Raw genomic sequence first — 57,671 nt, forward strand, 5'->3', positions numbered from 1 at the left:
TTTGGATACCAACTTGCCACGGTAGATTCACCCTGCATGATGAGCGGTAGGCCGGAATCAATCGCGATTCCATCGTATTTCTCTGAGCTAAGGCTTAATAAACGGTTAAGCCACCCCTTGGTATTAAAAGGGTCGGAAGTGCCGTTTTCTAATATCTTTTGTCCATCAAAATGAGAACGCTCACGATAAGCCGTTGAGCAAGCATGAACAAAGCTAAGTTCTTTATTTTCATACCATTGATGACAACTTTTAAGCGAAGGGTGTAACCCAAAGAAACTGTCTAGCTTCAATAGCTGATCGGGCTTCAAACCGATATTCGGTCTTAGATTTGCGTATTCAGGATCAGCATGAGGTACCACAACGTTTAACCCATCCATCGCGCCACGCAGTGATATCCAAACAAAGATATTGTCTGAACGTGTTTTGGCAAAGCTTGGTAATGGCAACATAGCACTCACACCAACAGCTGCGGCCATGCCCATAAATTGGCGGCGATTAATACTTTTCAGGCTGAGATCGTGTGGCTCATGACTATACGACTTAATATTCTGCGAAGCGTTTGTCTTTTTCATACCCACTCCTAACGATATTGAAACTGTGGGCTTAACCACAACAGGGAAAGTTGCATTGCAGCACTGTCAGCTTTGCTCAATACAATTTGGGTGTGTTCATCAATCGCATCGCCGTATAAAGCTGCGATAACGTTATCCACGACTGCCTTTGGTTTTATACCAGACGCCTTAGCCGACTTAATCGTGATTGAGGCTAGCCTATTAGCGACTTGCATACGTTGGGTTAATGCCGAAGGGCTGTTGTAGTCTCTGTCTTGATCCGACCATCCTGCCGGTGAACCCGGCTTAAAAGGTGGTTGGCCGAGTGTGTTGAGAGTATTCAGTACTTGCTTATCATTAAGTGGAATGTCGGCGCTGCGAAGTACCGCAAATAGCCACTCTTTCGGAGGTCTAAATCGATTAGGATTAGGCTCACTCGCCTGCTCGCTGCTCAGCAACAAGCGGTAAACAGGCAGCAAGTCACCATTACCTTTTAAGTATGCAGCAACCATCTGTTTTGAGAGAGCTTTAGGTGTGTCACCAATAAAATGCAGGCAAAGCTTATCAACCAAATGTTTGGCAGTGTCTTTGTGGGTAGCTAAGGTTTGTAAACACGACTCCCCTTGTGAGACACCTGACTGGGAGTAGGATTTTCCAAGTAAAGTAATACTGCCTGGTTCATGGAGGTTATTAGCAAATCGAAAACCAGCGTTTGGGGATTGGAATTTAATTCCCCAACCCGAAATCGCCTTAGCCAAAGCAATCACATCCTGTTGGTTATAGGCGCTATCAACGCCTAGAGTATGAAGTTCTAGAATTTCACGGGCTAGGTTTTCATTGAGCCCCTTATCACGGCGCTTACCAACTTTTGAGTTAGGTCCAATGGAGAGTTGATTATCAAGATACAAAAGCATGGCTGGATGTTTTGAAGAAGCCATCAACATGTCGCTGAAATTACCATTCCAATGCTTGCGAACCACATCGTTTTCAATGCTGGCGGCTAAGGGCATCAATTTTCGATTATCTACCGAGATTGCAAAGTGGTTACTCCAAAACTGAACAATGCGCTCTTGAAAACCATAAGGCGTTTCAACGCTTTGTAGATGACGAGCTTGAGATTGTTGTCGATAATGAGTTCGAAGAAACGACTGTGCCTCTTTCTTCATTGCTTGCATCTTTTCCTCATCACCCTTGGCTTTCTTTCGCTGTTCACGATTTTCACCAATAGTTATGAGAATAGATTCGGTTGTGGGTAAAGCTTGAATGGACTGATGAACAAATGGTTTTTTATCCAACTGCTCTAAAGGGGAATAATAGGTTTCCTGTCCCAATCTAGGTCCAAAACCAAACCTTTGTTCACCCAAGATTTTTGAAGTTGGGTAATAATTCATTGCACACTCCCTTACGCTCAATCTGTTCTAAGTGTAATCGCTTAGTCATCAAGCATAGGGAGCTTTACAAGATTTTACGTTAGATGGGTGTCAGGTGCCTATCAAGTTACAGACACAGTGTGATCATTTTGAATGGATGTCTATTTACGCCACATATATACAAACTGATCGTTTTGCGAGGTGATTTCAAAACCAAATCGGAGATACAACTCCCCAACTCGATTACCTCGCAGATAACATAGCTCTACTGGCTTATTAAGCTTTGAAGCGTGAGTTAAACAATCAGTCAAAACTTGGCTTCCAATCCCCTTGCCATGATATTCAGGCAGCAAGAAAAACCGACAAAAGTAGAAGTGGTCACCTTTATCTTGCAGTAACACACTGCCGATGGCTTTGCCTTGAAGTACAATAATCTCAGGCCTTTCTTCTTCCCACTCTTCGGCGTGTATATCTCGCTGGACTTGTTCATCCCAACCAAATACGGCTTTGATCGGTTCGAACTCCGCGGCCTTTTTAAGCTCGAACAGAAATTCATAATCTGATGACTGAGCAGGCCTTGTTGAATACTTCAAAATATCTCCATAAGTAACTAGGGCTTCTTACTTCAATAAGGTTCATTTAGGGTCTAGTTGATATCGCAATACTTCGTGTCTGTCTTGCTCTGAATAAAATGTACTCAAGAACCGACCGCCGCACTTCTCAATCACTTTCTTCGAAGCGATATTGCCACTTTCACAAGTAATGATAGCGCTTTCTGTTAACGCGTGATGTTGTATCCAAGACAACATATAGCCAGCAACACCTCGCCCTCTAGCTTGAGGTAAAGTTTCATAGCCGATGTGTCCGATGACATCATGGATGTACTCAGTCGTTCCATGACGAACTCGAATCACACCAAGGATCTCGCCACAATCGATACAAAAATAGGTAGAAGCTGGAGTCCAACCTTCTGGCAAGCCTTCACCTTTAGAATAAGCGATTCGCCTTTTTAAATAGGCATCACTGCCATCGGAAATGCCCGTGTAAATATCGAGCCCGTCTTCAGCACAAGCATTCACATAATGATGAAAGGCTGTTGAATGCGATAAATCAGCTTTGACTATATCCATGTCGTTTTGAGATCCCGATTACTGCTTTTTAACGTATTTCGCAGTCACCAACATTTCACCGCCACCATCAAGCTTACAATCTAGCTGGTGATCTTTTCCTTCATTGATGCGTCGAATCACAGCTTTGGTACCAATTTTTAGTACGCTAGAGCTGCCTTTTACTTTTAAATCTTTGATGAAGGTGACTTTGTCGCCAGTCTCTAGCACAACGCCATTAACGTCTTTCACTCGCGCAGCTTCTCTTTCCAGACGTTCTTCTTCTGGATTCCACTCATAAGCGCACTCAGGGCAGATTAAGTTGTTTTGGTCTGGGTAAACATATTCAGACTGACATTGCGGGCAAGGAGGTAAAGACATACGTTACTACTTCATTTAAATGGAATTTGTGTCATCTTAATGACTCTTGCCATGGTTAGCGAGCATAAATCGAATCAATTGCATCAAGATGAGTTGGTGATAAGAAAGAGCGGCTTCAAAACGAACAAACACAGCAGTGAGCTGTGTTTGTTTAGAAGGTTCCGATAAGTAAAACGGCTTAACGTTCAACTTTAGGCGAGTAAATGGAATACGCCGTAATTTGACCAGCGACGATCGCCGAGAACATAAACAGTGCCGATAAACCAATACTCGGAATCGGCAAAATAGACTGCTCAAATACCGATTGACTGGCACTCACTAGAACACGGCTACCCGGAACTAAGATAATGATTCCTTGAACAATATAGATAGAACCCGTTAGATCCATCTTCTTCGCAATCCAAGTTCCATAGAGCGTGATCAATACTGTCGTTACCCAAGTGCCAACTACCCAGCCACTATCAAAACCTAGATAGAATGGTCCCCACATACCGAGAACCGCAACTGGCAAGCCTAATAGAATATCGGTTGGGCGCGCATTAAACATCACACCGATAGAGACAGAAATCAGCACCAATCCGGAAATATGCATCCAAGTCGGCACGGCATTGGTGTAATCAATGGATACCGCTTGCCCCCATACTGCTTCACCAATGTTCAGCCCCATGATGATGCCAACGAACAGCTTTATCAGTGTTAAGGCACTCTGCCCTAGCAAGCTGGTACCAGAGACTAAATCGTTAAAGGCCAAACACTCTAGTGCGTTGGCTATGGATAACCCGGGGACAAACAAAACGATCGAGGCAATACACAGCGCCCAGACCGGGATCGGTAGCCCTGTGCTTGCCAAAAATGCCACAGCAATACCGGTTAATAGTGCAGAGATGAATTCAACCGCAATCGCGCGGCGTGAATGGAGAACTTGCTGACATACCCAAACCATCAAGCCAAGTAACGCAGAAAAGCCTACCGCTTCCAAAGTACTACCGACCAACATCAGATAGGCAGGTGGAATCCCCATATTCGCCAGTGCAGTAATCCATTTAGAATAACCAACCGGCTCTGGGACCGGTTCACTGCTTGGTTGATTGATACGAATAATGGTATTTGCCAACAAACTCAGGTTGATTGAAGCTGGCTTTAGACGTTTGAGAATAACGGCATTGTTATCGTCTGGAAATTGATAATTAATCGCGGTCGGTGTTGCCTGAATCATTACGTCTACACCATGCTTTTTCGCATAATATTGTGTGTATTTTTCAAGCTTATAAGGAGCACAACCACTGCGGTGAAGTGTATCGCCAATTTCAACAATTTTGTTAATTCGGTACTGAGACGGCATGGGTATTTTAGGGGAAACAAAATGTGCGGCAAATGTACCAGACGATAGACGGAATGACGAGGTTTTTGCGTAATTTATCAACTAGATTCGTCACTTTTTTCTCCGAACACTCAAAAGTACGAATGACTCTACTCATTTAGGATTAAACCTATGAATAATAAGAATTGTTCACAAGTTAAATATATGCATCCATATTGTTATAAACAGACCGTTAGGTCTGCTCAAAAAAACCGCGTGTGTTAACGAGATTATTCATAAAATTCAGGGCAAATACAGAACAAAGACCAAACAATGCGGCGGTTTATAAAGCAAGGTTAAAGTTCATCCAAAGCTAGCGGTAGTCATAACATTTAAGCACAGAGCGCTAACGAGAGTTTAGTCACACTTTATGCAACCACAAAACACCAGACGTGATTGAAAAACTAGCGGAGTGGTGGTTATGCGAGCACTTAGAATAAAAATGGAAGAAAAAGGTTTCGTTTTCAGTTAGATGTGGCATTATCAAACTCGTTAAGACGATGTGCGTGCATCGTATAATGGCTATTACCTCAGCCTTCCAAGCTGATGATGCGGGTTCGATTCCCGCTGCACGCTCCAAATCTTCTTAATGCCTCAGTCTTACTCTTAAGACAGTGTGCGTGCATCGTATAATGGCTATTACCTCAGCCTTCCAAGCTGATGATGCGGGTTCGATTCCCGCTGCACGCTCCAACTCAAGTTCATCGTTTGCCCCCTCAGATCGAACTTAATCTTCATACTTTGAAGTAGTACGCTAACTACTTAAATTATCTTTAGTTTCCCCTTTACTACTCTTACTGTCTCTCAGAATTGTTCTAGTTTTATAATCTCGGTCAATGTTCGAATCCTTCGTTGTGTTAATGTGCGCTCAACTGGAAACAACCATAAAACAATAAAAATGTTTAAAAGCAATGAGTTAACTATCAATATTGAGACAATCAATATCGCACTGTCCAAAGTCGAAAACGCGAACAAAATTCAACTTAATACGTTGAAAGGTTATGTGAGCAGTGAGCCTGAGCAAGCTATTCTTGCGTTTCGTTCTTTGAGTGAAGTGGAGTCTATCGACGACAAGCTGAAAAGAATCATGTCAGAGCTCCCTCATCTAAGTGGCGAGGCGCAACACCTACTGGAAACATCGATTCTTTTACAGTGATGAGAAAAGAAGATAAGTCTCAACTGACGCATTGGTATGAGTTAAGACTTATCTTTAATTTTCTAGCCCTCATTGAGTTGCTAATTCAACAAAACACTATTGATTAACGTCTAAAGCGTTAACGACTTCACCATACCCGCTTCTGCATGTCCTGGGATATTACAAGCAAACTCTACGTTGTTATCACCATGGAAATGCCAAAGCATCTGTTTCGCTTTACCTGGTTTAACCGTAACGGTGCTCCCCGAATCATGAGCATGATTGCCCATATTTTTCATCATTTCACGATGCTCTAGTTGCTCTGCGGCAGAACCAATTGAGAATTCGTGATCAATCTTGCCTGTGTTCATCACGACGAACTGCACCACGTCATTCGGCTCAATCTCAACCTTGTTCTTAAACGTAATTTTCATGTCATCACTCAGTAGAACATGAACCACTTTATCGGGTTTAGCGCCTTGAGCTGGCATACCCACTTCCGACATACCTTCCATGTCCATCATCATTGAATGATCCATTTCTCCGCTCTTCATCATCGAGTGATTCATACCTGAATGGTCCATATTTGAATGGTCACCAACTGAATGATCCATTGCAGCAAACGCTGTTGAAGCGGTGATTGTTAGGGCGATAGTAATTAGTGTTTTTTTCATGGTCTTTCCTTAAATTGATTCTATTTTTGTTGGTTTCACATGTTTATGTGGTGCGCCCTTACCTACTCCCATTTCGCAAGCAAGGGCTTTTATAATCAGTACGTTATTTACTTGTCTCGGCTTTGGATCTGAGTGATCTCACGCTGCTTCCACAGCTTGAAGATCGCAGGAAGCACCAATAGAGTGAGCAGTAGCGCAGACGCCATTCCCCCAATCATTGGCGCGGCGATTCGTTGCATCACTTCTGAGCCTGTACCTTCTCCGTACATGATTGGGATTAATCCAATGATTACGGTAAGCACTGTCATCATGACTGGACGCACACGAAGCCCTGCCCCTTCACGAATGGCATCAGTGAGATCGGTTTGTTGGAGTATTTTCTGGTTCTGTTCGGCATCAAGCTTTTTGAAGTGCCACGCTTGGTTGAGGTACACCAACATGATTACCCCAATCTCTACCGCAACGCCCGCTAGCGCGATGAAGCCAACACCAACCGCAATGGAGAAGTTGTAGTTGAGGTAATGCATTAGCCACAAACCACCAACCATGGCTAACGGCAATGTCAGCATGATCATCATCACTTCACCAACACGGCGGAAGCTCAAGTACAACAGCAACATAATGATGGCGATGGTGATTGGCACTACCACACTTAGGCGATCTTTGGCGCGTTCCATGTATTCGTATTGACCAGACCACGCAAGTGAGTAACCCGCAGGCAGTACGATTTGCTCAGCAACCACTTGTTGTGCTTCTGCCACATAAGAACCAAGGTCACGACCATCAATATCCACGAATACCCAACCGTTAGGACGTGCATTCTCTGTTTTGATCATCGGTGGACCATCTTCGTAACGAATATTCGCAACATCAGACAAAGCGATACGAGCACCGTTTGGTGTTACTAACGGTAGGTTCTGCAGCTTGACGACAGAATCACGGTAATCTTGCGGGTAGCGGACGTTGATTGGATAGCGCTCCAGCCCTTCAACGGTTTCACCGACATTCATCCCACCCACTGCAGTTGAGATAACCTGCTGCACTTCTTTGACACTCAACCCATAACGAGCAGCAGAGCGACGTTTGATATCTATCGTGACATAACGACCACCAGCCACACGTTCGGCATACACAGAAGCGGTACCGCTAACACCATTTAAGATTGGCTCAAGCTGAGAACCAATATCCTCAATAACACTCAGCTCTGGGCCAGCGATTTTGATTCCGATTGGCGTTTTAATACCGGTCGCTAGCATGTCGATCCGGGTCTTGATTGGCATGACCCACGCGTTAGTCAAACCCGGAAACTGAATCAGATCATCGAACTCTTTGCGTAATGACTCTGTAGTGACACCGTCACGCCATTCACTTCGAGGGTTAAGCTGAATAACCGTTTCAATCATGGTCAGTGGTGCAGGATCGGTTGCCGTTTCCGCACGTCCAATCTTGCCCCATGTGGTTTCAACCTCTGGAATGGTTTTGATCAGCTTGTTGGTTTGCTGCAGCAATTCACGCGCCTTACCTATCGAGATCCCCGGATAAGTAGTCGGCATGTACATCAAGTCACCTTCATCCAAAGGAGGAATGAACTCACTACCAAGCTTAATGGTTGGGTAATACGCAGAAGCCATCAAACCCAATGCAATCACAATCATCACTTTTGGATACTTGAGGCTTAGGTTGAGCAATGGCTTATACATCGCGACTAAACTGCGGTTCACTGGGTTTTTGTGTTCAGGTAACACGTTACCGCGAATGAAGTAACCCATTAGCACAGGAACAAGCGTGATAGCCAAGCCTGCAGCCGCCGCCATTGCATATGTTTTGGTAAACGCGAGTGGCGAGAACATCTTGCCCTCTTGGCCTTCTAATGCGAATACAGGAACAAAGCTTAAGGTAATGATAATCAGCGAGAAGAACAGCGGAGCACCCACCTCTTCTGCCGCTTTACCAATGACTTGCCAACGGTTCTTATCGGTTAGAGGCGTTCGCTCAATGTGTTTGTGAACGTTCTCTATCATTACGATAGCCCCATCGACCATGGCACCAATCGCAATCGCGATACCGCCGAGTGACATGATATTGGCGTTAATACCCTGCCAATGCATCACGATAAACGCACCTAAGATACCAACAGGCAAACTCAGCGCGATAACCAATGATGAACGAATATGGAATAGGAACAGCGCACACACAATCGCAACCACGAAGAACTCTTCTGCCAACTTCTTCCATAGGTTTTCTACCGCAGAATCAATCAAGGTTGAACGGTCATAAGTCGCGACAATTTCGACACCGTCTGGTAATCCCGCTTGCAGATCTGCGAGTTTACTCTTAACAGAATCAATTACTTCACTGGCATTTTCACCAAAGCGCATCACGATAACGCCACCAACCGCTTCACCTTCACCATTGAGCTCAGAGATACCACGGCGCATCTGCGGGCCAAGGTTAATATCAGCAATATCACCCAATAACAGCGGTGTGCCTTTGTCGGTTACTTTTAGTGGCAGTGATTGAATGTCTTCAATGCTTGTCAGGTAACCCGTTGTGCGAACCATGTGCTCCGCTTCAGCAATCTCAACCACTGAAGCACCCGTTTCTTGGTTGCCATCTTGGATCGCCTTGTTGACTTGCTGAAGCGTTAGGTCATAAGCACGTAATTTAGCAGGATCGATCTGCACTTGATACTGCTTCACCATGCCACCGACAGTCGCGACTTCAGAAACGCCATCGACAGTTTGCAATTCATACTTCAAGAACCAGTCTTGCAGGCTTCGAAGCTCAGCCAAGTCGTGCTGACCGGTTTTATCTTGCAATACGTAGCTGTAAACCCAGCCCACACCGGTTGCATCTGGCCCTAGTGTCGGCTTAGCACTCGAAGGCAAGTTAGGTGCAACTTGGCTCAGGTATTCCAACACACGAGAACGCGCCCAGTACATATCAGTGTCATCATTGAAGATGATATAGACGTAGGAATCGCCAAAGAACGAGTATCCACGAACCGTTTCGGCTCCAGGTACGGCTAACATCGCAGTGGTGAGCGGATAGGTCACTTGATCTTCAACTACCTGAGGAGCTTGACCCGGGTAGCTGGTTTTAATGATTACCTGAACATCAGACAGATCAGGAATCGCATCAACAGGCGTATTTTTAACGCTGTATAATCCACCAAACACAATAGCTACGGTCGCGACCAGAACTAAAAATCGGTTACTGATGGACCAGCGAATGATTGCATTGATCATAGTTTGCCCTCACCCGCTTCTATGGATTTGAGCACATAATCTGAACCCTGTTTCGCCACTAGAAACCGAATGGTTTGACCCTCGGTGAACTCCGATAAATCAAGTTCATCACTGGCTTGGAAATTCATTTCGCCTGCTTTCCAATCCCATTCTGGCACTGGTTTGTGGTTTATTGTGATCATGCCAAAATCTGCCATCAACATAGTAATGTCGCCCTGCACCCACACTTTACCAGCCATTTGATGTTCGCTGACTTTGTAATCAACCACTTCGTATTGACCTGATTCTGTTTTCATCATCTCAAAATCAACCACTTGTCCGCGTTTGAGTTGGCTAACGTCCAAGCCTTCTGTGAAGGTAAAGTTCATGACCATGCCCGGCCAATCCCACTCAGGAACAGGTTGGTGATTGATGGTTGCCATTCGACGATCTTGCATTACATCGGCAATTTCACCTTTTGCCCAAGCCGTGTCTGCTTGCTCTTCCACACCATTGATGCGTGACAGATCCGCTGATTGGCTAGATTCAGAATCCAGCATGAAATGCGCTGAAGTGACAATGCGTTCGTCTTGCGTGAGCCCTCCTAACACCTCAATCTTGTCACCCGCTTCACGCCCTACCTCAACGCGTGCCGAACGGTATTTACCGTCACCTTCAGACAGCACAACACGAGTCATGCCACCGGAATGGATAACCGAAGCTCGAGGAATGGTAAGAACTTGGTCGTCACTAATTGGTTTCAGTGCAATATTGGCGAACATGTTAGGTTTGAGCTCACCATTAGGATTAGAGAACTTCAAACGAACGCGTAAGGTTCGTGTTTTAGGGTCAAGAATCGGATATACGTAATCCACATTACCTTGCCACTCTTTGCCCGGAATCGCATCGAGAGTCATCTCTGCATTGCTGCCCGACGAGATCCAGTGTGCTTGGCGTTCAAACACTTCGGCATCAACCCAAACTTCATCTAAAGGCCCTGCACTGATAACTGCTTGAGCCGGCGAAAGATAACCACCCTCACGAATATTGAGGCTTGCAATGACGCCATCTGCAGGCGCTTTGATTTCAATGGTTTGTGAAGCCTTGCCTTGACGAGTAATCGCGCGAATCTGCGCTTTATCGACGCCCAAGGTCACCAAGCGTTCAGTCGATCCTTTTATCAATCCTTTGCGACCCGTTTTGTATGCACTCAGCAGCTCTTCTTGTGCCTTAACAAGTTCAGGAGAATAAAGCGTGAACAGTACATCGCCTTTGTTTACCTTCTCACCAACCGCATTGATATACAACTTCTCCACCCACCCCGCAGCGCGGACGTTGGTTTGCCACAATGTACTTTCATCGAACGCCACGTAACCGACAGTTTCAATGCGTGGCGACAAAGCTTCCAACTCAACCTTTGCTGTTTTAACGCCGAGATTATTCTCGACTGACGGATCAATAAATACAGTGCCAGCTTTGTCTGAACCACCACTTAAGTCATCGGCATACACAGGAATCAGGTCCATGCCCATCGGAGATTTACCCGGCTTGTCGCGCTGATAGTTTGGATCCATCGGTGCTACCCAATACAAGGGTTCATCGCTTAAGCTTGATGTTGTATTTGTCCCGCTAGAAGCAGCCATTGAAGACATATCATTTGCCTGATTCATTAGAAAATGATTCACACCAAAACCTAATACGCCACCGACCAACAATGCGATTGTTGCTACTTTTACTGATTTCATTATTCGTTCCTTATTGATGGTTTGTCGCAGTTAGTTGCGGTTGCTCAACCTGATAATCAAAGCCACTCAGGAGTGACGCGAGCTTGCTATTCACGATGTTGAGATCGGTGATCAAGCGCTGTTGCTCTAGCTTTAGAGCCAGCTCGTCTGCCGTTGCAGAGATCACATCGTTAAACTGTGCAGTGTTGTTTTGATAACCTCTTTCAACCGCACGGATTCGCGCCGATGTCTGAGGTAATAAGGAACTTTGGTAACGCTCTAGGCGCTGGGTGAGATTCGCCTTATCCACCAATAATGCATTCACTTGAGCATTCATTTGGGCAAGTAAGGTGTCTTTTTGAGATTTAGCCGCACCAACTTGGTGTTGAGCCGCAGACAAGTTTTTGTCTTGTCGATTACCTGTAAATAGCGGGATGTCGACCGTTAGATAAGCACTGACAAGATCAGAAGCAGGTTCACCCGCCATGTTGTTCGCTTGTCGGTGGGCATACATGACTTCTACACCAAACTGAGGTGTGTACGCTTGTTCTGCCAATTCAACTTGAGTTTGATTAGACGAAATAGTCGCGTCCGTGATTTTAACGAGCGGATGCTCCATCAACAGTTGATAGTGTTTAGTTGAATCAAGGTTGGTTGCTAGTTTATTTTCCAACACCGACCAATCAATTTGGTTCGTCGCTTTGAGTGTGCCCGGAGAATCAAGAGTCTGAGAACCAATAGCCTGAGTCCCTAGCCAATCCGAACCCAACCATTCAGAAAGCTGAGAGATTAAACGGCGCTGAACTTGCTGGTTTGCCTGCAATTTCTCATCAAGTTTGCTGACTTGAAGCTGAGCATTCAACAGGTCTTGCGCTTCGCTTTTACCAATCGAGTAATTGGTTTGCACGTAGTTCTCTAGTTCAACCAAAAGGCGTCGGTTTTCACGCATCACACCTTCTGCGACTTGCTGGTAACCCAACTCAAGCCATAGCTGCGTCATGCTGTTAGCAACCGTCAATTCACGAGCCTCAACTTGAAGAGCGAGTCCATCGGCTTGCTGACTTGCCTTTTTCTGCTGAAGATCAAGCGTATTGCCACGCTCGAATTGCTGCATCAAACCAACCGAAATATTGGTCATCGGGTCTTCGTCGAATTGAAAACTATCGACTGGCAGGCCACCGAATCCGACTTTGAGTTTCGGGTCCATCAGCGTGGCGCTCGCAATGCCCGTTTCTCGCATCGCTTGCGACTGAGCAAAGTACTGCTTGCGATTTCCATCTTCGCTTAGCGCGATCTCAATCAGTGTATTGAGTTGCTGATACGAGCTTTGTTGATCAGCTTGTGTAGAAACAAGATCCGCAGCCAAAGCACTACCTGAAATAAAAGCAGAGCTTGAAACAAAGGCAGCAGCGACCACGACACTCGCGTTTATTTCAAACACGGAGTTTGTTGGTTTTATATTCACAATGAATGTCCATATCTAGCGTTAAATAACGCATATAAAAGATTGGCGTATCAGATTTATGAGTCTGATATCGCTATGTTTTTAGATATAGATTTATGCGGTGGGTGGGCGTAACAGAGATTGAGCACGTGCGACTTTCTGCCCAATAGTGACAGATTGAAAACGAGCTAGTGAAGAGGTAAATGGATTTGCGGCTTGAACATCCTGAATTGGATAGCAATTTGCAGAGCACACAGAGGCGCAGCAATCAGCACCCGAGCAATGGTTACCCATCATGTGGTCGCTGTCTTCGCTCATTGAAGACATATCGCATTGAGCCATCAAATCATGGGTATTCATATTAGAGTGTTCAGCGTGTGCTTGTTCACCCATCACATGACAAGCCGAGTTACCCGAGCTCATTTCCAACATCATAATGTCGCTCATCATGGCCGATGAGCTTGAGGCATAGCTAGACATCAACATCGCGATGATGCTGAAAACAGTAATCCAAGTTGTTCGGAGTGTGTTTGTCATAGCTAACCTTTAAATTTATAAGACAACTATATAGGTTACCCTTAGGGTAAGGTCAATGATGAAGGGTAAATATTTGATAAAAATAGCAGTGACTGCTGCATAGATGAACAAAAGGAGCACTCCACAACCAATAGAGTGCTCCTTATATTGGGTACGATTAAGTATTCAACGACTTATGAATATCATATTCAGCCATCGCATTCTTAAGCGCTGTTAAATCTGAATCACACAAATGCCGTCTCAATGACTCAAACTTTTCTGGCGGCCAGTCGTATATCTTCATTGAGATTAGCTCTTCGATAACAGACTTATCAAAGCGGTATTTCACTATTTTCGCGGGAGAACCACCAACAATACTGTAAGGTTCCACATCTTTGGTTACCACGCTGTTCGCGGCGACAACCGCCCCTTCTCCGATGGTCACACCCGGCATGATCATGGCACGCATCCCTAGCCAAACTCCGTCTTTGATATGAGTATCGCCCTTGCCTATGTAGGCTTCGTCGATCACATCCATAAATGGATACAAAGAGAACCAATCAACACGGTGGGTGTGATTGCCGCCCATAAGGATCACAACCTCGGCACCTATACAGACGTAATCCCCGATGTAGAGCTCATCGATTTCCCAACGAGGCTCCCACTGGCGGCTAACCTCGTCACCGTGCAGATAACGGACAACTGAACGCTCAAATCCGTTATCCCAACAATCACTGTAATAGCTGTGTTGACCCTTGATGTGAATATTAGGATTGGTGACGACCTCATGGAGCAATTCGAATTTAGACCAATGCTTATTTTGCATTTATACCTCTGATTAACTTCTTTAGTTTTATTCGTTTAAATATCAAAAGATTCGACGTTGAAGATCTAAACATGCACAAACAAGCGCCCCATAGGCACAAGAAAGGCTCGGGGGAACAATGAGTGTCACACTTAAATCATAGCAAAGCCGCTAAAACTAAAGAGTCGTCAGTGGATTCGAGGTTGCTTTAGAAGAGGAAGTAATTTCACGTGGTGCTCAGTGTAGTAACGATAACTCGGTTGGAAAATTTACAGGTGAATTGTATCTGTTTAATCGCACTAATTTGAAAGAGATATGTGATTTATAAGTTTTCAAATATCGGTTCATGGATGTCCATAACAGACATGAGCCTGCAATATTACACAGGCTCACGTTTAGATTCATGCTTAACGTTAGGTTCAATGACTACATACGAGCCAACTGCACTTTTCTGTCTTTGTTTACCACACAGAAGTTGCCGCGCTTAGTACGACACTTAGAACATCTCTCACACTCAACTGGGCTTCGGTCACCCTCTTTCCAACGCTTCACTAGATGCGGCTCCGATAACAACGGGCGTGAAAGTGCGAAGTACTCTATGCCCGTGTTGTTTGCGATCGCTTCAATAGCATCAAAATCCGTTAAGCCACCTACCGTGATAACAGGAATGTCGACATCTTGGCTAATTACATGACCATACTCATGGAAGTAACCCTCAGCTTGGATAGTAAACCCATCGTGTGACTCGCCAATCATGGTGTCGGCTTTTCCATGAATGTTGCCAGAAACGACAATGCCATCAACGCCTACTTCTTCAAGCTTTTTACACACTAAACGCGTTTCATCGAAGGTCACACCGCCCTCGAAAAACTCAGAAGCCGTCAGCTTCACCAAGATAGGGAAATCATCACCAACCAACTTGCGTGTTGCCGTGTAGATCTCAAGTAAGAATCGCATGCGATTTTCTAAGCTACCACCGTATTCATCTTCACGCTGGTTGTAGTAAGGGCTTAAGAACTGGTTGATCAAGTACGTGTGTGCTGCATGAATCTCAACACCATCAAAACCTGATTGTTGCGCTCTTAATGACGCTTTGGCAAACGCATCAACAATGTAATCAATTTCCTCTTTGGTCATCGCTTTACCCAGTGTTTGAGTCCCTTTTTCAGGAACCTCACTCGGTGCAAAGATCACTCGTTCGCCAAGGTCATACGTGGTTTTCGTGCCGCCATAAGCCAATTGCATCACGATTTTAGAGTCGTTGTCATGGACCAGTTGAGTTAGCTTTTTGTATTCATCGATAAATGAGTCGTTATACATACCCATCATGCCAGCATTTGGCTTTTCTTCTTCAACGATGTTCGCGTAACCCGTGACGATCAAGCCAACCTCACCTTGAGCCAACTCTTCATAGATAGCGTAAAGTTTATCTGTCATATGGCCATCTTCAGTCGCCATATTTTCCCACGTCGCACTTCTCATAAAGCGGTTTTTAAGCGTCATCTTGCCAATGTGGGTTTCTGTAAACAAAGTACTCAAATCTAATCCTCACTCAATCGTGTTACACAACGGCCCCATCTAGCGGGGCACTGATTGACGCGGATACTACAGATAATATGGTAGACAAAACTTAATCTAGATTAAGAGAGCGGCACTCTCACATAAGAAATAGGCAACAATTGCCTACAAAGAAGGGAATTCAGGCCAGAAAACAAAAAGCCGTTCAGTCAAACTAAACGGCCTTAAAACTTTTCACTAGATAGGAATGCCTTCAGAAAGCAATACCGGGCTTTTATCCATACTTAACTGTAGGATCAATACATTGATACACTTGCCCTATACTCGCGTCATTTGCCAATAAGGTTTCGATTAGGCGAGCCACTTCTTGTCGGTAAATCACACCATGTACTTCCACTCGTTGAGAAAGCTCACCGTTACCCGTCACTTCACCGTCTAACAAGCCACCGGGACGTAAAATCGTGTAATCCAGCGAGCTCGACATTAACCACGCTTCCGCCAACGATTTTTCACGAACGGCGGCGCCGAACCCTTTTCTAGAGCGTTCTGATAGGTACTGCCATGAATCACCACAACCTAAAGACGTCACCAGCACAAAGCGTTTGATTTCATTGGTTTCCAGAGCATCAATCACATGTCGGTGACCAATGTAGTCAACCGGAACATCCGCTCTAAAACTGCCCATACTTGAAACCACCAAGGCCGATTTTGGTAACTCAGCCACCGTCTTTTTCACTTGTTGCTTGTCGGTCGCATCGCAGCTCAGTGTTGTTACGCCAAGAATAGCCAAGCGAGGGTTCTTTTCTGGATTTCTAGCAATCGCAATCACTTCAAAATCTTGCTGATGAAAGTGCTCAACCATTGCTGCGCCCAAGCCACTCCCCGCTCCCCATATAACGACTGTACTCATAAATACCTCAAAAAATCATGTTGTTCCTAATACTAACGACACAATCTAATCGGTTCTTTCGCTCAGATCAATTAATGCGAATAATTCTCAATATTAAATATGTAGTTCGTAGTCAGTATATGGTTGTGCCAAAAGCACGCCTACTTATCACTATTGAACATTGGTTCATTGAATTGCCCATACTTGTCTACTAAAGTAATTTTAATACAATGACTTAGTATCGGTAGCTATGAAAAAAGAACGTATCCAGTATTCTTTCGACGTGTGGTTGTTTATCCCAGATGAAGACAAACTCATCATGGATAACGAAGACGTGATTATCGACAACCGTTTGTCCAAGCTACTGGACTTCTTTTGCCAGAATCCAAAAATAGTGTTCTCGCGAGATGAGTTAATTAATGAGGTTTGGAACGGCTCGATCTTAACGGATCAAGTGATCACTCAAGCGATTTTTGAACTTCGAAAAACGTTGAAGTCGGCCGAGCGTCATTCGATGGGCTATATCATCACTGTACCGAAACGAGGCTATAAGTTTGATGTTGAGGTGCAGAAGACCGTATTAGTTCCACCACCTATTGTGACCAATACGGTTCCACTTGCTGATACTGTCAGCTATGACGAAGCGGCCTCTCAAGAGCATGAAGTTTCGCCAGTCAGATCTCCTACTTTTGAACCGGAAGCAGCGAATCAGACGCAGGCTAAACAACCTCATCATGACGGTTCAGCTTCGACCAAACAAAGTGACAAGACCGTATCACACGAGCAAACTGCACATGAGCAAGCTGCAGAGATAACACCAGAGGTTACACCAAACCGCTCGTCTGATAATGACCGGTTAAAACAGCAACCAGCCCCGAAGAGTGGTGACAACTACGCAGCCTATTCATCTACTAATCCCTCAGAAAAAAACGGCAACAGATCATCACGTTTGGGCTTTGCGATAGGTGCTGTGGTAATAGGAGCAATCGGCATCGCGCTTGGTGTATCTTGGTGGGGATCGCCTTCATCAACAGACGCTAGCAATGGCGTATCCGTTAATAATATGACCGAGCTATTCGACTCTGAGAGTCAATCTACAGAGATTGTTGGCAAGTCAAATCAAGCAACGAATCACCAAGTAATTGAAGATCATAAAGCGCACGCTTCTGTTCATTACTTATCACTTGAACCACGCTATATCTATGTGCGAATTGATGAGAGTTTGAAAAATGATGCCTTTAAGCGCGGCATCGTTCATAAGCTGATGAGTTATCTTACGACTTATCGAGATTTTCGCCTCATCGTGGACGAAACCTTAGTGCCAAACTCCGCGAACGTGGTCAGCTTTAAAAGCAAAGTTGATGGCGACAGAGAGTATCTGGATATTACCTATTTCAACCGTATCTCTAACTTCAAACATTTAGGGCGTGATTACCTGATTGATGCGGCTTCACTGCACAGCACAATGCGCACCATGCTCGATGACCTATTGGATTCATTCAATATCGACATTCAAAAGTCCATCTTAAAACAACAAATATCAGAACTGCCTAAACAGGAAGAGCCGCTGCAACTGGCACTTGAATCGCTGGGTTTGACCTTCATGACTCTCGACAGAACAGATACCTTAAAAAAGATCATCGCTGCCAACGAGCTTGAACCTGACAATCACTTTGTCATGTCGAGCCGATATTTGTATGAACTTGCGGATATCTTTTTATTGAAGTCTTCACAGAAGGAAAAGCTGGTTCAAAAGCTTAACGATCGGTTCGGCAAGAAGCTCCTTTTAGCAGAGAACAATCCAACCTCTTATCGCATATACGATGCATTGGCAGCCTATTCGCTCACCCAAGATAACCCGAACGCTGCCGAGCGTTACATGACCTTAATACCGAGAAGTGAATACAACGTCATGTCAATGATTATCTTAGCAAAATTGGAAGAGTCAAAAGGCAACCCTGCAGCGGCCGAAGAGTACTATTATGAAACTATTTTAGAATCCGGTTATCCGGTCGTTCTGAAAGTCGCGCAGACCTTGTTCTTCAATAGCAACATCTCTGAAATTGAATCCAAAGTCGAGATAGTAAAATAGCCCAAAAGCACCGTCACTCTCGGCGGTGCTTTTATCTCGCTAGACTTCGACTCCAAGAAATAACTTCAAAGACGACGTTCTATAAGGCGTTGGTCAGCAGAATACCTACACCGATTCGCTCGCTGTTGTAGTCATAATCAATTAAGCTTTCACCATACCCCTTGTAATACTGCACATAGCCTTTTAGTCGACCAAACAATGGGAAACTGAGCGAGGTTTGAACGCCACCATAACCCGTTTGGAAGTTGTACCGCCCCAGTGCCGACAACTCGAACTCCTCCCACTTATAAGCGCCCGATAACTCGTAATGCCCTAGATAGTCTTGAATATCGGGGTTATCGTCACTGCTGTTTGACTCAGGAATGCGATACCAAGGCTGAAAGTACACCGCAAAGTCATCTTCCATGTAACCCAACCCTGCATATACACGGTTCCAACTGCGACTCAATTCAGCGGTTCGTCCATTCGATTCATGTTCAAGCCCGAAACGAGAAAACCACACACCTTCCGTCGACTCTATATCTAAAGGCGTCTCATAGAACACTTCTGGGCGATAGTTTGTCTCCCTAAATGGAGCCGAGATATCGGATGAATACGCCTGCCAGAATGACTTCAATGTAAAACCGAAATAGATTTTATCTTCTTGGTTAAACACACCATCATCAACAATGGGGATCTTCAAACTCAATTGCAGTTTTATCTCTTCATCACTGAGATCATCCGCTTTACCACCAAATCGTTCGTCACCATAAGGTTGAGTATTCACGCTCGTCATGTGGGTGACGGGCAAAATGTAATTGAGTCGATATGGCGTAATTACAAATGGGTTGTCTTCTGTTGAGTATTCCAACTTCAAGCGTGAGATCTTTTGCTCGGGTGACATATTCGTAGCATCTGCCTTTGCATTGTTCTCATTGCCCTTAGCCTTCACCTCGGCGTTGGAATAACCGACCTCAGAACTGCACTGTTGCTTGAGCCATTCAATACTTTGTTGATTGGTCGCTTTAGCCAGTGAATCCAGAATACATTGATCGTAGCGGCTACCACTGGCAAGCGCAGAAGCACTTAAGCTACAGCCGAGCATAAACACAGCGAGCTGACGATAGGTTTTGTTACTGCCGCTTTTGTTGAAGATCCTTTTCACGGGCTTAACCTTGCTTCTTGTTTAGGTAAGTCACTTCAAAAGCAAAATCGACAGCCTGCTTGGTGATCTGCTCAATATTCTTATCAAGCATTTCGATGGTGATTGCTGACTTTTCGTTCTCTAGTACGCCATTGTCATTGACCACGAAGATACGGCGACCAACCAACTCGTCCGAATCATGGTCCTTTAGGTCGACACTTGCTAATACTCGAATTGAGCGGTCTCGCGTTCCCGCAGTATATTTGACCGCACCGATAATAGAACCAAAAGGGATAAACTCTGTTAGTCGCATATCCTCTGGAATGTCGTCAATGCCGTACAAGGCAACGCTAATATCGAGCACTTGGTTATCCAACATTACGTTCTCGTAGCCTTGCAGTTTATGCTTCAACTTGTCGTTCATACTGCTAAGAATCTGCGCCTTGAATTGCTCTTGAACCTCTTTCGATACTCGCTTGTCTATACCGGCATTTTTGATCTCTACGCTATTGAATTTGAACTGATTAAAATGATGAGACGCGCTGTCTTTTGCAATCCACGACATACCCGCCATGTCGTCATCAAACTGGCTATCTACAAAGTAATGCTCTGAATCGACGCTTTTGATTTCTTCTTTGTTTGGGACTGAACTTGCACAGCCAACGGTGAACAACGCAAGCAATGGATATAAGTAATGTAGTTTCATGTGAACCTCTAATTTCCTGAATTTTGAATGCACGAACCCCTAAGCGGTCAGGCTCATAAATGGGATTCGTGTTGATTACATTTTCTTGTTAATGAATGATTTGTTTGGAAGAGCTTTCGTGATCATTAGCTCTCACGTTACTAAGCTTCTTGTTCCTGAGCGGTATGATCCGCCGCTAAGTAGGTGTAAATCGTTGGTACCACGAACAGCGTAAATAGCGTGCCCACAGACATACCCACCGTAATCACCAAGCCAATTGAGAATCGACTTTGAGCCCCTGCACCACTCGCTATTAGCAGCGGTACAACACCTACAACCATGGCGGCAGTTGTCATCAATACTGGGCGCATTCGCACGGTCGCTGAACGGATTGCTGCTTCACGGCGGCTGCATTTCAACTCTTGTTGCATCTGGTTCGCGAACTCCACAATCAAAATACCGTGTTTACTGATGAGTCCGATTAAGGTCACCAATCCGACTTCTGTATAGATGTTGAGCGTATCAATGCCCAAGTACAGTGGCATTAAAGCACCAAAGATCGACAACGGCACACTGGTTAATACCACCAGCGGATCGCGTAAGCTTTCGAACTGCGCAGCCAATACTAAGTAGATAATCACCAAGGCTAAGAAGAACGTCGTTACCAACGAAGACCCTTCTTGCAAGAACTGGCGTAGCTGCCCAGAAGTATCCGTGCTGTATGATTTAGGCAATATCTGCGCAGCACCCTCTTCCATCACTTGGTAAGCTTCACCAATACTGATGCCCGGCATCATCTTCGCTTCGATCATGGCACTGTTTAGTTGCTGGAACTGATCCACTTTTGATGGCTGTACCGATTGGCTAATCTCGATTAAAGATGCCAGTGGAACCATTTCCCCTGTATTCGAGCGTACGTGGTAATTCTTCAAATCGTCCCAAGAGTTGCGGTTCTCATTCGGCACTTGCGTAATCACTTGATAACTGCGTTGATCCATCGAGAAATAGTTCACGAAGCCTTCACTGATAAAACGAGACAGCACGGTACCAACATCTTGAGCGCTCACATTCATCTGCGCCGCTTTGTCACGGTCAATTTGAATCTCAACCTGCGGTTTATTGAAGTTAAGGTCGTTCTGCACGTAGATAAACTTACCGCTCTTCTGTGCGTACTCTTTTAACTTTTCAGCGTACTGATAAAGATCTTGATACGATCCAGTTGGCGTCTTCAATACCATTTGGAATGGCAAGCCTTGCGGTGTGCCTGGTAGATCCGGCGGAGAAAAGGTATACACCTGCAAACCTGGTAACACCGAGCTCTCTTTTTCGAAACGTTGCATCACCTCTTTTGCCGTTGCTTCGCGAGAATCCCAATCTTTCAATACACCTAAGCCAAAGAACGCATTGTTGTTCATGTAGCCGTTGTCCAGCATGGTCATTTCTACTTCGTCATTTTTACCAATGGCGTCAATCAGAGCCGGAGTAAAGTGACGAATGTAATCCGTATTGGCTTGAGCAGGACCTTGTCCCATGACAATCATTACGCCTTGATCTTCCTCGGGTGCCAACTCAGAAGCGGTATTCATAAACATGAACACCAAGCTAATCAGCAATGTCCCGACCACTGGCCAGATATAAACTCTGTTATTTAGTACATGTTCAAGTACCTTGCGGTAACGTTCAGTCACACCCGCAATAACCACATCAATCTTCTTAACCAGTTTTCCATCCAATACCGACTTATTGAGCAGTTTTGAACACATCATCGGCGTCAACGTTAGCGCGATAAAACCTGAAATCAGAACAGAACCCGCTAAGGTGAAAGCAAACTCAGTAAACAACTTACCGGTCAAACCACCCATGAAACCAATCGGTGCATAAACCGCAGCCAAGGTAATGGTCATCGCAATCACAGAGCCTGCAATTTCACGCGCACTGTTAATCGCGGCCTTAATTGGGCTAGTGCCATCTTCTAGGTGTCGGAAAGTGTTTTCTACCACCACAATCGCATCGTCCACCACCAAAGAGATCGCAAGCACCATCGCCAATAACGTCAACAAATTAATACTGAAACCCATGCTCAACATGAAGAACATCGAGCCAATCAGCGACAATGGAATGGTCACCAATGGGATTAACATCGCACGCATAGAGCCGAGGAACGCAAAGATAACAATCACTACAATCAATGCAGCTTCCATCAGTGTTTTGGCTACTTCATCAATCGATGTCTCAATGAACTTGGTTGAGTCGTACACCACATCCGCTTTAATACCGTCGGGTAAACCAGCTTCTATCTGAGGAAGCAATTCATAAATGCCCTCAACCACGGTTAACGGGTTCGATGTCGCGGTATTGCTGATCGCCGTTGAAACAGTCGTTACACCATTAAACTCAACATCTGAATCATAAGTCGCTGCGCCTAGCTCTACTGTGGCAACATCTTTCAAATGTACGAGTTGCCCGTCATGGGCCTTGAGCGACATATTTTTAAAGTCTTCTACAGAGCTAGAATCGGTATGAGCATTGATATCGACTTCGATATACGGGTTTTGTAACTTACCCGCCGCGCTCACGATATTGTTCGCTCGCAGCGCATTCTGTACATCAGTAGCGGTTAAGCCATAAGACGCCAATTTTTGAGGTTTCAACCAGATACGCATCGCGAAATCTTGTTGGCCTAACATATCGACTTTGGACACACCCTCAACCGTTGAGAATGTTGGCTTCACCACTCGGCTCACATAGTCCGACACCTGCTCGGTTTTCAGCGTGTCGCTTGAAAAAGAGACATATAAGATCGGCGATTGAGACGTCGATTTGAGAATGCTCGGATCCAACACCCCAGAAGGCAGTTTGTATTTCACTTGCTGCACCAGAGACAGAATCTCCGTCAGTGCACCATCTGATGGGTATCCCAGCTTCAAATACACCGTAATCACAGATTTACCCAAAGCACTGTCTGATGTCATGTAGTCAATGCCCGCGGTTTGGGCGATTTCAGCCTGTAAAGGTTGGGTAACGTAACCTTGTACGCTCGACGCACTGGCGCCGGGATAACTGGTGGTAATGGTGATCACACCGGTTTCAATTTCTGGGTATTGGCGCACCTGCAATGAAGTAAAAGCTTTAAGCCCCAACACCAACAATACGAGGCTCAATACCGTAGCCAACACCGGACGTTTGATGAATACATCAGTAAATGTCATGGGAGAATCCTATTTACTTGGCTGAGTATGAGTAACAAGCGGTCGTTGATTGTTCACCAAAACCAAACCACCATTTTTAAGCTGATGCTGATTCGACGTCACCACCACATCCCCTTCTTTCAAGCCTGAAAGGACACCGACATAACCACCCTGTTTCGGGCCAATTTCGACAGTGCGTTGCACCACTTTGTATTCGTAAAATGGTGTCTCTGCTTTCTCTGAACCTTGCTTGTTTGAACTTGTGCTCGCTGAACTTACACTTCCTGAATTCGTGCTCACTTGTTTCGTTGAAGTATCTAGAACAAACACAGTATCGCCAGACAAGGTGTAGCTGATTGCCACTGAAGGCACGCTGATCACCGTGTTTGAATCAGAAGTGGTTAGTGTTGCATCCACATACATGCCAGATTCCAACGGCACAGATTCGGTCGTCACCGCTCGCAATTCGATGTTATGTGTGTTCGCGTCTGAGCTAGGTTCAATCGCGGTAATCGTGGCGTGATACTCAGCATCGTTCGCTGCGTCAGATTTAAACTGAAGGTCCTGCCCTACTTGCACACTGTGAAGATAAAGCTCCGAAATAGAGAAATCGACATACTGTTGAGAGCTATCTTCAAGATCAACAATCGCCGTGCTTGAGTTGATAAAATCACCGACATCCACTTTTCTAATTCCAACATGGCCAGAGAAAGGCGCTTTAACTTTCATATATTCAACCTGAGTAGAGATGTATTCTAGCTTTGCTGATTCAGCATTAAATTGAGCAGCAAGTTTATCTACCGAATTCTGAGAGACGCTATGATTCTTCAGTAGCTTTCGATTTCGCTTCAATTCTGTTCTCGCTAACTCTACCTTCGCTAGCTGGCTTTTATAGTTCGCTTTTAATAAAGCATCATCTAACTTAATAAGAACATCGCCTTTGTTAACAAATTGACCCGATTTAAAAAGCACTTCTTTTATTTGACCTGACATTTGACTTTTCACATCAACTGATTGGTTAGCATGAATATTACCAATAACATTTAAATGTTCATTCCAAACATCTTCTTTTACTGACTCCGTTGTTACAGAGATTGCTGGAAATTTAAAACTTGTTACTTTCTCTTTTATTATTTCGCTTTTCACATAATGAAAGCCAAATACAAAAGACAATAATATAAATAAAGCTGACCCGACAATTACGCCTTTATACTTACTCATGTGTTCACCTTGTTTTTGAAGTCCGGGTATTTTAGCTATCGGGAATACCAATAAATAAAACTGATATAACATCGAAGTCAATCTATATAAAATAAAAATAAAACCAACAAACACAGTAACTTGATAAAAATTTATCAAGCAAAAATCATTTCATGGCTTTATGTCGATTTTATTTGAACATGATTTATATCCTTCACCGATAGATATAATTCTCATCGTTCCTTAAACAACTAACTGAGATTAATATGTCTAATCAAACACACCATACGAAAGTCGCTATTAAAGAAAAAATGAAACGTGTATATGGAGAGGAAGTCGAACATAAACACAACAAGGACCATTTAGAATATAGAGCACATCAGCCTTCTCATTCTGGTCAGCCACACGGTGGTGAACCTGAAGGCCATAAACATTTAGTGAATCACCACCCAGATGGTCATCATAATAAGCATCATAAAGACAAGACTCATGCGTATAAAAAATCGTCTCGATTACACCATAAGACAAGTAATTCTTAATTTCGCATAATCACAGATAGACAGAACATTCTGTCATTCAACATCAATATATTATTAGTTATGAAATATCAGAGGTATTTCATTAAAGGTTTATCATGTCATTTATTATTGAACAATTAAGAGACTATCCATTTATAGCTCTATTCCTATCACTAGGACTCGGTTACTTAATCGGTAAAATTAAAATCGGTAAGTTTGAATTAGGCGGGATCGCAGGCTCACTTTTGGTTGCCGTTGGGCTTGGCCAAATCGGCGGAATTGCAATTTCCAATGAAGTGAAAAGCATCTTCTTTGCTTTATTTATTTTCATGGTGGGTTACAACGGCGGGCCGCAGTTCTTCTCGTCATTTCGCCTTTCATCACTAACACGTCTGTTCGCCTCATTCGTAATGACGTTCGTTGGGCTTGTAACCGTTGTGCTACTCGCAAAATGGGCTGGCCTCGATAAAGGTTTAGCGGCAGGTCTTGCGGCGGGTGGTTTAACACAATCAGCCATCATTGGTACTGCAGGTAACGCGATTGATCAACTCAACCTTGCACCCGATGTGACCTCAACACTGAAAACCAATGTGGCGGTGGGTTACTCGATCACATACATCTTCGGCTCTCTTGGCCCTATCTTGATGATGTCCCTCATCCCAATGGTAATGGGTTGGAACATCACCAAAGAAGCGAAAAAGCTCGCAGAACAGATGGGCTCTGGCAGCAAGCAACTTAATGAAGGTGAGTTCTCAGCATTAAACCGAGTCTCTTCTCGCGCTTACCAAGTCACCGCTAACTCTATGTTTGTAGGCAAAAGTGTCGCTGAGCTAGAAGAAGCATTCGATTCTGACCTGACAATAGAAGCTATTTATCGTCCAGGTGGCGAGTCAGACACAACGTTAAACATTGCAAAGAACCCTATCCTAGCCGCGAATGACAAAGTCTATCTGACAGGCCTCACGCAAGCCTTTCCGAAAGTGACCTCTCTTGGTGTTGAGCTTGGCGAGTTTAGCGACGAAACCAACGTTATTCATACGCAGAAAAAAATCGTACTCACCAACAAAAAGTTAGCGGGCGTAACTCTGCGCAAGCTTCACGATGAAACCAACGCACGTATTCGTCGTGGTGTTTACATCACTCAGTTGTCTCGCATGGGTCATGACATTTCGACACTACCAGAGACAGAACTGCACCTAGGCGACGAAATCACGCTTGTCGGCCAGAAAGACGATCTAGCCAAAGTCGAGAAGAAAATCGGCTACAACAGCCCACTTCCAAGTGTGACTGACTTTGTGACTATGTCATTTGGCATGGTGCTGGGTTATCTGATCGGTGAGATTGGCTTCTCGATTGGCGGTTCTCATATTGCCTTGGGTTCTGGCTTAGGTTGTTTGGTGTCTGGCTTGCTTGTTGGTTACCTGAGAATGCGCACTCCACGCTTAGGAAGCATTAACCATGGCGCTGCCAACTTTATGCAGACATTTGGCCTTGCTGTGTTTGTTGCGGTGGTTGGTATCAATGCTGGTGCTCCTGCCCTTACAGCAATCAAACAAAACGGAGTGACACTATTACTGCTTGGCGTATTGGTGACCATGATTCCGCAAATACTGACGTTCCTATTTAACTACTACGTGTTGAAAATCAAGAACCCAGTAGAAGCCCTAGCCGTTGTCGCAGGTAGCCGCAGTGCTAACCCAGCCTTCGCATCGCTTTTAGAAAAAACACAGAACAGCACACCCGTACCAAGTTTCACAATGACTTACGCGGTTGCCAATATCTTCCTCACCTTGTGGGGGCCAATCATCGTCAACCTGATTACCAAGATTTCCTAGAACAACCGCTCGTTGAAGAGAACAACTGCTCCTCGAAGAGAACTCCCGCTTGTTCAAGAGCACGCCTCTTGAGCAAGCACCCAATACCTAATTAACGCATTTACGAATCAAAAATTTAAAGAGAAAAGACCATGAAACGCACTGATGAACAACGCCTAGAAACACTGAGCCCATTTGAAGTAAAAAACACACTGATCGACCTAGCTCAACATTCACATGAAAAAACGATGATCAACGCAGGTCGCGGCAATCCAAACTGGGTAGCAACAGCGCCACGTGAAGCCTTCTTCCAACTCGGTATGTTTGCACTGGAAGAGTCAAAAGCAACCTTCTCTGGCTACCAAGGCTTTGGCGGCATGGGCGAAAAAGAAGACATTAGCCTACGTTTCCTCCAATTCTGTGAGAAACACGAAGAGCAAGAAGGCGTTCAATTCCTTATCGAAGCCTTCCAGTTCATTACCGATCAATATCAGGTAGACAGCGATGAGCTGATTTATGAATGGGTTGGCGGCATTCTAGGTAATAACTACCCTGTTCCCGACCGCATGCTGAAGTATTCAGAGCTCATTGCTCGTAAATACATTGAGCAAGAAATGGCGGGTTCTCAACCCGTTCCTGCTGGCAAGTTTGACTTATTTGCCGTTGAAGGTGGCACCGCTGCTATGGTGTATATCTTCAATACCTTGAAGAGTAACCGCTTGTTAAATAAAGGCGACACAATTGCGATTGGCGCGCCGATTTTTACGCCTTATATCGAGATGCCAGAGCTTGAAGATTATTCGCTAAACAAAGTAGAAATCATGGCAACGGAAGAATCAGCGTGGCAGATCCCTGATTCTGAATTAGAAAAGTTAAACGATCCAAGCGTGAAAGCGTTCTTCTTGGTGAACCCAAGTAACCCGGCATCGGTAAGACTGAGTGATGAAACACTGTATAAGATTGCGGAGATTGCCAACCGTCGTCCTGAGTTAATTCTACTGACTGATGACGTCTACGGCACCTTTGCGGATAACTTCACTTCGTTAGCGATGCTTGCTCCGAAGAACACGATTCTGGTGTATTCGTACTCTAAGTACTTCGGTGCAACGGGCTGGCGTTTAGGTGTGATCGGTGTACATGAAGACAACAACTTCGACCGCATGATCGGTGACCTACCAGAAGAAACCAGAACGACACTGTCGACTCGATACCAAGGCATTGCCCTTGAGCCAAGTAAGATTAAATTCATTGACCGCTTAGTGGCAGACAGCCGTGCAGTGGCACTGAACCACACTGCGGGCCTTTCTACGCCGCAGCAAATCCAAATGACAATGTTCTCGTTGTTATCTTTGATGCAAGGCGGTGAAGAGTATAAGCGCTTAGCTAAACAGATTGTGCGTCGCCGTTACCATACATTGATGCAGAAAAACTTGGCAGCTCCAATCGTCGCCAAGGGCGATCAAACCGGTGCGTTTTACTATGTAGAAATTGATCTGAAAGAAATCGCTCAAACCATTCATAGCGAGGGTTTCTTCTCTTGGTTAGAAGAAACGTATGAGCCTCTGGATTTCTTGGTTCGTCTTGCTGAGGAGCATGGAGTAATTGTCATGCCGGGCGCAGGGTTTGATGCTCCAACATGGTCGCTACGTGTGTCACTTGCGAACTTAGAAGAAGAGCAATACGCCAACATCACTCAAGCGATGAATGCGGTCATGCAAAGCTACGTAGAGCGCTACCAAGCGACTTGCTAACTCCGAACAGCAGCTAAAAAGCTCATAGAGAAATGATAAACGCTGAGTGTAAATTCACCGACTTAGGCCGGCCTACACTCAGCTTTTTATTTATAGGAAATGGATTGAAGTTTAGTTGAACTCATAGGTATAAGAAGCACCAACACTATTGTTCTCACCGAAATCATCCTCGGCAAAAATAGTGAAGAAATTGAACGACTGAGCGTCACTCAATTTGTAACTCGCGCCGACGCCTGTCCAGTAGCCTGAATAATCATCAGAGCCCATTGAACCGCCACCAAAGCCCATGATCGACCACTCCTCGGTTATCGTTTTTAGACCAAACGCACCAATATAACCGCCGTGTGTCGAGCTAGGCATCAACACATAATCAGAACCCACATTCTGATCATCGAACACCGCCACTTCGCCATCGTTATAGCTGTACCCAGCCATAGGGAAGATTTGCCAGCCGAACGGCTCGATATCAAAATAGCTCAACGGAACAAATGTTCCGATACTGTAGTTGTTCTTATAAGCATCGTTGTCGTATTCAGAGCGGCTAAAGTTGAAGTTGACGATGCCCAAAGGCAATAGCCATGAACCACCCACTCGCCACTCTTCGCCATCAGCATTGACACGAGCATTGATCATTCGTGCTTCATCAAGCCCAATAGAGCCCGAAAACTTAAGCTCTTCGTTATAAGCAACGCCCGCTTTGGTTACGATCTTAGTCGGATCATCTGGGTGCTTCTCTTCAGCCAAAGCACCCGTTGATCCTAGGATTACCGAAGTAACAATTAATAGATTACGTAATGTCATTAGAAGGTCGCGCTAACACCAATAAAGTGGATTCGACCGTCGAACGAGCCATCAACCATAAATCGGTCCATATCAACTGAGCCTAAATCTGCGTATTCATAGAACACATCAATTAAGATGTCGTCCCAGTAGGTAGATGCACCCACTGAGTAGCGGTACTGTTCACCAACAGGTAAATCAACATACTGCAGTGTCGGATCATCTTGCGGAGAAGTTTCGTAAGAGAAGCCTGCTTTCAAACGCCAATCAGAGTTCAATTGGTAGTCCGCACCTACCGCGAACTTCCACACGTCATCCCAGTCGCGCTCGATTGGAATCCCACCAATTTGAGAGCCAAAATCTAAAACTGTCGTATCCCACTCACTCCAACGGTGTAATTGAACACTTGCCAGTAGATCTAACTGAGAATTCAATGCATAGCTCGCACTCACATCTACAATTTCAGGAAGCGCTATATCGGTAGCCAAAGAGTTGAGTACGCCAAAATCTGTAGGGCCATTTACATCATTATTGAATTCATGCTCCAGTTTAGAGCGATAGCTTGCGCCTAATTTTAGTTTGTCCGTCGGTGTGTACATGACACCTAGGTTATAACCATAAGCCCAGTCAGTATCCTGCTTTATCGTTAATGCAGACGTTGTTTGTTGCAACGCAGCCCAACTTAATTGAATACCTGCACCCACTGACCACTGATCATTAAGTTGGTAACTCAGTGACGGGTTCACTTGCATCGCTGTGAGGGTAATATCTTCAAGTAAAGGACTTCCCGCCCACTCACTACCGTAATCAAGGCTAGAACCACCTACTGCACCCAGCGCAATACCAAGGTGTAATTTGTCAGTCACTTGGTGAGCGTGAAAGGCACCAAATGACGGCATTACAGAATGAGCTTTGCCGTTATCACTTGAATCTAGGTTGTCTTGATATTTCATCTCAAGATCAAACGCCATGGTATTGATGGTGGTTTTGCTTTCGCCCATGTGAGACATAGTGGCAGGGTTAGTCCACATCGCAGCAGCAGAGCGCGTGTAAACACCGTCACCAGCGCCAGTAGTACCCGCGTTGGCAACGACAGCTTCTTGCAAGAACAGGCCACTTGCGAATGCATTTAAGCTCGTAAAGATTGCAGTGGCAGCTAGAGAGTAAGTAAAAGTTTTGTTCATCAGAGCGCTCATTTAGCCTTAGACATTAAATTGCTCTAAGGTTACCGCAAAGCCCCATAAACAAAGGGAATATCGATTATTCCTGTACAAGCGTTATTTGAACTTTCTTGCTAAGTAAGAGCGTGGCTTATCGGGATGAATTTCACGCTGTGCTGCTATCGCCCTGTTCTTACCTAACCCAACCTTTATCTGATACCAGGTCTCGTAGAACACAGCCATACCCGGGCTTGACCACCAAGTCTTGTTGTAGAGTTTCTTATTAGCAGCGACAACATCTGGTGACCGATTCGCGCACTCAAGTGCCAAGGCATAGGCTTCAGCGTAGGGTTCTTTAGCAATCTTGGTCACCAACCCATATTCTTTCGCGGTTTCACAGTCGATCACTTTGGCCGTCATCGCCATTTCTAGGGTGTGATCTTTACGCATCAGCTCTCTAAAGGCGATGGCGCCTCCCATGTCTGGAATTAGCCCCCACTTTGCTTCCAATATCGAGAAGTTCGCATCAGGGCTAGCAATTCTAAAGTCACCGCCACTGACCAATTGCAGACCGCCTCCCCAACAACGACCATGAATCGCAAAAATGACAGGGCATGGAATGTCTCGCCAACCCAATGAAAAGCGTTGCGCGGCGTTAGGCAATGTCGGAAGCCATTTAAACAACAGCTTCATCGCCCCAGACTTACTGGTTAAAAGAGACTTAACATCAAGCCCTGAACAAAAATCAGGTCCCTCGCCCTTCACTATTACAGCTCGAATCTCGGTGTTCTTTTTCAACTTATTGACCATGTTGTTCACGCCTTGGAACATTGCCATATCAATAGCATTCAGCTTATCGGGTCGACTCAACACAACCGTCGCAATTTGGTTTTCATCGATAGAACAAGTAATACGATCGAGGTTTGGCATGGTGGCTACCTTATGAGTGGTCAGACCTTTAGGTTATACATTTTATTAACATATGCCAAACTTGCACATTAAGAAGCGAGACCTGTGTTGCTTAACACTTCCTCTTTGCACAAACGACACAAACAAAAAAGCAGTGATGGATCGCTCCACTCACTGCTTTTTTATTCATAGCTTTGATTGCCAGTAGCTTTGAATACCAGTGGCTTTAGGTCATGAGCAAAAGCTATGTTGTTCGAGATTTCAGTAACAAGAAAATGAAATAACTGCCACCAATAATGGAAACCAACGTCCCTGCCGCAAGTTGCGCTGGGAACACCACCACTTGCCCTAACCAATCAGCAAATAACATCAATGCCGCACCAATCAAAAACGATAAGATGATCTGTTCACGAACCAAGCGAGCACCCACCATCGCCGCAATATGTGGAGCCAGTAGACCAACAAAAGCGACCGGCCCCATGGTGGTTGTGACCATCGAACATAAAATCGCGACAATACACAATAGAGCCACATAGGCGATGTTGATGTTCAGCCCTCTTGCACTTGCAAACTGACGACCAGTCGCAATTAATGTCACCCAACGACTCAACAGTAAAGCTACGCCAATACAAACAGTGATCACGATAGCCATTATCATTGCAGCTTCAGGTTCAACACGATACGTAGAAGCTGCTAACCAAGCCAATAATGTGTATTTCCCCTCACCCACTCGCGTTAAAGAGAATTGCACCAAAGCTTCCAAAACTGCGGTCAACGAAATACCAGTGAGGATCAAGATCGATGGCGCAAACTGATGTTTCTTGCCAAGGAATAGCAATAAACACAGTGCAATCGCGCTGCCTAAGAAAGCAATCCAAGGACTCAATGAGTGAATCGAATAGCCCATGAATAAGCTACTGAAAATCAACGCCAGAACCGCCCCTGCCGACACACCAAGAATGTCTGGGCTCGCGAGTGGGTTGTAGACGAGTCTTTGTAAAATCACACCCGCCACCGCTAAGCCGCCACCAGCGAATATCGCGGTTAACATTCTAGGCCAACGAATAGACCATTCAAATGCGTCTGGAATAACAAAGTAGCCCATATCAGAAGAAGGCTGAGACAATGTACTCAACGCCAGCAACCCGAAAATCATTGTGCCCAATAAGAAGTAAGCCACAGGTGAAATAAACTTTGGCCCTTTAGGCATCGAGAAAAACAACTGATCTTGAGCAGATAACTGCTTTCTCGCAATAATAATCAACGCAGGAGCACCGATCACCGCGGTTGCCGTCCCTGTTGGAATCATATCCAAAGACCATTGCGCCAAGAAAATCGCCAAGCTGTCGGTCACACAAAGCAACAGTGCACCTAACACGCAGCTTGCGATGAGTTCAGATTTCGCCTTTAAAAAGCCCAAATGTCTCGCGATGTTTGGCGCAATCAATCCAATAAAACTGATCACACCCACCGAGGTAATCGACACGGAAACCAGCCAAACGCCGATTGCCATTAACACAAAGAAGGTCGTGCCAATATCAAGCCCGCGTGCTGCTGCCCCTTCATTGCCAATAGAAAGCAGAGTCAAAACTCTTGGAGCCAACAGGAAAATAGCAAAGATTGGCAGTAACTTAGGCATAAGCCAAAGCACTTGTTCCCAACCGTTCTGTCCGAGATCACCCGCTCCCCATACAAACAGGTTCTGCGCGTACTGGTCGTTAAGCAAAATAATCGCAGTCGCGAATGCGCCCAGCAGTAAGTTAACCGCCATGCCCGCCAAAACAATCGGTAAACCGCTCATGTTTTTGATGCCAACAATCGAAACAATCAGACCCATTGCAAGCAGCGCGCCTATCAGCGCAAACCAAACCGAATATTGAGCAACCAACATCGGCGCGACCACATTCAGAATGACCAGACCAAGCCATGCACCTGATGATGTACCGAGTGTAAGGGGAGACATCATGCGGTTTTGCGTTAACTGTTGGAACAAACTACCTATGGTGCCGAGTGTTCCACCAACCAGAATCGCCATCACTAAACGAGGTAAGTTGACATAGATTAATACCATCAACTCGAATGAATCATCGACCATTTTATTGAATGTAACGATGTCACTGATCTGTGAGGCTTGCTGAAGCAACTCACCAATAGGGCCAAATTCAGACTGACCTAACCATAAATGAATAAGGGTGGCGATAAACAACGCCGCTCCCATCATCAAACCACTGGATTTCATTACTGCTCCGCTAGCGTCAACAACGATTGCGCCATAGCTTCTGCGTTATACAAAATAGACATAGCACCGCCGTAGCTCCAACTTGCTGCTACAGGGCTAAATTGACCATTACGAACAAAGGGCATGCTCTTCCAAACCGGAGAGCGATCTAACTTGTCTTGATATGGGAAAGGTTCAAAGTACAGCGCAATGCCGCCCTTAACGTTCTTAAGCTCTGTCATACGCTTTTGACTGATGCCCCACTGACTCGCAGGAAGAACCATCGCATTTTCGAAGCCTAGCTGCTCAAGCGCATATTGAGGAATCGAGTTATCACCGTAAATGTAAACCGAAGTAGTACTCGCAAAACGGAAAGATGTCACTTTCGGCTTGTCTCCCGGATACGCTTTATCTAGTGCAGCCTTAAGAACATCAAGACGCTCATCCATCGCAGCGAGTTTCTTGTTCGCTTGTTCTTCTTTACCAAGCAATTGGCCTATCTTCTTGAAGTTCTCAATAGCAGCTTCAGCATTACTGTGCTGTTCACTGTATGTTTGGTAGTAAAGCACGGGGGCGATTTCAGAAAGTCGCTCATGAAGATCTTTCTGGGGTGAAGCGATAAGAATCACATCAGGGTTGAGTTTCTTAAGCGCTGAAAAGTTAGGTTCAGTTCGAGTACCAATATCCGCCACGCCTTCTGGTATCACAGGTTGCACAACCCAATCGCTATACCCTGCAATATCAGGCACTGCGACGGGTGTTACACCGAGTTCAATCACTTGTTCAGCAATGTCCCAGTTCAGTGCTGCCACTCTAACGGGTTGCGCTTCAAGGGTTTTAACCCCCTCGCTGTCTTCAACTTGGTAATTAGCCATTGCATTAAACGATAAAGCACTCGCTAACATCGTTAGAACGAGTTTTGTATTCAAATTTTTTACTTTAGAAAAATGAGAAGCTATTGGTTTTAAGCTCATATATTTGCCTACTTAATCTAAATTCTATATTTCTTCAAACGACAAAAGCAGCCTTGTGAGGCTGCTTTATTAAGACTCTAACTTAGTTAGAACTCGTAGTTCACGCTTAGCTCTACAGACTGCTCAGCACCGAACCAACAGTTCGATTGGTCGTAACACGCGTAATATTCTTCGTTGAAAATATTGTTCACCGCTAGGTTAGCAGTTGCACCAGATAGTGTGTCGCTGGCTGCGCCTAAATCATAACCCACCGACAAATCAACAACCGTGTAAGACGGTACTTTGCCTTGCGTGTTGCTTGCATCCATTTGCATTTCGCCTACGTAACGAGCGCCTGCACTGAATCGAGAACCCGCTAGCATGCCGTTAAATACGTTGTAGTTAGCCCACACATTAGCCGTATGTTCCGGTACATAGATCGGTGTCGTACCCTCTAAACCGTTACTAGAGTCTTCAGTGATTTCCATGTCAACATACGTGTATGCAGCCGCAATATCGAAGCTTTCTGTCGCGAACCAACGTCCCGATAGTTCCGCACCTTGCGATACCACTTCACCCACTTGGATTCTTGGGCCATAAACGTTAGTCGGGTCTGTCATCAACATGTCTTGCTTAACGATATGGAATAAAGAAACCGTTGCTTCTTTCGACATATCGTCAGACAGGTATTTCACACCAATCTCTGCTTGTTGTGCGTTCTCTGGATCAAACTCATTGCCCGATTTATCAACACCCGGAGCTGGTTCAAAGCTCGTCGCATAGCTTGCAAACGGTGCTAAACCATTATCAAACTGGTACAAACCACCTAAACGGTAAGTGAACTGCTTGTGATCAGATTCATGGGCGTAGTAATCACTCTCAGATTTGTAGTGATCAAATCGCGCACCGGCAATCAGTACTAATGCATCCAGACGAACTTGGTCTTGAACGTAGAACCCCAGCTGGCTTGACGTCGTGTCATCTAGATATTCACCCGTCTTAGTCACATCACTGCGGTCTAGTAGATCATTGTTCGGATTCAATGGATCAAAGCTATTAAACCCGCTGCCATTCGCACTATACGATGAGTAGTTAACATTACCGTCTAGATCTTGGTAATCGATACCAAGCAACAAGTTATGCTCTACTGAACCAACATCCACAATACCGCTCAATTGGTTATCAATAACAAACCCTTTAAAGCTCTCATCGGTAGAGTACAAGTAACGATCCAGCTGATTAGGTGTGCTTGGGTCGTAACTCACATGATAAGTGTTCTCTTGGTATAAAGAAGCATCGGTATAGCGAGCATTCTGTAGGAATGTCCAATTGCTATTAAACTCATGGTTGATTTTATAGCCGACCATAAGAACTTCACGCTCAAATTTGCTCCAGTTCTTGTCACCCATAGAAGCCGATGGATCGCTTGCTTTCAACACGTCTAGTGGCATTGACGAGTTGATACCCATTGAAGGATCATTTTGGTAGTACAGGTTGAAGTTAATCAACGTACTGTCTGTTGCTTGCCAGTCCACAGAAGGAGCAATTAAGTAACGCTCTTCTTCTGCATTATCAACTTGACTGTCCTGCTTACGAGCAAGTGCGATCAAACGGTAAGAAAAATCGCTATCACCAAACTGACCAGTAGTATCGATCGAAGCTTCTTGTAAATTACGTGAGCCTGTCGCAACGCCAACTTTAGTCGACGGCTCCGTTTGTGGCGCTTTAGCGATCATATTCACCATACCACCCGGTGGCATCGCGCCATAAAGTACAGAGGTAGGCCCTTTGAAGATCTCGACTTGCTGCATTGCAATCGGATCTATCTGTGGTTGTAGGTTCCAACCATTTAAGAATTGAAGCGAAAGACCATCGTAGTAGTTAACGTTATTCGTGCTAAAACCACGAATAGAATAAGAGTCAAACATTGCTACCGAGCTACCACGGTTTTCAGTTACAACACCCGGTGCATAACGAAGGGCTTGATTCAGAGATTGAACACCACGTTGCTCTAACTGTTCTTCATCAATAACGGTAATACCTTGAGGCGTTTCTTCTGGCTCAAGTGCCGACTTAGTCGCGGTATTACGATACGCCTTGCCCATAATTGTGACAGTTTCTACATTCGAATCTGCCGCTGTAACGGTTTCTTCCGCCAACGCTTGCGCTGAAAATGCAGTGAGCAATGCAACTGCAAGTGATGAATACTTAAAACGAGTGTGAGTGGTCATGATTCCCTCGGTACCAATGCTTATTGTAAATAATAATAAATATCATTTGCATTGTATGTATCTATAAAAGGGATAATTAACAATTTGGTGCAAGTTCACAAAGAACTTGGCCGATTTATAACGAAAAAAGGTCAATTGATGATTAAAAACACAATTGACCTTATTGAGTAAGAGGCTTTACAAAGAATACGTAAAACACAGATATGACTACGATTTAATAATGGGAACCCAGTATTCCATAACTGCATCTGTGGCATGAGCTTGATAGGCTAATGGGTATACTTCGAGCTCATAACCATCGACACCTCGATAGCCAGAACTCGGTAGCCAGTTAAGTACAAACCAACTCAGAGTGTGTCTAAGGTTCTCAATCGGACCACAGTGTTTGACCACGGCATAGGTTTGCTTTGGAATGGTTAATACGTCTAACTTATCAGAGATAATGCTCGGCAATTGAGGAATTGAAATCTCATCATTAAGCTCTACTCCCGCCCAATAGTGAATATTGGTACCATCAAAGCAAGACTGAGTAAGGTCAATAACACCAATAAACTGAAGTGCGTTATCGTCCGGCAGGCTCACTTCGTCTTCCAAGCGCGACCACAATTGAGGGACTTTCTCTGCAAAATCTTGTGTCAGTGAAAACAAGCCACTTATTTCTGAGGTAATACCTTTAACAAGGAATGACTCTCTTTCATCAATGCGTACCTCAACAAAACTGAGTGGACCGTTATCAGCAGCGCTTACCGTTTCAGATACTTGTATCGGTTTTCTAAGCCCTGCTCTTTTGCCCGCTTTTCTATACTGACTGGGGCTGGAGCCAAACATCTGCTTAAAAGAACGACTAAAGCTAATTTCTGAATTGAATCCGAGTTCAAGTGCGATATCGATCACTCGCTTTTTGCTGTCCAACAGTTCTTCAGCCGCTTGACTTAGCTTTAGCTCCCTCACGTAGTTTGCCACGGTCAGTCCCGTTTCAGCTTGAAACACTCTTTGCAGCTGCCAGCGAGACCAACAGCTCTGTTTCGCAATATCTTCTAGCGATAGTGCAGAGCTAAGGTTCGCATGGATATAAGCCAATACGCGGCTGATACGGTCAAATGCAGGAGTGTTCATAGTCACGCTTTTATAATCTCGATAGTGGTAACAATTAAGTCTATACAGGAATACTTTTTAACATTTAAAGCGACTTTTATCACTTAATAATGGCCAAGGCGCATTCAATTTATAAATTTTTTAAGCCAAGAGTTCTCTGAAGAGATGCACCATTTTGTATGGTTATCGTCAATGAGGTTCGCTATGATAACGCAACTGATTATCATTTAATGGTTTAAAATGCTTTCCCAGCTGCACAATATTGCCACTCGTCGCAGAGCCCCCTCCCTGCACCAGAAAATCTTCGCTTACTCAAAACAAATAACGCCTTATCTAAGCGGAAGTTATGGCTCTCTGAGCAGCAAAAGCATCGCAATGACAAACGATAAGAGCCATATCGAGATCAAACGTGTTTACGATGGATTAGCGGAAAATCACACAGAAGCAGGTAAAGCTTATTGGTTGACCCGAACTTGGGATCTCGTCTGCTGGCAACCCATCTATGTGACCTTCGTTTCTATCTACGGCCTTCACTCCCTGCCTGATATTAAGAATATCGGTCAGTTTAGGTACAAAGAGTTCGTCACAGGATATCGCTTCTTTAATGGTGATCATCAACACGGCTCACCTGAGGAATTGATACCTAAAGCGGGCGAAGCCATACTTGCACTTACTGAGTTTTATCGCAGCCAGATAAGTGAATGGACACGCATCCGCCCTGGTTTTACTAACCATTTATTGGCAGATCTACTGTTAGGCAGTCTGATCAAATTGCAGCAACATGAACCAAGCCTGACCAACGACTACATCACTGCACAAGCTAAGCTTTGGTTAGACGCATGCCAACTGCCTGAAAGTCACTTAGATAGCCTCAAGGTCGATGCCGATTCAGGATTGCTTAAACTGATTAGAGTGAGCTGTTGCCTAGTCTACAAATGCGATTCTAGGAAGTATTGTGACGATTGCCCTAGGCACCCTGACAATAAAAAAACTGCGTAATATCACCCTCTATTTTTAGAGACCAGTAAAGCGACTTTTATTGAACAACTTTATTGGTCTAGCACAGGACTGACATGTTTCAGCTTTCAAACATCAAAATCGTTCGTGATGAGCGAACCATTCTCTCAATTGACGAGCTTTCCATCCCGACGAATGAGCTTACCGTGGTTCTTGGTCACAATGGCTCTGGTAAATCAACATTGGTTAACTTGCTTTCAGGACAGATGTCACCAGACTACGGCACTGTTGAATTAGACAATGCATCTCTTTCTTCATTAAAAAGCAAAGACTTAGCTAAGAAAATTGCGTATTTGCCGCAAAAGCTCCCAGCTTCTGCAGGCTTAACGGTAGAAGAATTGGTTCGCTTAGGCCGTTTTCCTTGGCGAGGCGCGTTAGGTCGTTGGAACTCTGAAGACAAATCCATCATCCAACAAGCAATGGAGAGAACAGGCGTTGCTCAGTTTTCACAGGCGTTAGCAGACGATTTATCCGGCGGTGAACGCCAGCGTGCGTGGGTATCGATGTTGCTTGCACAACAGTCTCCGGTATTGATCCTCGACGAGCCAACATCAGCACTGGATGTTCATCACCAATTCCAACTGATGGGTTTACTGTCTGAACTGAACAAAAAAGAAGACGTTGGTGTTATCGTGATTCTGCACGACTTGAACCTTGCGCTCCGATACGCGACACACATCGTTGCTCTGAAGAAAGGTCAGATTGCCTTTGAAGGCAGCGCCGATAAGTTACTTGATGAACAAGCACTGTCTGCACTGTATGAGTCCCCGATCAGACTGATCGACCACCCGGTTCCAGCCAAAACAGCCGCAAGCGAGAAAGTCGCCGTGGTCTGCGAATAGCCAATATTCTGGCAAGTTAAACCAAAACGCTGAACATTAAAAAGGCCATTGAAATTCATCACTTCAATGGCCTTTTTAATTTGAGTTCGCTAGCTAATTTGACTAGCTAAGCTGTGCGTCTCTGGCTTCTTGGCTACTAAAACCTCGAAGGATATTAAACAACGTAATCACAGTGAATAACGCAATGACCAGTGATAAATGCCACGCCTCTCCTAGGCCAAGCTTAACCAGCCCCATACTGACAATCGAAGACACAACCATTTGACCACCGCCCGACATCGCAGCCGCCGCGCCTGCATTCTTCTTGTAAGGCAGCATCACCAAAGCTTGAGCACAAGGCAGCGCAATACCATTACCGAGTATCATTAAAAACTGACCAATCATTAGATATAAAGGCTCAAGTGGGCAAAAGAAAAGCCACAACGCAGCTGAGATGTGTAGCACAGGCGTACATAACAGTGTTTTCTTATTGCCTAATATTGGGCGGATACGGTTACACAAGCTGGTACCACCTAGCATCCCCAATGCAGGTATCACCGCCCACATCGCGTATTCGTCGGAAGTCATACCGATCTGGTTCTGCATGATAAATGGCATCACCGACACAGTGGTGATCATCAAACTAAAATTAAGCCAGCCAATGCTCGCAAAGCTCATAAAGTAGCGAGAAGTGAGTAGCTCTTTGTATTGCAACGCCATTTTCTTCGGTGAGGGAATCGCTGAGAATTGAGTGACGGTTTCTTTGAATTTGAACGCCAATACCCCCCAAGCCAATGAGACATACCCAAGTAGCGAGATGAATACCATACTCCAGCCAAAGTGGAAGTTGATAAACCCACCGATAACAGGCGCAATCAGGGGAGTAATAGACGCTACCATGGCGATATAGGACATAGCCAATGGTAAGTCAGATCCGCTGAATCTATCTCGTGTGGAAGCGCGAGCAAGCACCGCACAACAACCTGTTCCTAAACCTTGCAGGAATCGACCCAGTACCATACTGGTAAATGAATGGCTGAAGAAGATGATCATCAACAGGCCCAGCATCGCAATCAACAAACCGCTTAACAGTACCTTCTTCCGCCCAAGAGCATCGGAAATAGGGCCATAAATAAACTGAGATGGACCAAACCCCAACAAATACACACTCACCAGAAGCTGAGCTTGCTCTAGCGAGACATCAAAATCCTTCGCGATCCAAGGTAAAGACGGAAACACCAAACCCATACTGAGTTGGCCGATACTGATGACCAAACACGCCAGTAAGATCGACTTAAAATCAAATCGACGGCTCATGATGTGGTACACGTAGTTAAAAGGCTTGGAATATCAACCAAACAACATTGAGGTGTAAAAAATAGAGAGAATGTTGCAGGTGTGGTATTCATGGTGCTCCGAAAGGATCAATTAGAGTATGGCAAGGTAAACATACGTGAGCTTGTATAATCATACAATACCGGCTGAACTAAATATGTGAATAGTCACTTTTCACACTCCTTAACTTTCCGCCTGTCGCTGACACACGCTAGACTAAGACTAGATCGTAATAATGAAGGGATTTCAATGAACACTTATCACCGCATTCTCTCCTCTGTTTTGGCACTTATTGTGTCTGGTCCCCTTGCCTCAACGGCGGCCTTTGCTTGGCAAGCTGAGAAGATCACCGATGGGCTCGTAATCCCATGGGGTCTAGCTTATGTCGATGACGACTCTATGCTTCTCACAGAAAAAGCAGGCGTTATTAAACACGTTGATTTAAAAACGGGTGACCAGAGCACGCTGTTCAGGCTCCCTAATATATGGGCAAAAGGACAAGGTGGTCTGTTGGATATCACGCTATCACCTTTCGAAGAAGATAAGTTCTATGTTACCTACAGTAAAGACGTCGATGGCGAAGGCGTAACCACACTCGCTTCTGCTACATATAAAGGCAATGAAGTGTCCAATTGGCAAGATGTGTTTGTTTCCAAGTCGAGAACTGACACAGGTCGTCACTTTGGGAGCCGCATTACCTTTGACGATAGTCACCTGTACTTTTCCATTGGCGACCGTGGTGACCGAGACAACGGTCAAAACACCCTAACCCATGCTGGTTCGATATTGCGGCTAAATGCTGACGGGAGCACACCAAGCGATAACCCATTTGTAAATAACGACAAGGTTCTCGACGAGATTTGGAGTTTCGGTCACCGCAACCCACAAGGACTTTTCTATGATTTCCCAAGTCAAAAGCTTTGGTCTATTGAGCACGGCCCTCGTGGCGGTGATGAAATTAACCTAATAAAAGCAGGAGCCAACTACGGGTGGCCTGTCACATCACATGGTAAAGAGTATTGGGGCCCTATCAGCGTTGGTGATTCGGAAACCAAAGAAGGCATCGAAGCGCCTAAAAAGGTCTACATCCCCTCAATTGCACCTGGCAGCTTAGTGGGTTATCAAGGGAATAAGTTTCCTGAACTCAAAGGGAAACTGTTAGCGGGGGCACTTAAGCTTACTCATATCAATGTGGTAACGGTCAATGAACAAGGTGAGGCAATAAAAGAAGAGCGCCTACTAGAAGAGTTAGGTGAACGAATAAGAGACATCGAAACCTCACCAAACGGTGACATTTATTTTAGCACTGACAACGGCAATCTTTATCGACTGAAAAAGTAAGAATAGCTCCTATACGAGAAGACAATATTCGACAATGATTTTATAAATAAAGCCGTTAAATATTGTGGTTCAAAGCAGTTTAACGGCTTTCTTGTCTCAAAGCAGAACGTACCAAAACCGTGCAACGACTCTAATTTTGTCATCAAACATACCTATGTTTTTCACAAAAACGACAAGAAATCACCATACAACTGTAACTACATGATATTTAAGGAATGCAAAGTTTGACTACCCCCAAGTTTCTGCAACCTTTCCCTATGTATTCGATTGACTATCCCCTGATTTGATTTAGACTCGATTCCGGCTAGAAAGAAAGTTCTTTGTATATAAACATTTCGTTGGATTACTAGTAACCCCGTTGTGTTGTACGCAATAGCAATAAACTTTTCCACGCTATCAGTGCCACAATTGGCTCACTATAAAAATTAATTTTAGGGATAACATCATGTCTAACACAGTTACTGGTACAGTAAAATGGTTCAACGAAACTAAAGGCTTCGGTTTCATTCAACAAGAAAACGGTCCAGACGTATTCGCACACTTCTCTGCAATCACTGGCGAAGGTTTCAAAACTCTTGCTGAAGGCCAAAAAGTTGAGTTCGTAGTATCTCAAGGTCAAAAAGGCCCACAAGCTGACAGCATCAAAGTACTTTAATTTAGTATTTTAAAGCTTTCTAAAAATAGCCAGCCTCTGCTGGCTATTTTTTTACCCGCTATTCAGAGATTTAAGGTAAGATTCCCCTTCACTATTTTTACCTAAGACACCGCACCAATGGCTCTTAAACCGACAATCTACAAGTTTCGTATCTCTTTAACTGATATGAACCGCGACTATTACGACTCTTTTAATCTAACGATTGCACAGCATCCTTCTGAAACAGAACAGCGTATGATGGCTCGTATCATGGCTTTTTGTATCAATGCTTCACCGGAGCTTCAATTTACTAAAGGGTTGTCGACTATCGAAGAGCCTGATTTGTGGCAGAAGTCTTTAGATGACCAGATCCTAGAATGGATCGATGTGGGCGAACCTGACGCAGAACGTGTAAAGAAAGCCACTCGCCTATCAAAGTCTGTTCGTGTGTTCAGCTTCAACACTAAATCAAACGTATGGTGGGAGCAGAACAAAGGTAAATTCGGTTACCTAAAAGCTCAAATCGTTCGCCTAGATAATGATGGCATCGAGCAGTTGGCCGCAATGACACAACGTACGATGGATCTTTCAGTTATGCTGACAGGTAACTCTGCATTCGTGAATAGCGACACACAATCAGCAGAAGTTACGTGGGAAGAGCTACAGAGTAATGACTGAGCTTCCAACCAGTAATCAGCAAAAGCTTGAAGCCAACCAACAAGCTAAAACCAGACTTCACGTTTGTTTGAAGGAGTCTGGGTTAGATTCGGTAACGGCGATTGCGACAGGTTTCGAGAAAGAGCTCTCGTCTTTTATTGACGAAAACCACGCTCTGTTTAAACACGCTTGTGAGAATAAACCCGATAATTCAGCACGTCAGACACTACTTGGTCTACTGACCAAAGAACATATCGATGCCAGCTATCGTTTTGAGAGTAATAAAAACGCTAGTGAAGCGATGCAAAGTGTCTTCGACAATACGGTAGGCAGTGAGCATGGCGACAAGTTTCAAAACTCGAACTCTCAGCAGTTAAAGTTAGTGACGCATTTATGGTTGTTCATTCAAGGTCGACTAGGTATGGATTACAGCCTAGCCAATGATCACGCAGCAGCGACCGCCAAGCTACTGTCTCGCTTATCAAGAAGCACAGATGATGAAATCCGTGTTGAGTTCATGGCAAGTTTTTACGATGGCTTGAACATCTACCAAGCAGAGAATAAGCCGTCTGGTTTCATTCATAGCTTAAAGCGTTTGTTTAACCTGTCATAAGCACTCCACCAGCTAAAATCAAATTTGCGCTTTGCACTGTGTAGAGCGCATCTATTCCCAACCATTTTTCCCACTATGACCTCTGAGCATGAGATTCCCTATTACGCTCGTCCCTCGCTATAGGGAATGACGGGGTTATGTGCTCAAAACTTCTTGAGTGCGTTTCACGAAGACACTTTCGCCAGTATTCTAAAGATTCACCTGAATTAACTCGTCGAAGTTTTCCGTCACCCTCAACATACTCTTGAGTCAAATCCCCCAATATTCTCCGTCATCCCCGAGAAGGAGGAACTACTGAGTCGGGGATCTCATACCGAACCATAGATACAAAAATAGATTCCCTACTATGCTCGTTCCTCGTTATAGGGAATGACGGGGTTATGTGCTCAAACGTATTGAGTGCGTTTCACAAAGGCACTTTCACCACTGTTCTCAAGATTTATCTGGATAAACTCGTCGAAATTCTCCGTCACCCTCAACATACACTTGAGTCAAATCCCTTATTATCCTCCGTCATCCCCGAGAAGGAGGAACGACTGAGTCGGGGATCTCATACAAAGTCAGAAAACTGCGCAGACAAGCAGGTCTCCTACTCGTTTATTCTCCACTCTCGGTAATGACAACATTCGTAGTCATTGCAATTCACTTTATTACAGGCACAAAAAAGCCCCGCTGAGTGCGAGGCTTAGAATTTTGGTTGCCGATTTATTGAGACTAAATCGCGCTTATCACATCACAGGCGATTAACGCAGGCCGTGCAAAAACTCGTGACGCGTTGCTGGGTTAGATTTGAAAATACCACCCAGTGCTGTGGTCGTGGTTTCGCTGGTTGCATCCATTACACCGCGCGATTTAACACAATAGTGAACTGCATCCATGGTTACTGCAACATCTTCTGTTTCAAGCAAGGTTTGCAAAGCCACAAGGATCTGCTGAGTCATACGCTCTTGAACTTGTGGACGCTGTGCAAAGAAGCGCACGATACGATTGATCTTAGACAGACCAATGATTTTACCACGAGGGATGTAAGCGACTGCAGTCTTACCATCAATCGTCACTAAGTGGTGCTCACAAGTACTGGTCACGGTAATGTCTTTTACACGTACCATCTCACGAACGCCCATCTTGTTTTCAATCACGGTAATTTTAGGGAAATTTGCGTAATCTAAACCAGAGAAAATCTCATCCACATACATTTTAGCAATGCGGTGTGGTGTTTCTTCCAGGCTATCATCCGTAAGATCAAGTTCGAGTAGAGTGAGAATCTCACGCATATGGTGCTCGATTCGTTCCTTTTTCTCTTCTCGGCTAACCTGGTTAGGACTCATTGGCGTCTCTAAACCGCGGCTTGCTAGCGCATCTTTAACCAACTTCGCTGATTCGCTAAGACCTGACATTGAACTTCCTCTTTTGTTACCCCTTCTGGATGGCAAACAAGGATACTCGGAATTTTGAATAAATACACCCATATTTTAAGGGAGGTCATTATTTACGGGGGCTAAACTGTGCTAAAGTGGCTTCAATTTCGTTGACGAAAAGCGTGTTTTAATCATTATTGAACCACCATTGCCAACCACAAAAATCAAAACAATAACGATCAAAGGATTTCAATTATGGGCTGTTGCGACGCTCCGGGCTTAATGCCAATTGAAGAAGCACTAGATAAGCTGCTGTCACCAATCAAACCTATTCAAACGACTCTAACTCTGCCATTGGCAGATGCTTTGGGCTACGTTCTTGCTGAAGACATACTCTCCCCTATTTTTGTACCTCCTTTTGATAACTCAGCAATGGATGGTTACGCACTACGTTTAGCAGACCTAGAGAATGGTAAAGTACTGCCATTGGCGGGTAAGTCTTTTGCGGGTCAGCCGTTTGAAGGCGAATGGCCAGCAAACACCTGCGTGCGCATTATGACTGGCGCTAAAATCCCGGAAGGTTGTGATGCAGTCATCATGCAAGAAAATACTCGTGAAACCGATGCAGGTATTGAAATTCAGCAAGACGACATCAAGCTGAATAATAACATTCGCCCTACGGGTGACGACATTAAGCAAGGTGACATCGTTCTTAGCCGCGGTGAACGTTTAACGCCTCGTGACATTCCAATGATCGCTTCACTTGGTGTGAGCCATGTGATTGTTGCACACAAACCGAAAGTCGCTTTCTTCTCTACTGGCGATGAGCTAAAACCGCTAGGTCAGCCTCTTGAAGATGGTCAGATCTACGACAGCAACCGCTACGGTATCAAACCACTGATTGAAGCATTTGGTTGCGAAGCAATTGACCTAGGTATTATCCCTGATTGCCCTACAACACTTAAAGAAACCTTTGTAAAAGCGCAAGAATTGGCAGACGTAGTTGTCACTTCTGGTGGCGTAAGTGTCGGCGAAGCGGATTACACCAAAGACATTCTCGAAGAGCTTGGCGAAATCGGCTTTTGGAAACTAGCAATCAAACCAGGTAAACCATTCGCATTCGGTGAGTTAGACAACGCTTGGTTCTGTGGCCTACCGGGTAACCCAGTGTCTGCAATGATTACGATGTACGTGTTAGTTCAACCTATGCTGGCGAAACTTGCCGGTCATACTGCGTGGACAGCGCCAGAATCTATTCCTGCAACGACTAAGTCTGCATTCAAAAAAGGCCCTGGCCGTACTGATTACCAACGTGGTATCTACTCGATTGAAAACGGTCAATTTGTCGTAGAAACAACAGGTAACCAAAGCTCTGGCGCTTTCCGCTCAATGAGCTTAGCAAACTGCTTTGTGGTACTAGAGCGCGAACGTGGTCGTGTTGAAGTCGGTGAAACGGTTCAGATTCAACTGTTTAACTCGACGCTTTACTAACGAGGCTTGCTGATGGAAATTTTGTCTGATGCGGAAATGCTTCGCTATAACCGCCAGATCATTCTCAAGCAGTTTGATTTTGAGGGTCAAGAAGCGCTGAAACAGAGCTCGATTTTGGTGTTAGGTGCAGGTGGCTTAGGCTGCGCCTCTGCTCAATACCTTGCGACTGCAGGCATTGGTAAGCTGACATTGATCGACGATGATATTGTTGAGCTTTCAAACTTGCAACGACAAGTGCTTCACACCGATGCTGATATTGGTAAGAAGAAAGTCGTTTCAGCCGCAGAATCCTTGCAGGTGTTAAACCCTCACCTAAAGGTAGAGACTGTCGGTCATAGGCTCGATGACGAAACACTGACGAAGCTAATCGAAGCTCACTCATTGGTGCTTGATGCCAGCGATAACGTGGAAACGCGTAATCAACTTAACCGCTTGTGCTACGCATCTAAAACGCCTTTAGTTTCTGGTGCTGCTATTCGCATGGAAGGTCAGATTAGCGTATTCACTTATCAAGATGACAATGCACCTTGCTACCAGTGCTTGAGCGCTTTGTTCGGCAACGCTGCACTTAGCTGTGTCGAAGCTGGTGTAATGGCTCCTGTTGTCGGTATGGTGGGCGCAGCTCAAGCTTTGGAAGCGATCAAAGTTATCGCTAAGTTTGGACAACCAAAGCAAGGTAAGCTTCTGATTCTCGACGCTATGTCGCACAGTTGGCGTGAAATGAACTTAATGAAGATGCCAAGTTGTTCGGTATGTGGTTAAGCCCACCACAAGTAAGATAGCTATTTTATAACTCCTCAAGCCCTGACCACTGTCGGGGCTTTTTTCTATTTGAACTTGAGTCCAAACATTCCTGATTTCAAATTGAAACACTTCATGAGTAATCAGTTTCATTTGAATTCTCATTTTGAGAATATTGAGCACACTGAGCAACCAATAAAATAAAAACATAAGAATCAACAACTTAAAAATGGCACATTACTTGATTAAGTATCTATACCTTCCATCACAAGGATGTAGATATGAGAATTACAACGTTAAGTTTGCTATTAAGTGCGCCTCTAGTCGCCAATGCAGCCCCATTTGATACCTGCCCGAGTAAGGCATACCTTTTTCAATCCACCCCTGTGCAAGTTTGGGGCGTGAACCTAGTGACTGGTTCTACGACCCTACTAGAAGACGACACGGGGATGAACGCTAATATCAACGGTGTTGGTTTTGATTTCGAAGACAGATACATATATGGCTATGACACCACCAACAAACGTTTGGTGCGCCTAGGCAAGGACTTCCAAGCAGAAGTTATCAACACAAATGGACTGCCAACTGACCACACTTTCTATGTGGGTGACGTCTACGACCATGTTTACTACCTATACCGAACTGGTAAAGGGCTTTTCACTGTTGATCTATCACCTTTAGATTCTGATCCAAATGCAACCGTAACGGTCAACAAAATCGCAGGCAGCCCAGCAACGGTGAAATTGACTGATTTCGCTTTCCATCCAAGTGATGGCTCTCTATATGGTATCGATAATAACTCTGGTGGCTTATACAGCTTCAACCCTACAACTGGTGCCGAAACCTACATCGGCGACACCGGCGAGTTGGGTACGTTCGGTGCTGGCTATTTTGATGTCAATGGCTACTACTATGTGTCTCGTAACCAAGACGGTAAAATTTATCGTATCAACCTTTCTCCAGACAACGCTGCCAATATCGCGGCAGGTATTGTTCCAGCCGTTGAATTTGTTTCGAATGGCCCTGCTTCTGGTCAAAATGATGGTGCACGCTGTGCCAACGCCCCTGTTGTTGATGAAGATTCAAACATCGACTTTGGTGATGCACCAGACAGTTATCTAACTCTACTGGCAAGTAACGGTCCTCGACATGAGCTTGATGGCATTACGTGGCTAGGTACTGATGCGCCAGATGCTGACCTAGACGGCTACGTAACTCCACAATCTGATGAGAGCGTAGGTATTGACGACGAATGGGTTAACGGTGGTATCGGTTTTGTTACCGGACTTGAAGCCGGATTGGACTCAAAAGTCGTTATTGAAGCTTCAACAACGGGTTACCTTTCTGCTTGGATAGACTGGAACCAAGACGGCAGTTTCGATGGCGCAAATGAACAAGTGTTTACCGATTACCTACTTGATGCAGGTGAAAATGAGTTGTTCCTAAACGTGGACATTGACGCACTGTCTGGCACGACATGGGCACGCTTTAGATTCAGTCAGCAGACCAACTTGAGCTACTTTGGCGGTTCAACATCTGGTGAGGTGGTCGATATTCAAGTTGACGTATTAAATGATGGTGCGACAGCTCGCTACTTCCCAAGTGCTTCTGGCTACGCAACACTCGCCTACGAAGATAACTGGCCGTACAAAGCCGATTACGATATGAATGACGCAGTCCTATTCTATCGCATCACGGAAATCCTTAAAGATGGAAAAGTAGTTAAATCAACCATTGATGGACGCCTGGCTGCTGTAGGTGCTTCATACAGAAACGGTTTCGCAGTTCGACTTCCAAACCTAGATCCAAGTTTAGTGAGTAGTGGTAACTCTTACATGAAACACAACGGGGTATTCACAGATCTAGATCTAGAAGAAGGACGTAGCGAAGCAATATTTGTCATTGCAAACGACTTAACTGAGAAAATCACTACCGCTTGTAACTTCTACCGCACCAGCAATGGATGTAAAGAAGACGAACAGTTCTCTTTCCAAGTTGGTATCACCTTAGCGGGTGATGGTGTGAGCACTGCAAGTTGGACTGATATGCCTTATGACCCGTTCATCTTCGCAACGCCAGGGTACTATCACGGTGAAAACCTTCCGATGCATCCGGGACGTAGCTGGGAGGTACACCTACCAGACCAAGCACCGACCGAGGCATTTGACACAGTGAACCTATTTGATTCTGGAATCGGTGTTGACGATAGCGACCCAGCAACAGGCAAATATTTCAAAACAGCAGAAAACCACCCTTGGGCTCTCATCATCACATCAACAGAAGAATGGGAATGGCCGCAAGAGTACGTGGATATCGTAACTGCTTACCCAGAGTTTAAGCAATGGGCAGAATCAAGCGGTGAAAATAACCAGACTTGGTTCGCATCACCAGCAGACAACCAATGTTACGAGCCATAAGGAGAGACGTCATGAGTATCAAAGATAAACATAATCGCGAACATCATAACGTTGAGTTGAGAAGCAACCTCTCTAAGGAAAATAATATGTCTGCACAAAGCTCTTGGAACATGAAGAAAACAATGACCGTAGTTTTAGCTACAGCCCCACTCCTACTTGCAGGTTGTGGTGGGGGCGGAGGTGGCGGTGGTGGCAGCACGGCTTCTCCTTCACCATCATCACCGGCGACACCTGCAACGCCAGTAACTGCGACGCCATCACCGTCTCCAGTAGCCAGTGCAGCAGCGGAACCAACTTACACTATGAGTGATTTAGTGGTACCCGATGGTTTTGATTACAGCTCTGTGGAGCAGTTTGATATCGACATCGACATCAGTAGTATTTCAACAGACCGTTCATTTGTTACCGTGTATAGCCGTTTTAGTGCTCGTGACGACTCGACATTGAAACCAGACTACTCAAGCAAAGTGATTGCAGGATCATTAAACAATGGTGTGTTCGCCTCTAACTTCTCGAGCCCAGTCAACCACGATTCACTTCTTGTTGAGATTTGGTTTTACGATGGGCAGCCACCTCTACAAAAAGTAGTATCGAGCAGCAACTCTCAGATCGTGTGGTAATGAAAGTTTAGCTTCGAATATCAGCAACTAAAAGTGAGCAGCAATGCTCACTTTTTTGATCGTTTCAAACCAATAACACTGAAAATTATCTGATAGGCGTTCATTCACTTTACTTCGAATCTAACTTATATTTTCAAGATAACCTTCAAAGACTTACTCTCATGAAACAGTTAAAAATAGGTCTACTTATTTTAATGTGTGGTGTCGGCGTATTAGTTGCCCTTACCCATTTCCCGTTAACGTCACAGACAGGGCAACGTATTGAAGCCAAAGTGATTTCGAATACACTCACTCAGTCATTAGATGGCCACAGACGCTATCTTACTGTTCAAACTCAAGACAACAGTGTATTTCGCGTATCCATTGCGCCGACCACAGACTGCCCTATTGATTCTGTGGTCTCGCTTGATACATTAAGCAATCAAATAACCGGACAAAGCAGCTATCAGTTCATCCACTGTAGAGCTGCACCTTAGCCGTCGATATAACAACAGCTATAACTACAACAAGAATGGATACAATAAGAATGAATCAGCCACTCATTTCACCAGAACAACTTCAACAACGTTTGCTAGAGCAAGACAACATCATCCTCCTAGACGCCAGTATCGAATTTCAAATTCCAAGTGAGTCTGAAAAGATCAAAGGGCAAATGATTCCTGGAGCAATTCGTTTTGACTACGACAAAGACTTCAGCAACAAACATACCCTACTTCCTCACATGTTCCCTTCTGAAAAACACTTCAACACTCGTGCACGTGAAATTGGTATCAACCAAGACAGCACCATTGTGGTTTACGATAACTCGGGTACTTTCGCTTCGCCTCGCGCTTGGTGGATGTTTATGGCAATGGGACATCAGGATGTTTACATCTTAGATGGTGGCTTACCTGCATGGATTGAAGCGGGTTACGCAACAGACACCTCGTACAGAGCTGAAGTAACACCAGGCAATTTCGAAGGCAATATTCAAGACAACTACTTTGTGGATGCAAAGCAAGTCCTAAGCTATTCAGAGAGCAAGAGTGCCAATATTCTGGATGCACGATCTCAAGCTCGTTTTGATTCTGAAGTGCCTGAGCCAAGAGCTGGATTACGCAGCGGGCATATTCCAAACTCAGTTTGTCTACCATTCGCACAAGTGCTGAATAACGGTAAGTTGAAACCTCAGAGCGAGCTTGTAGAGATCTTTTCTACGTTGGACTTAACACCAACTCAACCGATGTTCTTTAGCTGTGGTTCAGGTGTGACTGCCTGCATCATTTTGTTAGCCGCTAAATTGGCGGGATACTCGGGCGAAATGGGAGTTTACGATGGCTCATGGACAGAATGGGGCGCTAACGAAAACCTGCCTATCGCGGTAACTAACCAGTAATTCAACTTCGCTTACTGCCACTATTAGAATATACTTCGCATGCATAATGAGCTTACTCCTAACATGGGTAAGCTCTTTGTTATTATATCGTAACGGCTCTCGGCTAAACTCCCAGTAATGCACCAACAATAAACTTCGATTAATCAAACACTAATCATTATTGTTGATATGAATGTTAATTTTTTACTCAAGAATCCCGATACCTAGTCGTTACACTATTTAATCATTAGTCATTATCGATGTGTCTTACAAACTTAATACATCATATTGGCGCTCAATAGTTTGTCTCGTGCACTCTGTTCAAAGTCGTAACCAAAAAAGGCATTCCATGGCTCTATTTAAGAAAAATATCTGGTCGCTGTACGCTCTAGTCGTACTGCTCACCTTGATACTTTTCACTGTGCTAGGTGTAACAAAGTGGCAAGCCAATAGAGAAGACTTCATTGAGCAGCAGCATATCCAAGTAGAGCTGTTTTCTAGCTCAGTTAGTTCACTGCTCACAAGCCAAGAGGCACTCCTAGAAGTCGTTGGACACCAATTGGCCCAACAGTCTGACTTCACTCGTACCGCCGCTATTCAGATTCGTCCAATATTAGATAAGTTGCTTGAGACTCATCCAGCGATTGCTGCATTTGGCCTGCTTAACACACAGGGCGATTACTTATCTGTTAGCTCAAACCTCAAACTGGCAGACCAAGACAACTTACTTGAGCTTCCACAAACTCGAGACTCCTTTCTAGAAGCGCTTTCAAGTGACAGGATGGTTTTAGGGCGAACCTATTTTCAAAAGTCCCTAGATAGCCTAGTGATTCCGTTAAGAAAATCGATTTCAGTGGATGGTAATAGCATTGATGCCGTGATGACCGCGGGATTACGTTTAGATAGCACCATAGTATTTGAAAACAACGCGCATGCTGGCAGTTACAACACACTGACCTTGTTACGACAAGATAAGTACCGTCAGTTCTTTTCTAGTGACATCGAGTCTCTTGATGCTTACCTAAAACCAGTAGACAGCGACCTCCTTCAGCGCGTGAGCGTTAACTTTTCAGAGCAAGTCAGCGCTACTGTACAAGAAGCGAAAACGGGAAAAGAGACCTACTCATTTGTTGTCAGTGATAATAAATTCCACTCTCTCCTGAGCGCTAAGTACCTGCCGGATTATAAACTTTGGGTCGTTGGTCGTACCGACCTCGCACACGTCGATACCGTCTTTATCGAAGAATTTGGCATTCTTTTCATTATTTTTATTTTGATCCAGTGTGGTTTCTACATTTTGGTTAAGTCTATTGCGAAGAATGAGCAGCGCACTCGCAGCCAACTTATCTACCAAGCGAACCACGACCCTCTCACTACGCTGCCAAACCGTTTATACATGCGTAAGAACATCGATAAATGGGTGGCAAGTGAGTCAGAGCAATTCTCACTGCTGTTCATCGATATCGATAACTTTAAATGCGTCAACGATACGCACGGGCATGATTTTGGTGACAAGGTTCTTAAACAAATAGCGTTACGTTTAATGCGATTCCGCTCTCGATTGAGTCTATTGGTACGTGAATCGAGCGACGAGTTTCTGTTTTTAACTCCAATAACCAGTGAGTCTGAAATTAAACGACTCGCAGAGCGTATCATCGAGGTACTTTCTCAACCCTATGAAGTGCAAAACTCTCAATTCCTATTAGGCTGTAGCATCGGAATTGCACGTTTCCCTGAGCATGGTAAAGATCTCGATAGCCTGCTTCGCTCTGCCGACATCTCAATGTACAAAGCCAAACAGCAGCAAAACTCATACAGCATTTTCACTACGGCAATGCAAGATGCCCACCTCTACAAGATGAAAGTTGAACAGAGGCTGCGTATTGCGATCGAGAAACAGACACTGTTTATGGCTTTCCAACCTCTGGTGAGAGCAGATGAAAGCATTGATGGTGTGGAAGCTCTTGTGCGCTGGGTTGATGACGAGCTAGGTTTTGTTCCACCCGATGTGTTTATCCCCGTCGCGGAGAGCACTGGCTTAATGCATAAACTTGGCACGTTTATAATCGAGTCAAGTATTATGCAAATCGCTCATTTGCATAGAACGACCGATCAAGAGATCGGGTTATCGATCAACATCTCGGTGCGCCAGTTCTCGCATAAATCGTTCTCTGAACACCTGTTATCCACGCTTGAGAAATACCAGTTCTCACCAAGCTGTTTGACACTAGAGATCACTGAAAGCTTGTTCATTGAAGATGTCACGTTAGTTAAACCGATTTTTGAGGGTCTTAAAGAGAGCCGCATCAAGATCTCTTTGGACGACTTCGGTACAGGTTACTCATCGTTAAGCATGTTGAAAGCACTGCCTATCGACGAGCTTAAAATCGATAAAAGCTTCATAGAGAATATTGCGATAGACCAGCAATCATTGACTATGGTGCAGAACATTATTGCTATCGGTAAGAACTTCGGAATGGTGGTGTTAGCAGAAGGTGTAGAATCGAGCGAACACTTCGCGATCCTTAAAGACTGCGGTTGTGATTTGATGCAAGGCTACTACTTCTCACGCCCTATCCCATACGAAGAGCTGTGCCAATATCTTGCACCCTCAGAGTCAATTCAAGAGCAAGCAGAGCCTATGGTTTAGTAGCTTAGCGGTGTAGTAATTCACAGATATAATAAGACTAAAAAGGGAGCCTATATTGGCTCCCTTTTGGTAGAGTCGAGTATCGTTATACACCACTCAAGGCCGCAGCCCAGAGAATAAAAACACAGACAATGAAAACAAAACCCATTACGACTTAACTGTTATCACAACTCGTCGATTGCAACCTGTTGCCTTGTTGTCTGCAACCTTACAAATGGGTGCGCTTTCGCCATACGCATATTCAACGATGCGAGTTCCTTGGCGAAGATCTTCCTTTAAGTAGCTAGCTACCTGCCCAGCACGACGTGACGAAAGGGCTTTGTTGTAGCTTTCACTACCAAGACTGTCAGCGTGGCCTTCAATAAAAATCTTTGATTTATCGCCGACTAAACTTAGGTATTGTTCTAGTACTTGTTTATGACTTTCATCCAACTGATACACGTTGATTGGATAATTAAGTACTAGAGATTGTGTCGCTTTATCATAGAAACACACATCGTCTTGAGCCGCGACTTGGATCACCTCGCTCTCTTTATTGAGCAGCTCATTCTGCGGTCTTTCATCACGCTCTAATAATTTACCCGTTACTTGAGTCGTCACAACATGAGAAGAGACTAACGTGGTCGATGTTATGTACTCATCGACATTGCCCAAGCAATTCGCATAGCCCATTGGAGAGAGCAACATCATAGAAATCATCACTAGGTATCTCATGTTAATCCTTAAGTTTTCCTGTTTCTTCATTAATCAAATTCAAAATATACTTGTACACATCTTCACCATCTTTGGCGTGATAAATGTTTTTCTTGCCGAAGCAATCTCCAAAACCATCACTTGCTTGGACGCGGTAGTTAATACCAATAACACCCATTGTCACTTTCGTTTTCTCAGCTTCAGTTGGCGCATTGCTTTGGAAACGATTCCGTTTCGCTGAAATGGTTGAGCGCAGCTTTTTACATAACCCCTGATCCACTAATTTCTGTAAATAGGTCTCGTCGCTGTCACTACCATCGGATAACACAATGAACACCTGTTCAGGGTTAAGGTTGGTCGCTTTATTGGCTTCTTGTGCCGCAGCAATGATTCCATTCCAAGAAGAGGTACCTCCACCAGCTTTCAACTGAGTGCTCATTAACTGAGCTCGAAAATTGTCATAATCCTCAGTCAATGGAATATCGTAAAACTTGTAGTAATCATCAAAATCATTGTTTCGCTTATAAAGTCGCTCTACTTCATATCGACTCATTCCATACGATGGTTCGATGATCTCGTCATACAAGATTGGTTTATCAAACATTCGTCTCACTGTTGTCCCGGGAGAGTTTCGAGCGTAGTCATAAGCGTATTTCTTTCTCCAGGCGCCCCGATAGCCATAAGCGTTAAGCCTCACTATCTCATCGTCTTGTTTCACATGAAGAGGGTTGTACCCAAGCAAGGCGACTCTGCTTTTTTCTTCGGTATTAAACTCTTCAATGTCGTCAACGACTCGCTTAATGGTTTCTTTCACGACATCTAACTTCATTTTGCCGTTCTTCCACGAGTTGCCCATAGATCCACTGAAGTCACCAATAAAGTAGACGTCTACTGGCTGAGGAAGATATTTGCGCGTCACAGCTCGGCCACTGACTGAAAATTCAGGCTTTAAATTTACGTCTTCGTATGCAATCCAAGACGTGTATTTGGCCGTCGCACTCACCACAAAGTCGCTGAACGGTGCAAGCTCACCACTTGCTTGTACACAACCATCTTTGTACTCACATTTACTGGTATACACCGCTACATCGACATCATCTGTATTATCGACAACATAACGATCAACTAAGTAGCGTGCATACTTAACGTTGTTCTCTTCATCCTCTCTAGGGCTTGCGATAAGCGCTAGGCTCGCTACCTCTGCCGCTTCCAGTAATCTGGTATGCGCAAGCATCTGTTGCGACATCTGCATCGAAAACGCCATAAAAATAACCATCATTGGTAACAGGCCGACGAACAGAATACCCGCTACTCCCTTATTTCTTTTTATTGAACGCACCTTAAACCCTCGCAAATGAATAAGAAGAGCTCACAAGACGGAAAACCTCACCGTTCGCAATACCAATCAAGTTTGTTGGGATCTCGTAGCACAATGAAACCTGATACATGGGTAGCCTGCGCCCTCGAGAAGTGACGGGAAGCATTTCAATCGCTTTTTGTTTGGTGATATCG

The 57,671-nt window shown here is 44.7% G+C and carries 48 protein-coding genes and 2 tRNA genes (2 of these 50 cut by a window edge); 20 read left to right on the forward strand and 30 right to left on the reverse strand.

From position 1 onward, the window contains the following. The 6 genes from OH460_RS18555 to OH460_RS18580 all read right to left on the reverse strand — a co-directional run. Positions 1-572, reverse strand: the 5' end (the start) of a protein-coding gene (locus tag OH460_RS18555; RefSeq protein WP_269999096.1) for a DUF1501 domain-containing protein. Its footprint begins 667 nt before the window's first position; 572 of the gene's 1,239 nt are visible here — the first part of the coding sequence; it begins with the start codon at positions 570-572; its stop codon lies beyond the left edge, outside the window. A gap of 8 nt (positions 573-580) precedes the next feature. After that, positions 581-1,942 (reverse strand): DUF1800 domain-containing protein, encoded by a 1,362-nt coding sequence (locus OH460_RS18560; RefSeq protein ID WP_269999097.1) that lies wholly within the window; start codon positions 1,940-1,942, stop codon positions 581-583. Positions 1,943-2,082: 140 nt separating this feature from the next. After that, positions 2,083-2,514 carry a GNAT family N-acetyltransferase gene (locus tag OH460_RS18565; protein WP_269999098.1) on the reverse strand — a complete coding sequence of 144 codons (432 nt, stop codon included), beginning with the start codon at positions 2,512-2,514 and terminating at the stop codon, positions 2,083-2,085. A 42-nt stretch (positions 2,515-2,556) separates the two neighbouring features. Further along, positions 2,557-3,051, reverse strand: coding sequence for a GNAT family N-acetyltransferase (locus OH460_RS18570; RefSeq protein WP_269999099.1), 495 nt, complete (start codon positions 3,049-3,051; stop codon positions 2,557-2,559). An 18-nt stretch (positions 3,052-3,069) separates the two neighbouring features. Further along, the gene (locus OH460_RS18575; RefSeq protein ID WP_008216181.1) at positions 3,070-3,408 is read right to left on the reverse strand and encodes a zinc ribbon domain-containing protein YjdM; all 339 of its coding nucleotides are present in this window, start codon (positions 3,406-3,408) and stop codon (positions 3,070-3,072) included. A gap of 178 nt (positions 3,409-3,586) precedes the next feature. Next, a complete protein-coding gene (locus OH460_RS18580; RefSeq protein WP_105058298.1) occupies positions 3,587-4,750 on the reverse strand; it encodes a threonine/serine exporter family protein in 1,164 nt (387 codons plus the stop codon). A 522-nt stretch (positions 4,751-5,272) separates the two neighbouring features. Between OH460_RS18580 and OH460_RS18585 the strand changes: the two genes are divergently transcribed. The 3 genes from OH460_RS18585 to OH460_RS18595 all read left to right on the forward strand — a co-directional run bounded on the left by OH460_RS18585 (position 5,273) and on the right by OH460_RS18595 (position 5,924). Further along, positions 5,273-5,347, forward strand: a tRNA-Gly gene (locus OH460_RS18585). 39 nt (positions 5,348-5,386) lie between these two features. Then, positions 5,387-5,461 (forward strand) — tRNA-Gly (locus tag OH460_RS18590). A gap of 205 nt (positions 5,462-5,666) precedes the next feature. Then, positions 5,667-5,924 carry a hypothetical protein gene (locus OH460_RS18595; RefSeq protein ID WP_102422966.1) on the forward strand — a complete coding sequence of 86 codons (258 nt, stop codon included), beginning with the start codon at positions 5,667-5,669 and terminating at the stop codon, positions 5,922-5,924. A 110-nt stretch (positions 5,925-6,034) separates the two neighbouring features. Here OH460_RS18595 and copI read toward each other — a convergent pair whose 3' ends face one another. The 8 genes from copI to OH460_RS18635 form a co-directional block, all read right to left on the reverse strand. Continuing rightward, complete coding sequence (copI, locus tag OH460_RS18600) at positions 6,035-6,577, reverse strand: copper-resistant cuproprotein CopI (RefSeq protein WP_269999100.1); 543 nt, start codon at positions 6,575-6,577, stop codon at positions 6,035-6,037. Between the two features lie 107 nt (positions 6,578-6,684). After that, positions 6,685-9,825 carry an efflux RND transporter permease subunit gene (locus OH460_RS18605; protein ID WP_269999101.1) on the reverse strand — a complete coding sequence of 1,047 codons (3,141 nt, stop codon included), beginning with the start codon at positions 9,823-9,825 and terminating at the stop codon, positions 6,685-6,687. Next, complete coding sequence (locus OH460_RS18610) at positions 9,822-11,549, reverse strand: efflux RND transporter periplasmic adaptor subunit (protein WP_269999102.1); 1,728 nt, start codon at positions 11,547-11,549, stop codon at positions 9,822-9,824. Before OH460_RS18610 ends, OH460_RS18605 begins: the two co-directional genes overlap by 4 nt. Before the next feature lie 10 nt (positions 11,550-11,559). Then, complete coding sequence (locus OH460_RS18615) at positions 11,560-12,909, reverse strand: TolC family protein (protein WP_443088688.1); 1,350 nt, start codon at positions 12,907-12,909, stop codon at positions 11,560-11,562. Positions 12,910-13,086: 177 nt separating this feature from the next. Further along, positions 13,087-13,509 carry a hypothetical protein gene (locus OH460_RS18620; RefSeq protein ID WP_269999103.1) on the reverse strand — a complete coding sequence of 141 codons (423 nt, stop codon included), beginning with the start codon at positions 13,507-13,509 and terminating at the stop codon, positions 13,087-13,089. A 157-nt stretch (positions 13,510-13,666) separates the two neighbouring features. Continuing rightward, the gene (locus OH460_RS18625; protein ID WP_269999104.1) at positions 13,667-14,314 is read right to left on the reverse strand and encodes a CatB-related O-acetyltransferase; all 648 of its coding nucleotides are present in this window, start codon (positions 14,312-14,314) and stop codon (positions 13,667-13,669) included. A 405-nt stretch (positions 14,315-14,719) separates the two neighbouring features. Then, on the reverse strand, positions 14,720-15,832 hold the full coding sequence (locus OH460_RS18630; RefSeq protein ID WP_269999105.1) for an NADH:flavin oxidoreductase: 1,113 nt from the start codon (positions 15,830-15,832) through the stop codon (positions 14,720-14,722). Positions 15,833-16,085: 253 nt separating this feature from the next. Further along, positions 16,086-16,721, reverse strand: coding sequence for an SDR family NAD(P)-dependent oxidoreductase (locus tag OH460_RS18635; RefSeq protein ID WP_105058309.1), 636 nt, complete (start codon positions 16,719-16,721; stop codon positions 16,086-16,088). Positions 16,722-16,950: 229 nt separating this feature from the next. Here OH460_RS18635 and OH460_RS18640 point away from each other — a divergent pair, with 229 nt between their 5' ends. Continuing rightward, the gene (locus OH460_RS18640) at positions 16,951-18,792 is read left to right on the forward strand and encodes a winged helix-turn-helix domain-containing protein (RefSeq protein ID WP_269999106.1); all 1,842 of its coding nucleotides are present in this window, start codon (positions 16,951-16,953) and stop codon (positions 18,790-18,792) included. 79 nt (positions 18,793-18,871) lie between these two features. Here the strand turns inward: OH460_RS18640 and OH460_RS18645 are convergent, their stop codons facing one another. From OH460_RS18645 to OH460_RS18660, 4 genes are all read right to left on the reverse strand, one after another. Then, on the reverse strand, positions 18,872-19,876 hold the full coding sequence (locus OH460_RS18645) for a phospholipase A (RefSeq protein ID WP_269999137.1): 1,005 nt from the start codon (positions 19,874-19,876) through the stop codon (positions 18,872-18,874). Positions 19,877-19,940: 64 nt separating this feature from the next. Continuing rightward, complete coding sequence (locus OH460_RS18650; RefSeq protein WP_269999107.1) at positions 19,941-20,621, reverse strand: DUF3313 family protein; 681 nt, start codon at positions 20,619-20,621, stop codon at positions 19,941-19,943. 140 nt (positions 20,622-20,761) lie between these two features. After that, entirely contained in the window at positions 20,762-23,809 is a 3,048-nt protein-coding gene (locus OH460_RS18655) for an efflux RND transporter permease subunit (protein WP_269999108.1), read from the reverse strand. Positions 23,810-23,818: 9 nt separating this feature from the next. Further along, positions 23,819-25,009, reverse strand: a complete 1,191-nt coding sequence (locus OH460_RS18660; RefSeq protein WP_269999109.1) for an efflux RND transporter periplasmic adaptor subunit — start codon at positions 25,007-25,009, stop codon at positions 23,819-23,821. Between the two features lie 245 nt (positions 25,010-25,254). On the opposite strand from OH460_RS18660, the gene OH460_RS18665 reads away from it, so the two are divergent. The 3 genes from OH460_RS18665 (at position 25,255) to OH460_RS18675 (ending at position 29,071) form a co-directional block, all read left to right on the forward strand. Beyond that, positions 25,255-25,527 (forward strand): hypothetical protein, encoded by a 273-nt coding sequence (locus tag OH460_RS18665; protein WP_269999110.1) that lies wholly within the window; start codon positions 25,255-25,257, stop codon positions 25,525-25,527. Positions 25,528-25,622: 95 nt separating this feature from the next. Beyond that, on the forward strand, positions 25,623-27,341 hold the full coding sequence (gene aspT / locus OH460_RS18670) for an aspartate-alanine antiporter (protein ID WP_269999111.1): 1,719 nt from the start codon (positions 25,623-25,625) through the stop codon (positions 27,339-27,341). Positions 27,342-27,472: 131 nt separating this feature from the next. Beyond that, the gene (locus tag OH460_RS18675) at positions 27,473-29,071 is read left to right on the forward strand and encodes a bifunctional aspartate transaminase/aspartate 4-decarboxylase (protein WP_269999112.1); all 1,599 of its coding nucleotides are present in this window, start codon (positions 27,473-27,475) and stop codon (positions 29,069-29,071) included. A gap of 111 nt (positions 29,072-29,182) precedes the next feature. On the opposite strand, the gene OH460_RS18680 is transcribed toward OH460_RS18675, so the two are convergent. From OH460_RS18680 to OH460_RS18710, 7 genes are all read right to left on the reverse strand, one after another. Next, positions 29,183-29,872: a hypothetical protein gene (locus OH460_RS18680; RefSeq protein WP_269999113.1), complete on the reverse strand. Its 690-nt coding sequence runs from the start codon at positions 29,870-29,872 to the stop codon at positions 29,183-29,185. Continuing rightward, on the reverse strand, positions 29,872-31,035 hold the full coding sequence (locus OH460_RS18685; RefSeq protein WP_239849117.1) for an OmpP1/FadL family transporter: 1,164 nt from the start codon (positions 31,033-31,035) through the stop codon (positions 29,872-29,874). Before OH460_RS18685 ends, OH460_RS18680 begins: the two co-directional genes overlap by 1 nt. Positions 31,036-31,128: 93 nt before the next feature. After that, positions 31,129-31,941 carry a crotonase/enoyl-CoA hydratase family protein gene (locus OH460_RS18690; RefSeq protein ID WP_269999114.1) on the reverse strand — a complete coding sequence of 271 codons (813 nt, stop codon included), beginning with the start codon at positions 31,939-31,941 and terminating at the stop codon, positions 31,129-31,131. A 223-nt stretch (positions 31,942-32,164) separates the two neighbouring features. Further along, positions 32,165-34,159: a Fe(3+)-hydroxamate ABC transporter permease FhuB gene (gene fhuB, locus OH460_RS18695; RefSeq protein WP_269999115.1), complete on the reverse strand. Its 1,995-nt coding sequence runs from the start codon at positions 34,157-34,159 to the stop codon at positions 32,165-32,167. Further along, complete coding sequence (locus OH460_RS18700; protein WP_269999116.1) at positions 34,159-35,112, reverse strand: iron-siderophore ABC transporter substrate-binding protein; 954 nt, start codon at positions 35,110-35,112, stop codon at positions 34,159-34,161. The genes fhuB and OH460_RS18700 overlap by 1 nt, the downstream gene beginning before the upstream one ends. A gap of 86 nt (positions 35,113-35,198) precedes the next feature. Next, on the reverse strand, positions 35,199-37,322 hold the full coding sequence (locus OH460_RS18705) for a TonB-dependent siderophore receptor (protein WP_269999117.1): 2,124 nt from the start codon (positions 37,320-37,322) through the stop codon (positions 35,199-35,201). Between the two features lie 207 nt (positions 37,323-37,529). Continuing rightward, positions 37,530-38,438, reverse strand: coding sequence for an AraC family transcriptional regulator (locus OH460_RS18710; protein WP_239931554.1), 909 nt, complete (start codon positions 38,436-38,438; stop codon positions 37,530-37,532). A 219-nt stretch (positions 38,439-38,657) separates the two neighbouring features. Between OH460_RS18710 and OH460_RS18715 the strand changes: the two genes are divergently transcribed. Beyond that, entirely contained in the window at positions 38,658-39,416 is a 759-nt protein-coding gene (locus OH460_RS18715) for a siderophore ferric iron reductase (RefSeq protein WP_269999118.1), read from the forward strand. 74 nt (positions 39,417-39,490) lie between these two features. Further along, positions 39,491-40,276, forward strand: coding sequence for an ABC transporter ATP-binding protein (locus OH460_RS18720; RefSeq protein WP_239937149.1), 786 nt, complete (start codon positions 39,491-39,493; stop codon positions 40,274-40,276). A 102-nt stretch (positions 40,277-40,378) separates the two neighbouring features. Here the strand turns inward: OH460_RS18720 and OH460_RS18725 are convergent, their stop codons facing one another. Then, complete coding sequence (locus OH460_RS18725) at positions 40,379-41,572, reverse strand: multidrug effflux MFS transporter (RefSeq protein WP_269999119.1); 1,194 nt, start codon at positions 41,570-41,572, stop codon at positions 40,379-40,381. A gap of 267 nt (positions 41,573-41,839) precedes the next feature. Here OH460_RS18725 and OH460_RS18730 point away from each other — a divergent pair, with 267 nt between their 5' ends. From OH460_RS18730 to OH460_RS18745, 4 genes are all read left to right on the forward strand, one after another. After that, complete coding sequence (locus OH460_RS18730) at positions 41,840-42,931, forward strand: PQQ-dependent sugar dehydrogenase (RefSeq protein ID WP_269999120.1); 1,092 nt, start codon at positions 41,840-41,842, stop codon at positions 42,929-42,931. A 445-nt stretch (positions 42,932-43,376) separates the two neighbouring features. Next, entirely contained in the window at positions 43,377-43,586 is a 210-nt protein-coding gene (locus OH460_RS18735) for a cold-shock protein (protein ID WP_004737278.1), read from the forward strand. Positions 43,587-43,703: 117 nt separating this feature from the next. Continuing rightward, positions 43,704-44,243, forward strand: a complete 540-nt coding sequence (locus tag OH460_RS18740) for a YaeQ family protein (RefSeq protein WP_116871421.1) — start codon at positions 43,704-43,706, stop codon at positions 44,241-44,243. After that, the gene (locus OH460_RS18745) at positions 44,236-44,835 is read left to right on the forward strand and encodes a hypothetical protein (protein WP_269999121.1); all 600 of its coding nucleotides are present in this window, start codon (positions 44,236-44,238) and stop codon (positions 44,833-44,835) included. The genes OH460_RS18740 and OH460_RS18745 overlap by 8 nt, the downstream gene beginning before the upstream one ends. Before the next feature lie 743 nt (positions 44,836-45,578). Here the strand turns inward: OH460_RS18745 and folE are convergent. Beyond that, the gene (gene folE / locus OH460_RS18750; RefSeq protein WP_004737232.1) at positions 45,579-46,232 is read right to left on the reverse strand and encodes a GTP cyclohydrolase I FolE; all 654 of its coding nucleotides are present in this window, start codon (positions 46,230-46,232) and stop codon (positions 45,579-45,581) included. Between the two features lie 216 nt (positions 46,233-46,448). Between folE and moeA the strand changes: the two genes are divergently transcribed. The 7 genes from moeA (at position 46,449) to OH460_RS18785 (ending at position 55,466) form a co-directional block, all read left to right on the forward strand. After that, positions 46,449-47,684, forward strand: a complete 1,236-nt coding sequence (gene moeA, locus OH460_RS18755; protein ID WP_269999122.1) for a molybdopterin molybdotransferase MoeA — start codon at positions 46,449-46,451, stop codon at positions 47,682-47,684. A 12-nt stretch (positions 47,685-47,696) separates the two neighbouring features. Continuing rightward, on the forward strand, positions 47,697-48,446 hold the full coding sequence (gene moeB, locus OH460_RS18760; protein WP_269999123.1) for a molybdopterin-synthase adenylyltransferase MoeB: 750 nt from the start codon (positions 47,697-47,699) through the stop codon (positions 48,444-48,446). 260 nt (positions 48,447-48,706) lie between these two features. Beyond that, on the forward strand, positions 48,707-50,842 hold the full coding sequence (locus OH460_RS18765) for an LruC domain-containing protein (RefSeq protein ID WP_269999124.1): 2,136 nt from the start codon (positions 48,707-48,709) through the stop codon (positions 50,840-50,842). Positions 50,843-50,853: 11 nt separating this feature from the next. Further along, positions 50,854-51,462: a hypothetical protein gene (locus OH460_RS18770; protein WP_269999125.1), complete on the forward strand. Its 609-nt coding sequence runs from the start codon at positions 50,854-50,856 to the stop codon at positions 51,460-51,462. 161 nt (positions 51,463-51,623) lie between these two features. After that, entirely contained in the window at positions 51,624-51,938 is a 315-nt protein-coding gene (locus tag OH460_RS18775; RefSeq protein ID WP_239961781.1) for a hypothetical protein, read from the forward strand. 50 nt (positions 51,939-51,988) lie between these two features. Continuing rightward, on the forward strand, positions 51,989-52,837 hold the full coding sequence (locus tag OH460_RS18780; RefSeq protein WP_269999126.1) for a sulfurtransferase: 849 nt from the start codon (positions 51,989-51,991) through the stop codon (positions 52,835-52,837). 328 nt (positions 52,838-53,165) lie between these two features. Continuing rightward, positions 53,166-55,466: a putative bifunctional diguanylate cyclase/phosphodiesterase gene (locus tag OH460_RS18785; protein ID WP_269999127.1), complete on the forward strand. Its 2,301-nt coding sequence runs from the start codon at positions 53,166-53,168 to the stop codon at positions 55,464-55,466. 147 nt (positions 55,467-55,613) lie between these two features. Here OH460_RS18785 and OH460_RS18790 read toward each other — a convergent pair whose 3' ends face one another. The 3 genes in view from OH460_RS18790 to tadF are tightly spaced (at most 1 nt apart) and all read right to left on the reverse strand, a layout consistent with a single transcriptional unit that may run on beyond the window. After that, positions 55,614-56,180: an OmpA family protein gene (locus tag OH460_RS18790; protein ID WP_269999128.1), complete on the reverse strand. Its 567-nt coding sequence runs from the start codon at positions 56,178-56,180 to the stop codon at positions 55,614-55,616. A gap of 1 nt (position 56,181) precedes the next feature. Next, on the reverse strand, positions 56,182-57,498 hold the full coding sequence (locus tag OH460_RS18795; RefSeq protein WP_155645051.1) for a TadE/TadG family type IV pilus assembly protein: 1,317 nt from the start codon (positions 57,496-57,498) through the stop codon (positions 56,182-56,184). A gap of 1 nt (position 57,499) precedes the next feature. Next, positions 57,500-57,671: the final stretch of a tight adherence pilus pseudopilin TadF gene (gene tadF / locus OH460_RS18800; protein WP_269999129.1), read on the reverse strand. 413 nt of this gene lie beyond the right edge of the window; 172 of the gene's 585 nt are visible here — the last part of the coding sequence; its start codon lies beyond the right edge, outside the window — the gene reads right to left on this strand; it ends in the stop codon at positions 57,500-57,502.

Origin of the sequence: Vibrio sp. Makdt, from assembly GCF_027587015.1 — a bacterium.
GTDB lineage: Bacteria > Pseudomonadota > Gammaproteobacteria > Enterobacterales > Vibrionaceae > Vibrio > Vibrio chagasii_B.

Coding starts and splice junctions, on each gene's coding strand:
- OH460_RS18650 (WP_269999107.1), bottom strand. CDS start 20,621: ATGAAACTACATTACTTATATCCATTGCTTGCGTTGTTCACCGTTGGC.
- OH460_RS18765 (WP_269999124.1), top strand. CDS start 48,707: ATGAGAATTACAACGTTAAGTTTGCTATTAAGTGCGCCTCTAGTCGCC.
- OH460_RS18745 (WP_269999121.1), top strand. CDS start 44,236: ATGACTGAGCTTCCAACCAGTAATCAGCAAAAGCTTGAAGCCAACCAA.
- OH460_RS18780 (WP_269999126.1), top strand. CDS start 51,989: ATGAATCAGCCACTCATTTCACCAGAACAACTTCAACAACGTTTGCTA.
- OH460_RS18560 (WP_269999097.1), bottom strand. CDS start 1,942: ATGAATTATTACCCAACTTCAAAAATCTTGGGTGAACAAAGGTTTGGT.
- OH460_RS18680 (WP_269999113.1), bottom strand. CDS start 29,872: ATGACATTACGTAATCTATTAATTGTTACTTCGGTAATCCTAGGATCA.
- moeB (WP_269999123.1), top strand. CDS start 47,697: ATGGAAATTTTGTCTGATGCGGAAATGCTTCGCTATAACCGCCAGATC.
- OH460_RS18710 (WP_239931554.1), bottom strand. CDS start 38,438: ATGAACACTCCTGCATTTGACCGTATCAGCCGCGTATTGGCTTATATC.
- OH460_RS18570 (WP_269999099.1), bottom strand. CDS start 3,051: ATGGATATAGTCAAAGCTGATTTATCGCATTCAACAGCCTTTCATCAT.
- OH460_RS18720 (WP_239937149.1), top strand. CDS start 39,491: ATGTTTCAGCTTTCAAACATCAAAATCGTTCGTGATGAGCGAACCATT.
- OH460_RS18640 (WP_269999106.1), top strand. CDS start 16,951: ATGAAAAAAGAACGTATCCAGTATTCTTTCGACGTGTGGTTGTTTATC.
- OH460_RS18620 (WP_269999103.1), bottom strand. CDS start 13,509: ATGACAAACACACTCCGAACAACTTGGATTACTGTTTTCAGCATCATC.
- OH460_RS18635 (WP_105058309.1), bottom strand. CDS start 16,721: ATGAGTACAGTCGTTATATGGGGAGCGGGGAGTGGCTTGGGCGCAGCA.
- folE (WP_004737232.1), bottom strand. CDS start 46,232: ATGTCAGGTCTTAGCGAATCAGCGAAGTTGGTTAAAGATGCGCTAGCA.
- OH460_RS18790 (WP_269999128.1), bottom strand. CDS start 56,180: ATGAGATACCTAGTGATGATTTCTATGATGTTGCTCTCTCCAATGGGC.
- OH460_RS18655 (WP_269999108.1), bottom strand. CDS start 23,809: ATGACATTTACTGATGTATTCATCAAACGTCCGGTGTTGGCTACGGTA.
- OH460_RS18665 (WP_269999110.1), top strand. CDS start 25,255: ATGTCTAATCAAACACACCATACGAAAGTCGCTATTAAAGAAAAAATG.
- OH460_RS18785 (WP_269999127.1), top strand. CDS start 53,166: ATGGCTCTATTTAAGAAAAATATCTGGTCGCTGTACGCTCTAGTCGTA.
- aspT (WP_269999111.1), top strand. CDS start 25,623: ATGTCATTTATTATTGAACAATTAAGAGACTATCCATTTATAGCTCTA.
- moeA (WP_269999122.1), top strand. CDS start 46,449: ATGGGCTGTTGCGACGCTCCGGGCTTAATGCCAATTGAAGAAGCACTA.
- OH460_RS18685 (WP_239849117.1), bottom strand. CDS start 31,035: ATGAACAAAACTTTTACTTACTCTCTAGCTGCCACTGCAATCTTTACG.
- OH460_RS18610 (WP_269999102.1), bottom strand. CDS start 11,549: ATGAAATCAGTAAAAGTAGCAACAATCGCATTGTTGGTCGGTGGCGTA.
- fhuB (WP_269999115.1), bottom strand. CDS start 34,159: ATGAAATCCAGTGGTTTGATGATGGGAGCGGCGTTGTTTATCGCCACC.
- OH460_RS18580 (WP_105058298.1), bottom strand. CDS start 4,750: ATGCCGTCTCAGTACCGAATTAACAAAATTGTTGAAATTGGCGATACA.
- OH460_RS18740 (WP_116871421.1), top strand. CDS start 43,704: ATGGCTCTTAAACCGACAATCTACAAGTTTCGTATCTCTTTAACTGAT.
- OH460_RS18605 (WP_269999101.1), bottom strand. CDS start 9,825: ATGATCAATGCAATCATTCGCTGGTCCATCAGTAACCGATTTTTAGTT.
- OH460_RS18700 (WP_269999116.1), bottom strand. CDS start 35,112: ATGAGCTTAAAACCAATAGCTTCTCATTTTTCTAAAGTAAAAAATTTG.
- OH460_RS18775 (WP_239961781.1), top strand. CDS start 51,624: ATGAAACAGTTAAAAATAGGTCTACTTATTTTAATGTGTGGTGTCGGC.
- OH460_RS18645 (WP_269999137.1), bottom strand. CDS start 19,876: ATGCTCGGCTGTAGCTTAAGTGCTTCTGCGCTTGCCAGTGGTAGCCGC.
- OH460_RS18705 (WP_269999117.1), bottom strand. CDS start 37,322: ATGACCACTCACACTCGTTTTAAGTATTCATCACTTGCAGTTGCATTG.
- OH460_RS18715 (WP_269999118.1), top strand. CDS start 38,658: ATGCTTTCCCAGCTGCACAATATTGCCACTCGTCGCAGAGCCCCCTCC.
- OH460_RS18575 (WP_008216181.1), bottom strand. CDS start 3,408: ATGTCTTTACCTCCTTGCCCGCAATGTCAGTCTGAATATGTTTACCCA.
- OH460_RS18735 (WP_004737278.1), top strand. CDS start 43,377: ATGTCTAACACAGTTACTGGTACAGTAAAATGGTTCAACGAAACTAAA.
- OH460_RS18770 (WP_269999125.1), top strand. CDS start 50,854: ATGAGTATCAAAGATAAACATAATCGCGAACATCATAACGTTGAGTTG.
- OH460_RS18660 (WP_269999109.1), bottom strand. CDS start 25,009: ATGAGTAAGTATAAAGGCGTAATTGTCGGGTCAGCTTTATTTATATTA.
- OH460_RS18730 (WP_269999120.1), top strand. CDS start 41,840: ATGAACACTTATCACCGCATTCTCTCCTCTGTTTTGGCACTTATTGTG.
- OH460_RS18725 (WP_269999119.1), bottom strand. CDS start 41,572: ATGAGCCGTCGATTTGATTTTAAGTCGATCTTACTGGCGTGTTTGGTC.
- OH460_RS18675 (WP_269999112.1), top strand. CDS start 27,473: ATGAAACGCACTGATGAACAACGCCTAGAAACACTGAGCCCATTTGAA.
- copI (WP_269999100.1), bottom strand. CDS start 6,577: ATGAAAAAAACACTAATTACTATCGCCCTAACAATCACCGCTTCAACA.
- OH460_RS18595 (WP_102422966.1), top strand. CDS start 5,667: ATGTTTAAAAGCAATGAGTTAACTATCAATATTGAGACAATCAATATC.
- OH460_RS18625 (WP_269999104.1), bottom strand. CDS start 14,314: ATGCAAAATAAGCATTGGTCTAAATTCGAATTGCTCCATGAGGTCGTC.
- OH460_RS18690 (WP_269999114.1), bottom strand. CDS start 31,941: ATGCCAAACCTCGATCGTATTACTTGTTCTATCGATGAAAACCAAATT.